Here is a 56,677-nt window from a genome sequence, read left to right as displayed (position 1 = left end):
ACCTGACCGTTGGCCCAAGGATGGTTGGGCTTGGTCAGCCGGTGCTGAATACCGTTGACCTCCCAGATCATGTCGAAGCGCATCGGTCGGGAGTAGATGGTGTTGCGGTTCCGGGGCTAAGACCTTATCTGTCAGAACCGTGGACCTGATAGCGCACGGCTTCGAGCATGTGCTGCAGGAACTTCCAAGCCGTGTTTCTGTCAGTCGTTGCAACGAGTTGGGCGACGGCGAACCTGGCTGTCCGGTCGATTCCGACGAAAAGGTAAGGCTCGCCTTTTGTCGTATGCACCTCGGCAATGTACCCTCTCGTCGTTTGCGGGCAAACCACTGCCGGGCAGAGGATGTGAAAGAAGCCGCCTCTCAGCGATGCAAGTATCGCCTGCCGGCTGACGGATGGCGGAGCGCTTGAACCTCTGGCGCTTGGGCTTGTCGCCATCGACATCCGGCAGGCGCGAGATGCCTTGCCACTGAAGGCAGCGATGCAGCGCCGAGCGGGACAGGTGAGGCACCGAAGGCTGCACAGCATACAGGCAGTCGTCCAGCGGCAGCAGCGTTTGGTGGCGGAACGCCACGACTATCGCCTTTTGCGCCTCGGTCAGCACCGTGCATCGCGGCTGTGGCGGCCCGGTCTTCATAGCCTCGACTGTCGCGCGCTTGCGCCACTTCGCCACCGCCTTCGGCTTGATGCCGTGTTCCCGGCCCAACTGCGCGAGCGAAGCAAGCGATTGTTGTATTGCAGTTCTGACGGCGTGCGTGGTCGTGGCACAGCCGTGACGAACTTGTCCCATATGGCTTCCTTCCATTGCTTCGGAAGGATCACACCATCAAACCGTGAAATCAAATACCTAGAACCAGACAGCGGCAGCAGCGGTCGCGTGGTGGCTTGATGCCACCCAAGACCGCCGCTGGTGCTAGGTCACTCCGCTGCCAGTCCCGGCATGCGTTGCAGTGGCTTGTCGTTTTGCCCGGCTTCCAACGCTGCAATCCGGGCTTCCAGCACTTCTGGCGATGCGGGTTCAAATTCCACCTCTTTCGGGCTGATGATACCCCGGAACGCCCGGGCGATCAGGCGGGAGAGATCGTCCATGATCAGGTAGAACGACGGCACCACCACAAGGCTGAGCACGGTTGACACGATGATGCCGCCGATCACGGCTGTGGCCATCGGCGCGCGGAAAGCACCGCCTTCGCCTACACCCAAAGCCGAGGGCAGCATGCCTGCGGACATCGCGATTGAGGTCATCACAATCGGCTGCGCCCGCTTATGCCCAGCCTCGATGATCGCTTCCAAGCGGCCAAGTCCCTGTTTGCGCATTTCTATGACGAAATCCACCAGCAGGATGGCGTTTTTGGTCACGATCCCCATCAGCATCAGGATACCGATCAGCACCGGCATCGACAAAGCCGAATTGGTCAGGATCAGCGCCGCCGCCACGCCACCAATCGCCAAGGGTAGCGACAGCAGGATGGTAAAGGGCTGGATCACCGATTTGAACAGCAGGATCAACACGGTCAGCACCAGCATCAGCCCCATCAGCATTGCCTTGCCAAAGCTTGCAAACAGCTCGGTCTGCACTTCGGCATCGGCGGATTCTTTCACCACCACACCGGTAGGCAGCTTGGTGGCCTTGACGATCTCGGCCAACCGCGTGCTGGCGGTGCCAAGGGCCACGCCAACCGGAAGCGACGCCCCAATCGTTGCCTGCCGCTGGCGGTTCAGCCGTTTCACCACCGAGGGGCCTTCGCCGATCACGATATCGGCCACCGCCGACAAGGGCACCGTCGCGCCGGTGTTGGTGGTCAGTTTGGTCGCCGCGATGCGGTTCATATCTTCGCGTGACGCATTGGCCAGTTGCACGCGGATCGGGATCAGGCGGTTGTCGATGGCGAGGTTGGCCAAGGACACATCCAGATCGCCAATCGTCGCCACCCGCACGGTGGTGGCAATGTCTTGCGTGGTGATGCCGAGTCGGGCGGCTTCTTCGGCACGCGGAGTGATCTGCACCTCGGGCCGCGGCAAGGCACCTTCGGAACTGACTTCGGCGAGCAAAGGTTCGGTGCGCAGTGCCCCTTCCAGCGCCGAGGTCGCGGTGTTCAGATCGGCCTCGGAATTGGCCAGAATCGAGTAAGCAAGGTCGCGCTCGCCGCGGTCATTCAGTTTGAAGGCGCGAATGTCGGGGACAGAGGCGAGGCTGTCGAAAATCTCGGCCTCAATGACGTTTTGCGGCACAGAGCGGCCGTGGTTTTCCACCTCTGGCACCAGCATCCCCAGCAGCGGAATCCGCCGCCCGAGTTGCGACAGCTTCAACAGCAGGCTTTGATCGAGTTTCACCAAAGTCACCGTCACCGAGGCCCGACGTACGTCGAGATCGCCTTTCGGCGACGAGCCCCCGATGACAAACACGTTTTCCACCCATGGCACATCCTTGATGTGGTCGCGAATTTCGGCGGTGGTTTTATCGGTTTCCGCCAAGGTCGAGCCCGGCGGCAGTTCGACCGAGATCGAAATCCGGCTGACATCCTCGGGGGGCAGGAACGAGCCCGGCACTTGCACCATGAAATAGATCGACACGATCAGCACGCCAATCGCGGTCAGCATGGTGAAGTAATAGGCCGGAATACGGCGGAACTTGCCGCTGCGGTTTTTCGGCAGCATCGGCAACGGCAACCCGGTTTGCGTGGTCGCTGTCACCAGTCGCAGATAGTTGCGCATGAACCAGCCGTCTTGCTGGCCTTCATGGTGGCCGACATTGGCGTCTTTGGCGCTCATCAGATACGCCGCCATCATCGGGGTGATCAGGCGGGCGACCAACAGCGAGAACGCCACGGCGATGGCCACCGTCAGGCCAAATTGCCGGAAATACTGCCCCGGAATCCCACCCATGAACGACACTGGCACGAACACCGCAATGATTGTGGCGGTGGTCGCCATCACAGCCAAACCGATCTCGTCTGCGGCTTCAATCGCGGCGCGGTAGGGGGTTTTGCCCATCCGAATGTGTCGGGCGATATTCTCAATTTCCACAATCGCATCGTCAACCAAGATGCCCGTCGCCAAGGTCACCGCCAAGAACGACACCAAGTTCAGCGAGAAGCCCAGCATATCCATCGCCCAGAACGTCGGCACCGCCGACAAGGGCAGCGCCACGGCGGTGATCAAAGTTGCGCGCCAGTTACGCAGGAACGCCAGCACCACCAGCACCGCCAGCAAAGCGCCCTCAAACAAAGTGCTCAGTGCGGATTCGTAGTTGCCATAGGTGTAGAACACCGTCTCATCGACCAGCTTGATACCCACATTCGGGTGATCGTTACGGATTTGGTCCAAGGTCTGGTTGACAGTTTCCGCGACTGATACTTCAGATGCCCCTTTGGCGCGGAACACCGAGAAGGTCACAACCTGTTCGCCATTCAGCCGCGAAAAGCTGCGCAACTCTTTATAGCTGTCTTGCACCTCGCCCAAATCGGCCAGCCGCACATGCCGCCCCGAGGGCAGCGCAATCGTGGTGCCTGCCAGCCCCTGCACGGTGCCCGCATCGCCCAAGGTGCGGATAGCCTGTTCGCCCGCGCCGATTTCCGAACGGCCAGAGCCGAGGTTGGTGTTGGTCGCGCGGATCTGTGCGTTCACCGAGGCCGCCGAGATGCCAAAGCTGTTCAGCTTGACCGGGTCCAGCGCCACCATAATCTCACGATCCGCGCCGCCAAAGCGGTCAATCCGGCCCACGCCGGGGCGGCCCTGAAGCCCACGCACCACCACATCATCAACGAACCACGAGACTTCCTCGATGGTCATGTCGGGGGCGGAAACTGCAAAGGTCATGATCGCGTTGCCTTCAACGTCGATCTTGGTGATTTTCGGGGTGTCCACGGCGGCGGGCAGCTTGCCGCGCACCCGGTCCACAGCGTCTTTCACATCCTGCAAGGCTTTGTCAGTTGGCACTTCGATACGGAATTCAACCGCCGAGGTGGATTGGCCATCGACGACCGTAGAGGTGATGTTCTTCACCCCGGTGATACCCGCCACCGCGTCTTCGATGATCTTGGTGACTTGGGTTTCCATCTCGGCGGGGGCGGTGCCCGCTTGGGTGACGGTGACGGCAATCACCGGCACGTCGATGTTCGGAAATCGGGTGATTGGCAGCGCATTAAACGACTGCCAGCCCAGCACCATCAGGATGAAGAACGCAAGGATCGGGGCCAGCGGATTGCGGATCGACCAGGCTGAAAAGTTCATTGCCGCGCCCTCAGTTGGTATCGGCGGCGACCGCAGCCACCACCGGGTTGATATGATCGCCGTCGCGCACGAAAGCGCCCGCCTTGGTCACCACCTCGTCGCCCACCTTCAGCCCGTCCAGCACTTCGATCCAGCCGCCATCGCGCACGCCTGCGGTGATCATACGCTGCGACACCACAGCGCCTTCCACCAGCATCACCGAAGTTTTGCCGCCCGAAGATTTCACCGCAGTGATCGGCACCGCAGTTGCATCGCCTTCATGCACCAGAATACTGGCCTCGACATACATGCCGGGGCGCACGGCTGATGCGTCGTCAATCGCAATCCGCACCCGGCCCAGACGCGTCACCGCATCAATACTCGGTTCCACCAGAGAAATCTTACCGGTCAAAGTTTTCACCATGCCCACCAGCCGCAGATCAGCGGTTTGCCCCACCACCAGCCGGGTCAGATCGCCCTCGGCGACATCTGCGCGCAATTCCAAAGCACCATCGCGCATAAGGGTGAACATCGGCTGACCCGCAGCCGAAGCAATCGCCCCCAGTTGCGCATTGCGCGCGGTGATCTCACCTGCGAAAGGCGCTGTCACTTCGGTGCGCGCCAGTTGCAGATCGACATTGGCCAGTTGCGCCTCGACCAAGGTTTGCTGCGCCTTTGCGGCCTCCAGCGATTGCACCGCCACCGAAACCTGCGCTTGCGCCGAAACTGATCCTGCAAGCGCGGTATCTGCCGCCGCTTGGCTGGCCGAGCCTTGGGTTTTCAGCTTTGTCGTGCGGTCCGAAGTGCGCTGCGCCTCAGCGGCTGACGAGTTTGCCGCAATCACCTGCGCTTGCGCTTGGGCGATCTGGGCTTTGGCAGCGGCCAAGGATGCCGCAAGCTGGGCCTTTTGCAGATCAAGCGTCGAGGTTGACAGCTGCGCCAGCACTTGCCCTGCGCTGACCTTATCGCCGACATCGGCCAGCAAGGCCTCAATCGGTTGGCCCTCAATCAACGGGGCAACTTGAATGATTTCCTGCGGGGCCACCAGCCCCGAAGCCAGCACCACATCGCGCAGGTGCCGGGTTTCCACCGCCGAGACCGTGATCGCGGGCAGCACTTGCGCAGTGGCTGCAGGGGACTCAGAGGTTGCGGCCTCGGCGCTTTCGGCGAGCATCGGGGTGGCCGTGACAGCTTGCATCGCCAGAAAAATCACAACACTGCGGAAGATAAACATCGGATTAGCCTTTCGCGCCGCTGGCGGCAACTTCGTCTAGGGTTTGGTCGATAATACGCAAGATCAATGTGTTCAGATCATTGCGCAGCGTTTCATCTTGTTGCGGCATCATCGCCGAGGATTTCACCAGCATCACGATCAGCGCCGCATGGGCGGCGAAACGTTGCCGGGATTGTTCGAGGCTCAGACCCGTGGCTGCAGCAAAAGCCTGCATCAAGTAGTCTGCAATGGTGGTTTCCATATGGCCGCAGGCAATGCCAATTTCAGGCTTGCGCAAAGCGGTCGCGGTGATTTCGGCCCAGAGCATGCCGTCATGATTGCATTGGTGCTCTACCAGTTTAATGCGCACCCGTTGCCGCATCGTTGCAATCGGATCGTCCGAGGCGAAAACCGGTTCGAAGTCTCGGGCCATTTCCTCAAGATCAAGCGCAATCAACGCCTGTACGATGGCGGCTTTCGACGGAAAATAACGGTAGAAATTGCCAACGCTCATCCCTGCCGCGCGGGCAAGGTCTTGCATCGAGGCTCCGTCAAAGCCCTTTTCGGCAAAAGCCTGCCGGGCCGCGGCCAAAATCCCGGCCACGCGTGCATCTGCAGGTGTTTCGGTGCTTTGCAGCATCAGGGTATCACATCTTTCAGAATGAACGTTCATTCATTATCATTGCTGCGCCTGCACGGTCAAGATGAATCACAGGTGCACGATGAAATCTCGTCCGGCGTGGGCTTGCCACCCATCTGCGGCTTAAGTTGCGCGCAGGCTTTGGGGCGTGTATCAGGCACAAAACCATTGCGGGGGATATAGATGCGCCGGGTTGTCATTACGGGTCTGGGAATGGTCACGCCGCTGGCTTGCGGTGTCGAGGAAACGTGGAGCCGCCTGCTCGCTGGTCAATCCGGGGCAGGGCCGATCACTCGCTTTGATCCTTCCGGCGTGGTGACGCAATATGCCTGCGAGATCCCCTATGGCGACGGCACCGATGGCACCTTTAACCCCGATCACTGGATGGAGCCGAAAGACCGCCGTAAGGTCGATGATTTCATCCTCTATGGCATGACCGCCGCCGTGCAAGCGGTGCGGGATTCCGGATGGGAACCCGTGACCGATGAAGACCGCGAACGCACCGGCGTGATGATCGGCTCTGGCATCGGCGGGCTGACCTCAATCGCTGAAACCGCGGTCTTGATCAAAGAAAAAGGCGCCCGCCGCGTCTCGCCGTTCTTCATCCCCGGCGCGCTGATCAACCTGATCTCCGGCCAAGTCTCCATCCGCTTCGGTTTCAAAGGCCCGAACCATGCGGTTGTAACGGCCTGTTCCACTGGCGCGCACGCCATCGGTGACGCCGCCCGACTGATCCAATGGGGCGACGCCGATGTGATGCTGGCAGGTGGTGCCGAAGCGCCGATTTCCGAGATCGGCATCGCGGGCTTCAACGCCTGCAAAGCCCTGTCCACCAAACGCGCCGACGACCCGACCAAAGCCAGCCGCCCCTATGACGCCGACCGCGACGGCTTTGTGATGGGCGAAGGCGCAGGCGTGGTGGTGCTGGAGGAATACCAACACGCCAAAGCCCGCGGTGCCAAAATCTACGCCGAAGTCCTCGGCTACGGTATGTCCGGCGACGCCCACCACATCACCGCCCCCTCGGAAGACGGCGAAGGCGGCTTCCGCAGCATGAAAATGGCGCTGAAGCGGGCCAACTTGGACCCCTCCGCCATCGACTACATCAACGCCCACGGCACCTCGACCATGGCCGACACCATTGAGTTGGGCGCAGTCGAACGCATGATGGGCGATGCGGCCAACAAAGCCACGATGTCCTCGACCAAATCCTCCATCGGGCACCTTCTCGGTGCTGCTGGCGCGGTGGAAGCCATCTTCTGCGTCCTCGCCATCCGCGATCAGGTAGCACCCCCCACCATCAATCTCGACACCCCCGCCGTCGCCTCAAAACTTGACCTCGCCCCGAACCACGCCGTTAAACGCACCATCAACATCGCCCTCTCCAACTCCTTCGGCTTCGGCGGCACCAACGCCAGCTTGATCATCGGCAAGGTCGCCAACTGATGTGGCGCTCTATCGCCTCCAACGCGCTGACCTTATTCATCGTGGTGCTGATCCTCGCCTTCGGCCTGATCGCTTGGGGGCGGCAAGCCTTCACCGGGCCGGGGCCGCTGGCGCAAGCCATCTGCTTTAAGGTCGATAAAGGTGCCAGCCTGTCGCAAGTCAGCCGGGGTCTTGAAGCCGAGGGAGCTGTATCAGATGCCCGCATCTTCCGCATCGGTGCCGACTATTCGCAGGCGGCTAAAGATCTGAAATTCGGCTCTTATCTGCTGCAACCGCAATCCTCCATGGGCGAAGTCCTTACTGCCCTCACCGCAGGCGGCCAATCCACCTGTGGCCGCGAAGTCAACTTCCGCATCTCGGTCGCCACCGCCGAAGTGATCCTGCGCGAGCTTGACCCCGCCACCAACCGCTATGTCGAGGTCGCCAAATTCGACCCCGCCAAGGATGCCGCCCCCACCGCCTATCTCGACGCAGCACAGGCCCCCGACATCCGCTGGCGCATTACCTTGGCCGAGGGTGTGACCTCATGGCAGGTCGTCGATGCCCTGAAACGCGCCGATTTCCTTGAGGGCGCCATCGACAAACTGCCGCCCGAAGGCACGCTCTCGCCCGACAGTTATGAGGTTGAAAAGGGCTTTGACCGCGCCACTTTGGTCGCCGATATGGAGGCCCGCCAAGCCAAAACCCTGGCTGAACTCTGGGCCACCCGCGCCGAAGGTCTGCCCTATAAGACCCCGGAAGAAGCCCTGGTGATGGCCTCGATTGTCGAGAAAGAAACCGGCATCCCCGAGGAGCGTAAACAGGTGGCTTCGGTGTTCATCAACCGTCTGGCCAAGGGCATGAAGCTGCAAACCGACCCGACGGTGATCTATGGCGTGACCAAAGGCGAGGGCGTCTTGGGCCGTGGCCTGCGCCAATCCGAGCTGAAACGCGAAACCCCGTGGAACACCTATGTCATCGACGGCCTGCCGCCGACCCCGATCGCCAACCCGGGCCGCCTGAGCATCGAGGCCGCCCTGAACCCCGACACCACGCCGTATTTGTATTTCGTGGCGGATGGTTCTGGTGGCCATGCCTTCGCCGAGACACTGGCGCAGCACAACGAAAACGTCACCAAATGGCGCGCGATAGAGGCCGCAAAGGGCGAAGAAGCGGCGGTTGGGGTGCAGGAGTAGGGGGACGGTTTGCCTGAGCGGTTTATCTTTCGTCAGGTGTATCTGGCAGACATAGCTACGTTCTTGTTGGATGGTGTGAGGTGCGCGCGAAAAATCACGCAGTCCGACAGCCCTGCCATCAAGCGTCATATCAGGAAATCGTTGATCGACGGGGAACACAGGCGTTTCCAATGCCTTGCGGCGGTGTCGTGAATGACTATGTGCCATTTTACTTTTCACCGATCACGGCATTTACCTATGCGATCTATTTCGGAAATGTATCGTTGACGGCACCCGATGGAACTCCGCTCGGTAAAGCTACCGAGGATGACAGAGTTTTTCTGGTGGCAAGACCACACAGCTGCGAATAAGCAGGGCTCACATGTTGTTTCAGCGATTATGCACTCAACTCGCTTGCACCGATGCCGAAGCTGGAAACTGACCTTTCGCGGCTTGAAAATCATGTCCATTGGGATGTTTTTGATGAAGTACCGCTTGCCGCGAAGATACCTGAAGTGGGTTATGGCGGCGTCTGCAAATACTTCATGAACGCAGCAACTCCGCCAGCACGCCAGACTCGCAGCCAAAAGCGGATGGCAGAGTTTCTGGTGCGGGATGCAGTTCCGTTGGGTTTGATCGACTGTATCATTGCCAAGACGGACTAAGTCGCGGATAAGCTAAGGCAGATGATGCACGCTTCGGCGTGGAACATCCCAATCCATGTAAAGCGCGGTTGTTACTTCGGATGACCTTAGTATTCAAAAATGGAGATATGTTTTCAGAGCCAGTCGAGGCTTTGGTTAACACGGTCAACTGCGTTGGCGTGATGGGTAAGGGTGTGGCGCTTGAAGTGAAAAAACGCTGGCCCGAAAATTATCGCGCATACAAAAAGCTGTGTGATGCCCAAGGACTGCGTCCGGGAAAGATGTTTGTTTTCGATACTCGTCGGCTATTCACCGCCGATGGCCCAAGATACATCATCAACTTCCCCACGAAGGATCACTGGCGTGGCAAATCCAAGCTTTCCTTTGTTTCGGAGGGTCTTGATGCTTTTGTCGATGCCATCCGCCAGCATGGCATCAAATCGGTCGCATTGCCGCCACTAGGTTGCGGCAATGGTGGCTTAGATTGGGCTGATGTGCGCGAACTGATCACGGCGAAACTTTCGCAACTGGATGGCGTGAAGATTGTAGTATTCCCGCCCAAAGATGCCGTTGATGAGCCCGAATATGTCAACGCTGCGCTGCCTATGACATATGGGCGTGCTGTTCTTCTGAAAGCTCTTGGGGATATGGAAACCTATTTCAGTGGCGCATTCGATCGGATTTCCTTGCAGAAAATTGCATATTTTTTGCAAATGCTTGGCGTGAAGCTGAATCTTGAGTTTTCCCGTGATCTGCATGGACCTTACTCGGAAGCCCTTCGAAAGGCCTATGTTACTCTAGAGAAGAACAAAATGATCAGCGGTTTTGCGACGGGAAATCGTCAGGCGCATGTGACTCCGGCGGGGTATGCTGCTGCGGATGAGTTTTTATCCAAACAATCCGTCGAGAGTGATGTAATTATCGAGCGTTTGGATAGGCTTATCCAAGGCTACGAAAATCCATATGGACTAGAACTACTGTCCTCAGTCCATTGGCTGGCTGTTCACGAGAACCATTATCCTGTGGATCGGATTGTTGAGGCACTACAGTCGTGGAGCGAGACCAAGCGAAATTCATTTTCCGAAGATGCCATTCGGGTTGCATATGCAAGATTGGTAGAGGATGAACTGATAAGTCCCCCAGCAATGCCAGAAACAGTGCAATGATTTAAGATTGCGACGGCCTTTCGAGTTGTGATCTACACCCCAAACCTTAAAAATCCCTTAACGTCACCACCCCATCCCCTTGATATCAAACACATAAAAAAGGTCCCGAGTTGGGACCGGCCCCGGAACCCCTCGCAACCCCAGCGATTTCTTGACACATCGCGGGCGGGGGCCTAGCCTTTCTGCATTGTATTCTCAAAGGCTTTGCCATGGTCGGATTTCCCGCAGCCCGTATCACGGACATGCACACCTGCCCGATGTGTCTGGGGGCGCCGTTCCCGATCATCCCGCCCGCGATGATCACCGTTCTGGTGGGCGGCCTCCCCGCCGCCCGGATGACCGACCTGTGTGCCTGCCTCATCCCCGCCTTGGTGCCGATCCCGTCGGTCGATCCTATTGCTTTTGGCTCGCCCACCGTGTTGATCGGCAAACTCCCCGCCGCCCGCCAGTTCGACCCGACGATGAAGGGGGGTGCGATCATCCTCGGCCTGCCCACCGTGCTGATCGGCATCGTGGCCACGCCTGCTCCGGGTGAACCCGGCGCGCTGAATATCTGGGAGGAGGTGCTGCCCGATGGCACCACCGTCACCCATGTCGGACCCAACATCACCATCGTGGGGACCAAAGCCTATCGGGATGCGGTGGTGCTGGATTTGAAGCGGCTGGATTGCACACCGACCGGGCATGACCTGTTGAACAGCCTGAACGCGCCGGGCAAGGGGCCGGTGAAGATCGTGGCGACGACGGGGGGCAACAGCGTCAACGGCACCGGGCCGGGGGCGAATTTGAAGCCGGATGGCACGCCGGGGACGGGGTCGGGCAGCACGCTGAACTATAACCCGGATAAAACCCAGATCGGTGACGGATCGAAGCCCTATATGACGCGGCCGCCTGCGGTGGGGCTGGGGCATGAGTTGGTGCATTGCGAGCAGGCGCAGAACGGCGGCTGGAGTGGCAATAAGACCGGCGGGGTGGAGAATGATGAGTTGGCGGCGGTGGGCCTGCCGCCCTATCAGAACAACCCGCATACCGAGAACAAGATCCGCTCGGAACTGGGCCAACCGCCCCGGACGGCTTACTAGATGCGCGGGCTGGCCTTGATGATTGGGCTGGCACCGATTGGACTGATCATGACAATGGGTGCCGAGGCACAGGAGCAGGTGATGGGTGTGGTAAGCGACGGCGATATCAGTGTCAGCGTGATGTGGGAGACGGCGGACTCGGGGGTGGTCGGGCACTACCGGGTGAGCAACGGTGGGGTAGCTGCGGTCTATGTGTTTGATCGGCTGTATCGGACAACGGTGACCGGGTTTCGCACGGTGGACCCAGATTATGCCTGGCATTGGCTGGAGGGCGATGGGGTGTTCCGGGTGGCGAAATTTGTGCCGCAAGTGCCCAGCGGTGAGAAGGTGGAAAGCCCGGAAGTCGCCTATGCGCGGGTTTTGGCTGCGGGCGGGGTGTTGGAGGGCAGGGTGTTGCTGGCAGGGCGGTTGGATCAGGATTTGCCTTATGGCGGCGCACCGCCACTGGCTGCGGTGGACAAGATCACCTCCATCGTGTTTTCAGTGGGGTATGCCGAGGTTGATCCGCAGGTTGAGGCCAATGCGATCAAGGCGGGGGATGAGGTGGTGCTGTCGCTGCCGTATTCCTGGCTGATCGCACAGCAGCGGATTGTCAGTGCTGAGCCGTTTGCGGCAGCGGTGCCGATGCAGAGGTAGTGTTGCGTCGGGTGGCCAAGAGCCTGCGGCGGGAGTATTTCACCGACAGCAAATTGGGTTTTCTGCGAAGGCAAAGTGCTTTCCCAGCGGGGAAAGACTTGTGATTTCAGGGCAATTTTGTGGCGTTTTGAACAAGATGTTGTGGTTTGGCTGCGAAGTGAGGGGCGCGACGTGTTGGAGGCCGCGATTTATGCAGCTTTGGCGTCCCGATTTTGGCGGCTCTGCGCATGCCGAAAGTTAACGGATGGTAAAGCGAAAGTTCTGTAAGCGTTTGATATAAAATGGTTTAACTTGACTCTGCGCCCGCTCTGATCTATAGATTTTGACATGCTGGATGAAGTGTCTGAACGGCCAAGGGGGCAACCCTTTGGGCCGTTTTTTCATTTTTCGCATGCGGTGGCAGCATGAGAGGCGGGCAAAACGAGCATGACCATAAATTTCTCCCTCGGAGAACAGCCGCCAAGCGATCTGCTGGCGGGCGCAGAGCAACTTTATCAATCCACGATCTCGGATTTGCTGCGCGCGGTGAACGCGCTGAAGGCGGGCGAGTTTGAGGCCTCTAAGGCGACACCACAAACGGTGCGCGATTTGAAGCTGGCGTTGGATTTGGTCCATACAGAAAGGGGACGCGTTGAAAAACTTCGCAAACAAGTTGCCGGGGCTGTCGGAACCGGCACCCTCGATTTACACGCCGCACGCGATGAGATCGGGGGCCGATTGGCTTGCCTCCGCGACGCCGCTGGAAGTTGAGGAATTTCTCGATGGTTTGAGCGAGAACGCATTGCTGGCACTGCCGTGGATGTTTGAATTCTGGGCTTTGCCGCATCAGTTGCCGCCTGCGGGCGCGGGGAAAACCTGGGTGATCATGGGCGGGCGTGGCGCGGGGAAAACCCGTGCCGGGTCGGAGTGGGTGCGGGCGGAAGTCGAAGGGGCGGGGCCCACGGATTCGGGCCGGTCGCGTCGGGTGGCGCTGGTGGGCGAAACCGTGGATCAGGTGATTGCGGTGATGATCGAGGGCGAGAGCGGGATTTTGGCTTGCTCGCCGCCTGATCGGCGGCCGGAATGGCAGGCGACGAAAAAGCAACTGGTCTGGCCGAATGGCGCGATTGCGCAGGTGTTTTCAGCGCATGATCCAAACTCGTTGCGCGGGCCGCAGTTTGATGCGGCTTGGGTGGACGAGTTGGCGAAATGGCCGAAAGCCGAGGATGCTTGGGATCAGTTGCAGTTTGGACTGCGTTTGGGCGAGAACCCGCGGCAGGTCGTGACGACGACGCCGCAGAATGTCGGCGTGTTGAAGGACATTCTGAAAAACCCCTCAACCGTGATGACCCATGCGCCGACCGAGGCGAACCGGGCGTATCTGGCGGCCTCGTTCCTTGAGGAGGTGCGGGTGCGCTATGCGGGCACCACGAAAGGCGCGCAGGAGTTGGACGGGTTGTTGATCGAGGATGCCGAGGGGGCGTTGTGGACGACGGCAATGTTGGAGGCGGGGCGGATTTCGGAAGTTCCGCGTTTGCAGCGGATTGTCGTGGCGGTGGACCCGCCGGTGACGGGCCACGGCAAGTCGGATGAATGTGGCATTGTCGTGGTGGGCGCGATCACGGAAGGGCCGACGCAGGATTGGCAGGCGGTGGTGTTGGCGGATTGCTCGGTGAAGGGGGCCTCGCCTGACCAATGGGCACGGGCTGCGATTGCGGCGATGGATCGGTTTGGTGCGGATCGCTTGGTGGCGGAAGTCAACCAGGGCGGCGATCTGGTGGAAAAGGTGATCCGGCAGGTTGACCCTTTGGTGCCGTATCGGGCGGTGCGGGCGTCGAAAGGCAAGACGGCGCGGGCGGAGCCGGTTTCGGCTTTATACGAACAGGGCCGGGTTTCGCATGTGCGGGGGTTGGCGGCTTTGGAGGCGCAGATGTTGCAGATGACGCGGCATGGCTATGTCGGCAAAGGCTCGCCTGACCGGGTGGATGCGTTGGTCTGGGCGCTGACGGATTTGATTGTGGAGCCGGCCGAGACGTATCGGCGGCCGCAGGTGCGCGGGATTTAGCGCTGTCGCTTCGGTCATTCTCTGCGCCGCCCCGGACATGATCCGGGGTCTTATGGGTTGCGGCGGGTTGCGGCCCCGGGTCGGGTCAGGGGCGGCGGCGGTGGGGTGTTGCGGGGCGTTCGGGGTAGCGCGCGCTGGGTTGGGGTTACTTAAACCTTTCCGATTTAGAACTGCCTTCAGACAAGCGCGATCCGACGGGTTGGTTGGGGTCGGGAAGATAGGAGCTTTGACGCATGGTGTTCGATTTTCTGAAGCGCGCGCCTAAGGTGGTGCCGGAAAAGAAGGCCTCGGCCACCGGACGCGTGGTGGCTTGGGGTGGCTCGGGCCGGGTGGCGTGGAGCCCGCGGGATTTGGTTTCGCTGGCGAAGGCCGGGTTTCAGGGTAATCCGATGGGGTTTCGCGCGGTCAAGCTGATCTCGGAAGCGGCCTCGGCACTGCCGTTGGTTTTGCAGGATGATACGCGTCGCTATGACAGCCATCCGGTGCTGGATCTGATCCGCCGCCCGAATGGGGCGCAGGGGCGGGCGGAGTTTCTGGAAGCGGTGTATGGGCATCTGCTGCTGTCGGGGAACGCTTATATCGAGGCGGTGCCGGGGGCGGGTTCAGTGCCCGGTGAGTTGCATGTGCTGCGCTCGGATCGGATGTCGCTGATACCTGGCGCCGATGGTTGGCCGGTGGCATATGATTATTCGGTGGGCGGGCGAACGCACCGTTTTGCGATGACGCCAGAGCTGCAACCGATCTGCCATATCAAGACTTTTCATCCGTCGGATGATCACTATGGTTTCAGCCCGTTGCAGGCGGCGGCGGTGGCGATTGATGTGCATACCTCGGCGTCAGCCTGGTCAAAGGCGCTGTTGGATAACGCGGCGCGGCCTTCGGGGGCGATTGTTTACAAGGGCGCGGATGGGCAGGCGCAGCTTTCCACCGATCAGTATGATCGTCTCGTGAGTGAAATGGAGATGCACCATCAGGGCGCGCGCAATGCGGGGCGGCCGATGTTGCTGGAGGGCGGGCTTGATTGGAAACCGATGGGGTTCTCGCCCTCGGATATGGAGTTCCAGCAGACCAAAGAAGCGGCGGGGCGCGAGATTGCCACGGCTTTCGGGGTGCCGCCGATGCTGATGGGGATACCGGGGGATGCGACTTATTCGAATTATCAGGAGGCGAACCGGGCGTTTTACCGGCTGACGGTGCTGCCACTGGTCGCGCGGGTGACGGCGGGGATTTCGCATTGGCTGTCGACGTTTACCGGGGAGTTGGTGGAATTGCGGCCTGATCTGGATCAGATCCCGGCGCTGGCGGTTGAACGTGATCAACTGTGGGCGCGGGTGGGGGCTGCGGCTTTCCTGACCGAAGTGGAAAAGCGCATCCTGCTGGGTCTGCCGCGCATGCAGGAGGGCGAATGACGCCGCCGCGCAAACCGTCTGACGGCTCGCGTTATCTTTATGACAGTTTCGATGCCGCAGCCGCGCGGATTGAGGCGAATGAGCGTGTGGCCGAGGAGCGTTGGGCGGCGCTCGATTATCGCTTGGGCCAGATTGATGCGGTGCTGGAGCGGCTGGAGAAGCGGATTTGGGTCGGGGTTTATGGGGTCGCGGCGTTCTTGCTGGCCCAGATGGCCGAGGCTGTGATGCAGGCGGCGACGAAATGAGGGGGATGCGATGAATTGGAAAATGCAGGGCGCACCGGAGTGCAAGTTTCAGCAGGCTGAGACGCGGCTGGTGGTGACGGATGGCAGCCGGGTTGAAGGCTACGCCAGCCTGTTTGGCAAACGCGATCAGGGCGGCGATGTGGTGCAGAAGGGGGCTTATGCGGCCAGTCTTGCACGGCTGATCGGCCAAGGCCGTGCGGTGAAAATGTTGTGGCAGCATGATCCGACCCAGCCGATTGGGGTCTGGGACGAGGTGCGCGAGGATGCGGTGGGCCTTTGGGTCAAGGGCCGCATCCTGCCGGAAGTTGATAAGGGCCGCGAGGCGGTGGCCCTGCTGGCGGCGGGGGCGATTGACGGATTGTCGATCGGCTACCGCACCGTCAGAGCGGAACGCGATGGCAAAGGCCAGCGGCTTTTGTCCGAGCTGGAGCTGTGGGAAGTCTCGCTTGTGACCTTCCCGATGCTTCCCGAGGCGCGGGTTTCGGCAAAGGGCGAAAGCCAAGATGTCGATACCTGGCGCAGCATGGTGCAGCTTTTTGATGATGCGCGCCAATCCCTGAGCGCGCGCAGCTAGCCGCTTTTCACCACACACCCTTACAAACAGAATGGGGAAACCAAGATGACCGAGACAAAGGCTCGGGCCGGTGGGGCTATGCCTGCCGCCCAAAGCGAGACTGCATATCCGGGCGCGGAAGTGAAAACCGCTATGGCTGGGTTTCTGAACGCATTCAAAGGCTTTCAGGACGATGTGAAACAATCACTTCAACAACAGGACGAAAGATTGACCATGCTGGATCGCAAACAAATGACCTATGCCCGCCCCGCTTTGTCGGCCTATGCCGAGTTGGACGTGCCGCACAAGAAGGCGTTCGGTGCCTATCTGCGCTCGGGTGATGATGACGGCCTGCGCGGCCTTGTGCTGGAAGGCAAGGCGATGTCGAGCGCCGTGGCTGCCGATGGTGGCTATCTGTTGGACCCGCAAACGGCGGATTCTATCCGCTCGATGCTGGTGTCCACGTCTAGCCTGCGGGCGATTGCTAATGTGGTGCAGATTGATGCGACCTCGTTTGACGTGTTGATTGACCGTTCCGAAGTTGGTTCCGGTTGGGCGACTGAGGTGGCTGCGACGGCGGAGACGGCGACCCCGACCATTGAGCGCATCTCGATCAAGCTGCATGAGCTGTCGGCGATGCCGAAAGCTTCGCAGCGCTTGCTGGATGACAGCGCGTTTGATGTTGAGGGCTGGCTGGCTGGCAAGATTGCGACTCGGTTCATCCGCGCTGAGGCTTCGGCGTTTATCAATGGCACCGGCGTCGATCAGCCGAAGGGGATTTTGCTGCCGACCAAGGTCGCCAATGCGTCCTGGACTTGGGGCAACTTGGGTTACATCCCCACCGGCGCTGCGGCGGATTTCGCGCCGACCAACTCGGTCGATTGCATCATCAGTCTGGTCTATGCGCTGACCGCTGACTACCGGGCGAATGCGAGTTTCATCATGAACTCGAAAACCGCAGGGGCGGTGCGCAAGATGAAGGATGCCGATGGCCGCTTCATGTGGTCGGACGGTCTGGCTGCTGCCGATCCGTCGCGGCTGATGGGTTATCCGGTGCTGATCTGCGAGGACATGCCGGATATTGCGGCGAACGCCTATGCGATTGCGTTCGGCGATTTCAAATTGGCTTACACGATTGCCGAGCGGCCTGACTTGCGGATTTTGAGCGACCCGTTCTCGGCCAAGCCGAACGTGCTGTTCTATGCAAGCAAGCGTGTTGGTGGCGATGTCACCGATTTTGCGGCGATCAAACTTCTGAAAATCGCGGTTTCCTAAGGGTTTAGCGATTGCCCGGTCCCTATGGGGGCCGGGTTTTGGGGCCGTTGGCAAGGGATTGGGGCGATGATGTTGACGGAAATCACCAGCGTGCTGGCGGGGTCTTTGCCGGTGCAGGCGTTGAAGGATCATTTGCGGCTGGGGTCGGGGTTTGCCGATGATGGCATGCAGGATGGGCTGATTGAGGGCTATCTGCGCGCGGCGATGGCGGTGATCGAGGGGCGGATTGGCAAGGTTTTGCTGGCGCGGCGGTTCCGGTTGACGCTGGAAGATTGGCGGGCGCGCGGCGAGCAGGCTTTGCCGGTGGCTCCGGTCAGCGCGCTGATCTCGGTGACGCTGGTGGATGTGAATGGCGGGTCTTCGGTGGTGGCGGTGGATCGCTACCGTCTGGTGCAGGACACCCATCGCCCCAAGCTGATCGCGGCGGGGGTGTTGTTGCCGAACGTGCCGACGGATGGCCGGGCCGAGGTGGTGTTTGACGCAGGGTTTGGCGCGGCTTGGGGATCGGTGCCGGTCGATCTGGCGCAGGCGGTGCTGCTGCTGGCATCCGAGTTTTACGAGAACCGGCATGATCTGGGGCAGCGCGTGGCGGGGTTGCCGCTGGTGGTGCAGGCGCTGATCGAGCGCTGGCGGACGGTGCGGGTTTTGGGCGGGGGGCGGCATGAGCGGGGTGCGGCTTTCGCGCAAGCTGGTGCTGGAAGCGCCGCAGAATGTCGCCGATGGCGCGGGCGGGTTTGCGCGGGGTTGGGTGGTGTTGGGGACGTTGTGGGGCGAAGTTCAGCCCGGATCGGGGCGCGAGATGGCGGGGGTCGAGGTGGTTTTGGCACAGGTTCCCTACAAGATCACCGTGCGTGGTGCGCCTGTGGGCAATCTGCGGCGACCGAAGCCCGAGCAGCGGCTGCGCGACGGCACCCGTGTGTTCACCATTCTGGCTGTGACCGAGCATGATCAGGACGCGCAATATCTGACCTGTTTCGCGCGTGAGGAGACCCCAACATGAGCTATCAGGCAGCGGCGGCGTTACAGTCGGCAGTCTTTGCGCGGCTGGCGGGGTTTGCGGGATTAAGCGGCGTCAGCATCGTTGATGCGATGCCTGCGGGAACGGCGCCGGGGACGTTTGTGTTGATCGGGCCAGAGCAGGTTATTGATCAGTCTGACAAGTCAGGCGGCGGCGCGGAGCATCGTTTCGAGATTGCGGTGATCAGCGATGCCAGTGGGTTTTTGACCGCAAAGCAGGTGGCGGGGGCGGTGTCGGCTGCGCTGGTTGGTGCGGCTTTGACGCTGACCACCGGGCGGCTGGTGTCGATTCAGTTCCTGCGGGCCTCTGCGCGGCGGCTGGAGGCGGGCGATACGCGACGGATTGATATGACGTTCCGGGCGCGGATCGAGCTTTGACATTTTGGCCCTTTGGGGCGGCAATAGGAGATGGTTATGGCAGTGCAGAATGGCAAAGACCTGCTGATCAAGGTCGATATGGTGGGCGATGGCAGCTTTGTGACGGTGGCGGGGCTGCGGGCGACGCGGATCAGTTTCAATGCGGAAACCGTCGATGTGACCAGCCTTGAAAGTGCGGGTGGGTGGCGTGAATTGCTGGCGGGGGCGGGGGTGAAGACGGCTTCAATCTCGGGCTCGGGGGTGTTCCGCGATGCGACGACCGATGCACGGGCGCGGCAGATTTTCTTTGATGCCGAGATGCCGCTGTTTCAAGTGGTGATCCCCAGCTTTGGCGTGGTGCAAGGCGCGTTCCAGATCACCGCGATTGAATATGCCGGCAGCCATAATGGTGAGGCGACCTATGAGATGACGCTCGCCTCGGCCGGGGCTTTGACCTTTACGGCGCTGTGATGGCGAACGCTTTTGCAGGTGAGGTGGCGATTGTGCTGGATGGCGTGGCGCATGTCGCCAAGCTGACCTTGGGCGCATTGGCCGAGTTGGAAGGCGCTTTGCAGGCCGGATCGCTGGTTGAGATGGTAGAGCGGTTTGAGTCTGGCAAGGTTTCCACGCGTGACGTGCTGGCGCTGATCGTGGCTGGCTTGCGCGGTGGCGGTTGGCAGGGCACGGCAGAGCATCTGCGCACGGTGGAAATTGGCGGTGGCCCGGTCGAGGCGGCACGGGCTGCGGCGGAACTGCTGGCACGGGCGTTTGCTTTGCCTGGGGACGCATGAAAATCGTCCCGACTAACGGGATAGATTGGCCGGGGTTGATGCGGGCCGGGATGGGCGAGTTGCGGCTGACGCCTGCGGTGTTCTGGGCGCTGTCGCCCGTCGAGTTAAGGATCATGCTGGGGGCGGAGGCAGCGACGCCGCCCCTGACTCGGGCGCGGCTGGAAGAATTGGCCGCCGCTTATCCAGATTTCACAAAAGGGGCGGGCGATGGCGACGGTAGAGGAGTTGCAGGACCAGATAGCGGCACTTGAGGCCACGCTTTCCGGCACCACCGGCATGGTCGGCGCGTTTGAGGGTGAGCTGTCGCGGATGCGGGAAACCATGATGTTCACCGGGCGCGAGGTGAACGTGCTGTCGAGCGGCATTGGCGGCGGGTTGCGCCGCGCCTTTGACGGGCTGGTGTTTGATGGGGCCAAGCTGTCGGACGCTTTGAAATCGGTGGCGAAATCTTTGGCCGACACGGTTTACGGTATCGCGATGAAGCCTGTGCAGAACGCTTTGGGCGGGGCGATAGCCTCGGGGCTGAGCGGGCTGTTGGGCGGGATGATGCCGTTCGAGAAGGGCGGTAGTTTCGCCCAAGGCCGGGTGATGCCGTTCGCCAAGGGCGGCGTCGTTGCCCAAGCCACGCCGTTTGCGATGCGCGGCGGGCAGGGGTTGATGGGCGAGGCGGGGCCGGAGGCGATCATGCCTTTGGCGCGCGGCGCGGATGGGCGGCTTGGGGTGCAAAGCGCGGGCGGGCGGGCGGTGACGGTGGTGATGAACATCACCACGCCGGATGTGCAGGGCTTTCAGCGCAGCCAGAGCCAGATCGCCGCACAAGCACAGCGCATGCTGTCGCGCGGCCAACGCAATCGGTGAGGATAGAATATGGCATTTCACGACATCAGATTTCCAGCGAGCGTCAGCTTTGGCTCGCAAGGCGGGCCAGAGCGGCTGACCGAGATTGTCACCCTCGCCAATGGTTTTGAGGAACGCAATACGCCGTGGGAGCATTCTCGGCGGCGCTATGACGCGGGGTTTGGGCTGCGCAGTCTGGAGGATGTGGATACGTTGCTGGCGTTTTTTGAGGCGCGCCGCGCGCGGTTGCATGCGTTTCGCTGGAAAGATTGGTCGGATTATAAGTCGTGTGGTGCGAATGGGGTGATTGCTGAAACCGATCAGTTGATAGGGATTGGTGATGGGGTAACGCTGACGTTTGCGTTGAATAAGACCTATCTTTCGGGGACCGCCAGCTATGTGCGCCCGATTGCGAAACCCGTGGCAGGCACGATGATAGTGGCGATTGCCAATGATCCGAAAGTAGAGGGACTGGAGTTCAGCGTCAATGCGGCGACCGCGATCGTTACTTTCATCAGCCCGCCTGATATCGGGGCGTTGATCACGGCGGGCTATGAGTTTGACGTGCCGGTGCGGTTTGATGCCGATGTGATCAAAGCCTCGGTGGCCTCGTTCCGCGCGGGCGACGTGCCGAACGTGCCGATTGTCGAGGTGCGGGTATGACCGCGCGGCAGGCGTTGCTCGATCATCTGGGGCAGGGCGTCACGACGGTGTGCCGGACGTGGCTGGTTCTGCGCCGCGATGGTGTGCAGTTTGGTTTCACCGACCATGACCTTGATCTCGGCTTTGACGGCCATCTGTTCAAAGCCAGTTCCGGGATGACCGCGCGCACTTTGCAGCAGACCACGGGGCTGTCGGTTGATAACTCGGAAACCGTCGGTGCGTTGTCGGATGCGGCGGTTGAGGAAACCGATCTGATTGCAGGCCGTTTTGATGGCGCGGAAGTGCGGACTTGGTTGGTGAATTGGGCCGATCCTGCCCAACGGATTGAGCAGTTTCGCGGCAATCTGGGCGAGATTTCCCGTGCAGGTGGGGCGTTCAAGGCCGAATTGCGCGGGTTGACCGACCGTTTGAACCAACCGCAGGGGCGGATTTTTCAGCGCACCTGCACGGCGGTGCTGGGTGACGCGCGTTGCAAGGTTGATCTGGCAGCGCCGGGGAATTTTGCTGCGACCAGCATTGCGGGCTTTGATGCGCTGAACCGTGTGATCTTCACGGGGCTTGGCGCTTTCGCAGATCACTGGTTTGAACGCGGGCGCTTTGTTGTGATTTCGGGTGCCGCTGCGGGGTTGGTGGGGGCGATCAAGTTTGATCGGGTGTCAGGCATGCAACGCATCGTTGATCTGTGGCACGATCTGGGTGCGCAAATCGCTATTGGCGATCAGGTGCGGCTTGAGGTGGGCTGTGACCGGATGTCCACCACCTGCCGCGCGAAATTCGCCAACTTCGCCAATTTTCGTGGCTTTCCGCATATTCCGGGCGAGGATTGGCTTGCGTCTTATCCGGTCAGCAGCCGCGCCAATGACGGCGGGAGTCTAGGGCGATGACCCCTGCGCTGATCGTCAGCACGGCACGGACATGGATCGGCACGCCCTATCTGCATCAGGCCAGCGTGAAAGCGGCGGGCGCGGATTGTCTGGGTTTGATCCGGGGGGTGTGGCGTGAGGTTATTTGCGCCGAGCCGGAAAGCATCCCGGCCTATTCGCAGGACTGGTCGGAACCTTCAGGCCGCGAAGACCTGATGGCGGCGGCCCGGCGCTGGCTGGTCCAGAAAGACAGCTCAGATGAAGCCCCCGGCGATGTTTTGCTGTTTCGGATGCGCTCGGATGCTGTCGCCAAGCACCTTGGCATCACGGCGCATATCGGGCCAACCGCCAGTTTCATCCATGCCTACACCGGTCACGGCGTCATCGAAACGGCGCTCAGCGATCCATGGCGGCGCAAGATTGCCGCGCGATTTGAATTTCCTTTAGGAGCCTGAACATGGCCACGATCCTTCTCTCTGCCGTTGGTGCCTCGCTGGGCGCAGGTTTTGGCGGCACCGTGCTCGGCCTGTCGGGTGCCGTGATCGGGCGCGCCATTGGGGCCACGGTGGGGCGGGTGATCGACCAGAAACTGCTGGGCGCGGGCTCCGAGGCCGTCGATGTCGGCAGGATGGACCGCTTTCGGGTGATGGGGGCAAGCGAGGGTGCGGCCGTTCCGCGTATCTGGGGCAGGGTGCGGGTGTCGGGTCAAGTGATCTGGGCCAGCCGATTTCAGGAAAATGTCGTGCGTTCGGGCGGCGGCAAGGGCACCCCGAAACCCTCCAGCAATAGTTTCAGCTATTCGGTCAGCCTCGCAGTTGCTCTATGCGAAGGCGAGATCACCCGTGTCGGGCGGGTGTGGGCGGATGGCAATGAAATCGCGCCGGAAAGCCTGAACCTGCGGGTCTACAAAGGCGATGAGGCGCAACTGCCCGATCCGAAGATTGAGGCGGTTGAAGGCGCAGGCCTCGCCCCCAGCTATCGCGGCACCGCCTATGTGGTGATCGAGAACCTCGATCTGGGTAAGTTCGGCAACCGCGTGCCGCAATTCTCGTTCGAAGTGGTGCGTGCCGCGCAAAGCCCTGTTGCCGATGCGCATCCGGGCCTGTCCAAGATCATCCCGGGTGTCTGCCTGATCCCCGGAACCGGCGAATATGCCCTTGCCACCACCCCGGTGCATTTCACCTACGGCAAAGGCAGCAACCGGTCGGCCAATGTCAATTCTGCCACCGGCAAGACCGATTTTGCCGCCTCGCTTGAGCAGCTAACCGAGGAACTTCCCAATGCAAACGGCGTTTCTTTGGTGGTGGCGTGGTTTGGCAATGATCTGCGCTGCAGCACTTGCCTTGTGCAACCGAAGGTCGAACAGAAGCAATATGATGGCCAACCAATGCCGTGGAAGGTCTCCGGCCTGACGCGGGCGGCGGCTCTGGAACTGCCAAAGCTGGACGGCGCTACGGTTTACGGCGGCACCCCTGCGGATCAATCGGTGGTCGAGGCCGTCAAGGCGTTGAACGTGGCGGGCAAGGCTGTCACCTTTTACCCGTTTATTTTGATGGATCAATTGCCAGGCAATACTCTGCCCGATCCGTGGAGCACCGCGACCTCGCAGTCGGTTCTGCCGTGGCGGGGGCGCATCACCCTGAACCGCGCGCCGGGGCAATCCGGCACCACAGACCGCACCGCTACAGCTGCTGCCGAGGTGGCAGCGTTCTTCGGCACCATCGCCCCCGCACATTTCACCATCACCGGTGAGACCGTCAGCTATTCCGGTCCCAGTGAATGGTCATATCGCCGCTTCGTGCTGCACTATGCCAACCTGCGCAAAGCGGCAGGCGGGGTTGCCGCGTTCTGCATCGGCACCGAGTTGCGCAGCCTGACCCAAATTCGCGGCGCGGGCGACAGCTTCCCCACCGTCATCGCGCTGCGCCAACTTGCCGCCGAGGTGAAAGCCATCCTCGGCCCCACCACCAAGATCACCTATGCCGCCGATTGGTCCGAGTATTTCGGCTATCATACCGCTAATAACCTCTACTTCCACCTCGACCCGCTTTGGGCAGACCCCGCCATCGACTTCATCGGCATCGACAATTACATGCCGCTGTCGGATTGGCGCGATGGCGAAGCCCATCTCGATGCCGCTTGGGGTGACATTCACAACACCGAATACCTGCGCAGCAACATTGCGGGCGGCGAAGGCTTTGAATGGTATTACGCCACCCCTGCCGATCAGGCCGCCCAAATCCGCACGCTGATCACCGATGGCGCTTATGGCGAGCCTTGGGTCTACCGCCACAAAGATCTGCGCAGCTGGTGGTCAAGCTCGCACCACGAGCGCATTGCGGGTCTGCGTGCGGCGACGCCAACCGCCTGGATTGCGGGCTCAAAACCCATCCGCTTCACCGAATACGGCTGCGCAGGTGTGGACAAAGCCACCAACCAGCCCAATGTGTTCCTAGACCCGAAATCGTCGGAATCCGCGCTGCCGAAATACTCCAACGGTCTGCGCGATGACCTGTTGCAACTGTCCTATTACCAAGCGATGCACAGCTACTGGACCGATCCGCAGAACAACCCCGAAGCCTTCCTTTACACCGGACAAATGCTCGATTTCGCCAATTCTCTGGCTTGGGCTTGGGATGCACGGCCGTTCCCGGTCTTTCCCGGCAACAAAGCCCTGTGGTCGGATGCGCCAAACTACGACAAGGGCCATTGGCTGAACGGGCGTGCCTCAAACGAGCCGCTTGCCGCTGTGATTGCCGATATTTGCGATCTGACCGGGATGCAGGAAGTTGACCTAAGCCAAGCCCGTGGCATCGTGCGCGGCTACGCGGTTTCGGACGTGGCCTCGGCCCGCGCAGCACTGCAACCGCTGATCCTCGCCTTCCCAACCGACGTGATCGAGCGCGAAGGTAGCTTGCGCTTCCAGTCCCGCACAGCTCTGAACGCCCAAACCCTTGCACGCGAAACCCTCGCCATCTCGACCGAGATCGACGGCAGTATTGAGCGCACCCGCAGTGCTGACATTGAAACCCCCGAACACATTCGCCTGACCTTCAACGAGGCGGAAACTGATTTCGCCATCTCCACCGTCTCGGCCTCGTTCCCCGACCGCACGGGCGATGTGGTTTCACAATCCGAACTTCCCCTTACCCTGACCGCATCCGAGGCCACCGCGATCGCCGAACGTTGGATGGCCGAAACCCGCGTCTCGCGCGACACCGCCCGCTTTGCCTTGCCGAAATCTCAACTTGCCGTCGGCGTCGGCGACACCGTCAGCATCGCGGGCGAGTTGTACCGCATCGACCGCGCCGAGTTGTCCGAGTTGCAAACCATCGAAGCCGTCCGCGTCGATCCCAACGTCTACGAGCCCGCCGAAATCTCTGTGCCATCGCGCGGTTGGGTGCCATTCCAAGCCACGGTTCCGGTCTTTGCGCTGTTCCTCGACCTGCCGCTTTTGAAAGGCACCGAGATCGAATATGCCCCGCATGTCTGCGTTGCCGCCTCACCTTGGCCCGGTGATGTCGCGGTGTGGAGCGCGATTTCAGACGACAGCTACAGTCTCAACACCACGCTCACTCAACCCGCGATCATCGGCACCACCGAGACAATCCTCAGCGCCGCCGAACCCGGCCTCTGGGATCGCGGTGCGACCCTACGCGTGCGCGTCGAATCCGGCGCACTATCTTCGGTCAGCGAGCTTTCCGTGCTCTCAGGTGCCAATGTTGCCGCCATCGGCGACGGCAGCCCGGAAAACTGGGAGGTATTCCAGTTCGCCAGCGCCATCCTCGTGGCACCTAAAACCTATGACATTTCTTTGCGCTTGCGCGGCCAAGCGGGCACCGACGGCGTGATGCCAGCCACTTGGCCGATCGGCAGCACCTTCGTTCTGCTCAACGATGCCGTCCAACAAATCAATTTGCCACTGTCAGCCCGCGGATTGCCGCGCTTTTACCGCTTCGGCCCCGCCGACAAGGGTTACGACAGCACCGCCACCGTCTTGCTGACCGAAAGCTTTGACGGCGCAGGCCTGCGGCCCTATGCGGTATCACACCTGTCAGCCACCAATCAAACCAGCGGCAACCTCGACATCACTTGGCAACGCCGCACCCGCATCGACGGTGACACCTGGCAATCGCTGGAAGTGCCCTTGGGCGAAGACACCGAGCGTTACAGCATCAAAATCAGCCAAGGCCCCACCACCCTGCGCGAAACCACCAGCTCCGCGCCCGGCTTCAGCTACACCCCAGCGACGCAAACCGCAGACAGCGCCAGCGGAACCGTCACCATCGCCATAGCCCAAATCTCGCAACGCTACGGCAACGGCCCGTTCCAAACCATCACAGCGGCACTTTAACTTGCGCCGCTGCCTTCCCGGCGATCTGTTCGAGGCCGCAAGTCTGCTCGCAGCCTGCAGCGATCCCGCCGCCCTGATCACCCGACTGCTCGATCAAGCCGATGCCGCGCACCGCTACGCCAAACGCTTCGGGCGCGCGCATCCCACTTGGGGCAACGGCAGCCTGATGGCTCGGGCTCTGGCCGAGACCGGCCCGCGCTACAACACCATCCATTCCGAGAGCTTCCTCTCGGCGATCGCTTTGGTCGCGAATCAACTTGCCAGCCGCAAGCGCAGTTCCACCCCGAAGCGCGGCACTGCGGCGAATTAGAATATTCCCGCCCTGGCCCTGTTGCAAACCAACGCCATATGTTAATCTCCCTGCCAGCAGGAGATATATCATGGCCGAAACCAGCGCTAAAATCAGCCCTCTGGATCCCGTTTGGCGCCGCGTGCGCGAGGAAGCCTTCGACATGGTCCGGGCCGAACCCCTGCTCGGTGGCCTGATCCATTCCAGCTTGTTGCACCATCCCAGCCTGGAACGCGCTCTGGCCTATCGTTTCTCGCTGAAACTGGCGTCCGGCGAGATGTCCGAGCAAATCCTGCGCGAAATCGCGGATGAGGCCTATTCCTCTGACCCAGAACTCGGCCAATCCGCCCGCGCTGATGTGACGGCGGTGTTTGACCGTGACCCGGCCTGCCTGCGCTTCATCCAGCCGATCCTGTTCTTCAAAGGCTATCAGGCGATCCAAGCCTACCGCATCGGCCATTGGCTGTGGCAGAATGGCCGCAAGGATATGGCCTATTTCGTGCAGATGCGCGGCTCGGAAGTCTTCGGCGTCGACATCCACCCCAATGCCCGCATCGGCAAAGGCATCATGATCGACCACGCCCATTCCATCGTCATTGGTGAGACCGCCGTGGTCGGCGACAATGTCTCGATGCTGCATTCCGTCACCTTGGGTGGCACTGGCAAAGAAGACGGTGACCGCCACCCCAAGATCGGCGATGGCGTGATGATCGGGGCAGGGGCCAAGGTGCTGGGCAATATCCATGTCGGCCATTGCTCTCGCATCGCCGCCGGTTCTGTGGTGCTGCATGATGTGCCGCACAACACGACCGTGGCAGGTGTTCCCGCCCGCGTCATCGGCGAAGCAGGCTGCGCGCAGCCCTCGGTCACCATGGATCAGCTGATCAACGGCGAACTCTAACGCCACAAATCCCCTAAAACTTATTTAAAATTGTTTCATCTGTTCATAAATATCCCACGGGGTGCGGGGTGTGAAACCCCGCCCGCTGCCACAAGGCGAACCGTGTGAAAAAAAGCCCGTCGAGATCACTCTCGGCGGGCATTCTCTATTCCAGACCTTACGCCAGCATCGCCAGCGGGTTCTCCAGATTGTCCTTGATCGCATTGACCAACAAAGCGCCCAACGCTCCGTCAATCACCCGGTGATCCACCGACAATGTCACCGACATCACCGTGCCCACCACCACAGCGCCATTCTTGACGATGGCCTTGGCCACGCCCGCGCCCACCGCCAAAATCGCGGCATGTGGCGGGTTGATGATCGCATCGAAGTTATCAATGCCGAACATCCCGAGGTTCGAAATCGCAAAGCTGCCGCCCTGATACTCAGCCGGGGCCAGCTTGCGATCCCGCGCGCGTTTTGCCAGATCCTTCATCTCAGCCGACAGGGCCGACAAAGACTTGGCTTCCGCATCGCGCAGCACCGGCGTAAACAGCCCGCCCTCAATCGCCACAGCCACCGCGACATCCGATTTCTTAAACTGCAACACCCGGTCGCCTGCCCAAACCGCATTTGCCGTGGGAACCTGTTGCAGTGCCAAAGCGCAAGCCTTGATCACAAAGTCATTCACCGACAGCTTCACACCGCGCGATTCCAGCTTGGCGTTCAACTCGGCCCGGAACGCCATCAGCGCATCCAACTCGATATCACGCCGCAGATAGAAATGCGGCACGGTTTGCTTGGCCTCGGTCAGACGCGCGGCAATCGTCTTGCGCATCCCGTCCAGCTTTACTTCGGTAAATGGCCGATCCGCATAGGTTTTCAGCACGGTTTCGGTTGAGGGCCCAGCCGCCATTGCCGGAGCAGCAGCCACCTTCGCTTCCGCCACAGGTGCAGCCGCAACCGCAACGGGCGCAGGTGCAGCACCCACTTTGGCCGCTTCAACATCCGCCCGTACGATCCGCCCATGCGGCCCAGACCCCTGAACCGAGGCCAGATCCAACCCCTTCTCCGCCGCAATACGCCGCGCTAAAGGCGAGGCAAACACCCGAGCCCCCGCCGCTTTCGGAGCCGCAGCAGCAACTGGTGCAACAGCCGGAGCCGCAGCAGCAACTGGCGTAACAGCCGGAGCCGCAGCAGCAACTGGCGTAACAGCCGGAGCCGCTGCGGTTGAAGCTGCCGGAGCAACAACCGCATCCGCGCTTTCGCCATCCTCCAGCAACACCGCAATCGCAGTGTTCACCTTCACCCCAGAAGTCCCCTCAGCCACCAGAATCCGGCCAATCACGCCTTCATCCACCGCCTCAAACTCCATCGTCGCCTTGTCGGTTTCAATCTCGGCCAAAATCTGACCGGATTTCACCACATCGCCCTCTTTCACCAGCCACTTCGCCAGTGTGCCTTCCTCCATCGTCGGAGAAAGCGCGGGCATCAGAATCTCAATCGCCATCATCGCCTCCTTAACGGTAGCAAACAGATTTGACGGCGGCGACCACATCAGCGGTCGTCACCAGTGCCAGCTTTTCAAGGTTGGCGGCGTAAGGCATCGGCACATCTTTGCCCGTGCAGGTCACAACAGGCGCGTCGAGATAATCAAACGCCCGCTGCATGATCGTGCTGGCCAGATGATCGCCAATTGACCCCACTGGGAAGCCTTCTTCCACCGTCACGCAACGATTGGTTTTCTGCACCGATGCAAGCACCGTATCGTAATCAATCGGACGCAAGGTGCGCAGATCAATCACCTCAGCCGAAATGCCATCTTTTGCAAGCAAATCAGCGGCTTCCAGCGCATACTTCATGCCAATGCTGAACGACACAATGGTCACATCCGTGCCTTCGCGCCAAATCCGCGCCTTGCCGAACGGAATGGTGAAATCCGGCAGATCGGGCACCTCGAAAGACTGCCCATACATGATCTCATTCTCAAGGAAGATCACCGGGTTCGGATCGCGAATTGCCTGCTTCAACAAACCCTTAGCGTCGGACGCCGCATAGGGCATCACCACGCGCAGACCCGGAATAGCCGCATACCATGCCGCGAAATCCTGGCTATGCTGTGCGCCCACGCGTGCAGCCGCGCCATTGGCACCCCGAAACACAATCGGGCACCCAAGCTGGCCGCCCGACATATAATTGGTCTTCGCCGCAGAATTAAGAATGTGATCAATGGCTTGCAGCGCGAAGTTAAACGTCATGAACTCGACGATCGGGTTCAAACCGCCCCAAGCTGCCCCCACCGCGATGCCGGTAAAGCCCATTTCGGTGATCGGCGTGTCAACCACACGTTTCGCGCCAAATTCCGCCAGCAGGCCTTGCGAGATTTTGTAAGCGCCCTGATACTCGCCCACTTCCTCGCCCATCAGCATTACGTTCGGATTGGCGCGCATTTCTTCCGCCATCGCCTCACGCAAAGCTTCGCGCACCGTCATTGTCTTCATCGGCGTGCCCTCTGGCCAATCCGCCGAGGCTTTCGATACCACCGCAACCGAGGCCGCAACCACTGCCGCAGCGGCAACCACCGCCGGGGCAGCCACAGCAGTGACCGGAGCCGCTACAGCAACCGCCGCCACCGGGGCAGGCGCTGCATCAGCCGACTCGCCAGCCTCCACCAGCACCATGATCGCGGTGTTCACCTTGACCCCAGAAGTCCCCTCAGCCACCAGAATCCGGCCTACAATGCCCTCATCCACCGCCTCAAACTCCATCGTCGCCTTGTCCGTCTCAATCTCGGCAATGATCTGCCCAGATTTCACAACATCGCCTTCCTTGACCATCCACTTGGCCAAAGTGCCTTCTTCCATCGTCGGAGAAAGCGCCGGCATCAATACTTCGGTTGCCATGGTGTTCCCCCTCAGGCGTAAATATCGGTCCAAAGCTCAGCGAGTGCGGGCTCCGGGCTGGCCTTGGCGAACTCGGCGCTCGCGTTCACAACGTCCTTGATCGACTTATCAATCGCCTTCAGCTCCTCATCCGAGGAAAGCCCGGCGCTGAGCAGCAGATCGCGGACATGTTCGATGGCATCCTTTTCGGATTTCATCTTCTCGACCTCTTCGCGCGTGCGATATTTTGCCGGGTCCGACATCGAATGGCCCCGATAGCGATAAGTCATCATCTCCAGAATATACGGGCCCTTACCGGCCCGGCAATGTGCCACGGCCTTCGCCCCGGCTTCTTTCACCGCCAGCACATCCATGCCATCGACCTGCTCACCCGGAATGCCGTAAGCCAGACCGCGCCCAAACAAGGTCTCGGATTTGGTCGAGCGCGCCTGCGAGGTGCCCATCGCGTAGTGGTTGTTCTCAATGACAAAAATCACCGGAAGCGCCCAGAGTTCCGCCATGTTATAAGTCTCATAGACCTGGCCTTGGTTCGCCGCGCCATCACCGAAATAAGTAAAGGTCACATTGTCATTGCCCTTATACTTGTCGGCAAACGCCAGCCCCGCACCCAAAGGCACTTGTGCGCCGACAATGCCATGCCCGCCGTAGAAATGCTTCTCGCGGCTGAACATATGCATCGAGCCGCCCTTGCCCTTCGAGTATCCCCCCGAACGCCCGGTCAACTCGGCCATCACACCATTGGCTTCCATGCCGCAAGCCAGCATATGGCCGTGGTCACGATAGCTGGTGATCCGCTTGTCGCCTTCCTTTGTGCAGGCCTCAAGCCCGACAACCACGGCTTCTTGCCCGATATAGAGGTGACAAAACCCCCCAATCAGACCCATGCCATAAAGCTGCCCGGCCTTTTCCTCGAATCGGCGGATCAGCAGCATCTCGCGGTAGAACTTCAGCAGTTCTTCCTTCGAGACGTTTGATTTCTCTGGGGCTTTTTTTGCAGCCAACTCGGCATCCTCCCGTCACGCTGTTAAGATAGTTTAGTATTAAACCATCTATATCGCATCGAAGAAATAACGCAAAACAGAAAATGCAGCGTGGCAAAAGGGCAGGGCAACCAAGCAAAATCACGCCGCTCAAGCAAGCGGGCCGCGCTTAAGGTCATCCTCTCTGCTCAAATATCCAGACCGGAATGCCAATGCATTCCGGTTAGCCGAAGGCATGCGACACATCGACAAGCCCAGCCTGTCAGAAAAATCCGAATCGCAGAACGCAATTTAGGGTGGGGCTCACCCCGCCGCCCGCTAACGAATGACAACCTCATCGGCGCGCAGATAGCCCAGCACATCGCGCAGTTGTTCATCCAGCAGATCAATGTCGAGATAATCATCCGACAGCCGCTTGGTCAGGTTCTGCATCCGCGCCAGTTCCGCCTGCAACTGATCGCGCTCGGCCCGCAACTCCACCGCTTCGGCATTGATCTGCACCCGGCGGAACACGCCGTAATCGCCTTGAATCGCGGCGAAGGCAAAATAACTTCCCAGCGTGAAGGTGGCCATAAAGAACAACATGCCAGCAAAGGCGGGCCGGGATTGGGTCTGGATCATCTGCGCCTCACCGTCCACCCCTCTGATCGGGGGCAGTTCGTATTATCACTTTGCCACAGCCGCACGGCTTTGTGAATCACAATAATGACGGATGGGCGCAGAGTGAGTCGTCAAACTTCATTTGCCACCCTCAATGATCTCAAACGTGCCATCAAACTGCATGCCTGTGTCAAATTTGGCCGAAAAATCCTGACATGACTTTCCAATCCACTTCACCGGACACAGCCGCGCCGTCACGCTGCCGCGGACCGTGCCATTGTTGATATTCTCAGGATCGCGCATCAACCGATCAATCACCAGCGTCGCACTTTGTCCTTCCGAGCTCATCCGGGGCCCGTCTCGCTTGTCATAGCGAAGAATATCGACCTTGACCGAACCCGCAGCAGGCCCAACCCGCAACACTTTGCCAATGTCTGCAATCACAAACAGCGCCATGCGCTTGGCTTCGGGCTTGCCGGGGGGCAGAGCGCGCATGTGTAATCCGACCACGCCATCCGTCTCACTCGCCCAAACCGAAGCATCCAGCGCCCCGATTGAGAAATCATAGGTCTGCCAGGCCACCGCCTTCTTACCAAGCGTGCCAGAAACGTCGCCCAACAGCCAAGGCCAGCCCTCTGGTGGCGGCATGTAAACATCCTGAGCCGGCGCCGCCCCAACCCAAAGGCTTAACGCCCCACAAAAGGCCAAAGCGGCGCGGCGCATCAGGCCTTGCCCTTGTAGATATCCACCAACTTGCTCAACATCGCCAAAGCATCCTCGCGTTTGCGCTGGAACGAATTGCGCCCGATGATCGAGCCATTGCCGCCGCCATCGCGAATGGCCCGCGCATCATCATAAACCGCATCGACGCCCTTCGAGGCCCCACCCGAGAACACCACAATCCGCCGCCCGGCAAAGCTTGCGTCCATACAATGCTTCACCCGCGCCGCTTGCGTGGCGATATCAATCTGCTCTTTCTCATAGACCTTCTTGGCCTCGGGCAGCATCAGATGATCGGTCGACAGCTTGATCTTGATGATATGCGCGCCGAGCAATGCCGCGATCTGCGCCGCATAGGCCGCCACGTCAATCGCCGTCTCGCCGTCTTTGGTGATCGCTTCGCCGCGCGGATACGACCAGATCACCGTCGCCACGCCCTTGGCAGCCGCCTCGCGCCGCATCTCGACGATTTCTTCATACATATCCAGCTGCATGTCGGAACCGGGATAGATCGTGAAGCCAATCGCCGCACAGCCAAGCCGCAAAGCATCATCGACCGACGCCGTCACCGCCTGATTTTTCCCCGCCGTGTCACTCATCAGCGAGTTCGCCGAGTTCACCTTCAAAATCGTCGGAATCTGTCCGGCAAAAGACTCCGCGCCCGCTTCCAGCATCCCCAAAGGCGAGGCAAAGGCATTCAGTCCGGCGTCAATCGCCAGTTGATAATGGTAATGCGGGTCATAGCCCGCCGGATTGATCGCGAAATTCCGCGCCGGTCCATGCTCAAAGCCCTGATCCACCGGCAGAATGATCATCTTGCCGGTGCCGCCGAGTTTCCCCTCCATCAGCATCCGGCACAGATTGGCCTTCACGCCAGGGGTTTCGCCTTCATAATTGGCAAGAATTTTCTGAACTGCTTTGGTCGCGCGCATCTTATGCTCCATCAGGGAAAGGTCAGTTTCGTGGTAGAAAGGTTCCAAGCGCCGCGCAATATTGGTTGCGCTAACAGGGCTTTACCAGCGCTTTTTCAGGAAGATCCCCGCCATAAAAGCGATCATCCGGCGCGGAGCGAGCCGGGGCGCGAAGGCAAACAGCTTGTTCATGCCGCCCACCACCTTCACGCGGCGCCCATTGTTCATCGCAGCCCAGCCTGCAAGCGCGACACTTTCCGCCGTGGGCAGCGGCAGGCGTGAGATCACCAGCTTCTTCTCAACCTGCGCCGCAGCAAAGAACTGCGTCGCCGTTGGCCCCGGACAAACCGCCGTCACCGTCACCCCCGATCCGCGCAATTCCTCGGCGGCGGCTTCGGACAGGCTGAGCAGATAAGCCTTGGTCGCGTGATACACCGCCATATGCGGCCCCGGCATGAACCCCGCCGTGGACGCCACATTGATGATCCGCCCAGACCCCTGCGCCTTCATATGCGCCGCCGCGCGTTTCAGCAGGATGGTTGCCGCGATCACATTCACCGCAATGGAATCCGCCTCGCGCGGCCAACCTTCGGTATCGGTCAGATCACCATTGTGGCCAAGCCCCGCATTGTTCACCAAAACGCCGATCTGCCGCCCGTCGCTCGCCTGATCCCACAGGCGTTCGACAGCCACCGGATCGGTCAAATCGGCGGGGATAACCTCAACCGCCACATTGTAAGCCCGCCGCAGACTGGTCGCATGGGCCTGCAGCTTATCCACCGAGCGCGCGGTGAGGATCACATCAAAGCCGTCTTTGGCGGCCAAAGTGGCGAATTCTCGCCCCAGCCCCTCGGATGCCCCGGTCACCAATGCCCAGATCGCCATGCCACCCCCCCGCTCTACGCCACGATCATGCAAACTAGCCGCCCCCGACGCCAGTAGAATTCGCACCTGAGCGGGGCTTTCGCGTCTAAGCCGAAAGGGGCGGCCCCGTGACAACCGCCCCCCACGGGCGCAGCCTCTGCGACGCTAAACCGGCAGACGGCCCGAACGCCTGGCGCGCAACCGGCATCAAACATGCAAACGCGCCGGGAGCGAAGCCGCCATCCCAGCGCGTCACAAGGTTAACAGACCGTTACAGCGATCTTATAACTCCTTGATTTACAACAAACAAAAGCCATGTCCACGCGTGGACAGTCAGCCGAGTGCGGCAACCCCCGGCAAAGTCTTGCCCTCCATCCATTCCAGAAACGCCCCACCAGCGGTCGAAATAAACGTGAAATCCTGCGCAGCCCCAGCCTGATTCAAAGCCGCCACCGTATCGCCACCCCCGGCAACCGACACGAGTTTCCCGGCCTTCGTCAACCGAGCCGCAGCCCGCGCCGCCGCATTGGTCGCCGCATTGAACGGTTCAATCTCAAACGCCCCCAGCGGCCCGTTCCAGATCAAAGTCTTGCAGCCCTCAAACACCTTGGTCAGCGCAGCCACCGTCTTCGGTCCCGCATCCAAAATCATCGCATCACTGGGGCAGGCGTTGACCGAAACCGTCTTATTCTCAGCCCCTGCCTTAAACGCCCAAGCCACCACCACATCCACCGGCAGGTGGATCACGCAGCCCGAAGCCTTGGCCTTCTCAACAATCTCCAACGCCGTCGCAGCCATATCCCGCTCGGCCAAAGATTTGCCGACCTCAACGCCTTGGGCGACCAAAAACGTATTCGCCATGCCGCCGCCGATCACCAGATGATCGACCTTACCGACCAGATTGCCCAAGAGTTCCAGCTTGGTGGAAACCTTCGCACCCCCCACAACCGCCACAACAGGCCGCACCGGATCGCCCAACGCCGCTTCCAGCGCCTTCAATTCCGCCTCCATCAACCGCCCCGCCGCCGACGGCAGCAAGGCCGCAATCCCAGCAGTCGAGGCATGCGCGCGGTGTGCAGCCGAAAACGCATCATTCACGAACACATCGCCCAAAGCCGCCATCTCTGCTGCCAAAGCGGGATCGTTCTTTTCCTCACCGCCATGAAACCGGGTATTCTCCAGCAGAACCACATCGCCCTGCGCCGCTTCAGAAATCGCGGCTTTGGCGACATCGCCGACACAATCCGCCCCGAACACAACCTTGCGCCCCAAAGCCGCCTCCAACGCGCCCTTCACATGCGAAAGACTCATCTCCGGCACGACCTTGCCCTTTGGTCGATCAAAATGCGCCAGCAGCACCACTTTCGCCCCGCGTGCGATCAGATCCTCAATGGTCGGCACAATCTTTTCGATCCGCGTCGCATCCGTCACCACGCCGTCTTCCATCGGCACGTTGATATCCACACGGGTCAACACGGTTTTGCCTGCCAGTGCCATATCGTCGATCGTCTTCCAGGCCATTGATGCCTCCATAACTGTTTGCAACTGTTTCCGCCGATCTGACGCATTCGTCAACCTATAGCCCTTTCCCTTCGTGTGCTTCACCGCTACTTTCCGCCCCAGATCAAAATAAGGATGCGCCCCATGGCCGAGATCAAAGACCCGGAAAACACCATCATCATCACCCTGAAAGATGGCGAGGTTGTTCTTGAACTGCTGAATGACATCGCCCCGAAACATGTCGAGCGGATGAAAACCCTTGCGCGTGCAAAGGCTTACGACAACGTCTGCTTTCACCGCGTGATTGACGGCTTCATGGCGCAGACTGGCGATGTCGCCAACGGCAACATGGAAAGCGATTTCAACCTGCGCCGCGCGGGCACGGGCGGCTCGGAACATCCCGATCTGCCAGCCGAGTTTTCCGGCATCCCGCATGACCGTGGCACCATCGGCGCTGCCCGTTCGTCCAGCCCGAACTCGGCCAACAGCCAGTTTTTCATCAACTTTTCTGACAACCACTTCCTGAACCGCCAATACACGGTCTACGGTCGCGTGATCAAAGGCATGGAACATGTCGATAAAATCACCAAGGGCGAACCGCCTGCAAACCCCGATCGCATGATCACCGTGCGGGTGGCTGCCGATGTTGCGTAACATCCTCGCAGCCCTGCTGCTGACCGCCGCACCCGCCTTTGCCGAAGGCGACGGCCCCGGCCCGAACCTGGTGATCGAGGTTTCCGGTGCCGCCAAGGGTGAGATCGTGATTGATCTCGACACCAAAGACGCGCCGAAACACGTCGCCCAGATAGTCGCTTTGGCGCAAAAAGGCGCTTACGATGGCGTGGTGTTTCACCGCGTCATTGACGGTTTCATGGCGCAGACCGGCGATGTGCAATACGGCAAATCCGGCGGCGATACCGGGCAGGCGGGCATGGGCGGCTCTGATATGCCGAACATCCCAGCGGAATTCTCGGCTGTTCCGTTCGAGCGTGGCACCGTCGGGATGGCACGTTCAGCCGATCCTGATTCCGCCAACAGCCAGTTCTTCATCATGTTCGCACCGGGTGATTTTCTGAACGGCCAATATACGGTTATTGGCAAGGTGATCAAAGGCATGGATGTGGTTGACGCCATCCAGCGCGGTGAGCCGCCAGAGACCCCTGATGTGATGACGAAAGTGACCGTGCAGGAATAAGAACATCCGTTCACATCGCACGAACGTTCATTCACAAACAAAAAAGGGGGCCAGAACGGCCGCCTTTTTCACATTCTGCATCAAAGTCTTAGTCCAAAACCACCAAAGCATGCCGCTTCTTGCCTGCGGTCAGCTTCAACGGCTCGGCCAGCATCCCAGCCCCCACGCGCAAACCTGCATCGGTGACCAGTTCGTCATTCATCCGCGCACCACCCTCTTGGATCAGCCGCTTGGCATCCTTGCCCGTAGCCGCCAACCCCGCCCGCACGAACAGCTGCACAACGCCCAAACCCTCGGCCAATTCCGCAGCCATCACCCGCAACGTTGGCAAATCATCGCCCACGCCGCCCTTTTCAAACACCTCGCGTGCCGTTGCCTCTGCCGCAGCAGCAGCCTCCGCCCCGTGCAGCAACGTCGTCACCGCATTGGCCAAAACGATCTTAGCATCATTGATGGCCGAGCCTGCCAATGCGCCCAAACGGTCACATTCCTCCAGCGGCAATTCGGTATACAGCTTCAGGAATTTGCCCACATCGGCATCCGTAGTATTGCGCCAGAACTGCCAGAACTCGTAGGGCGAATACATATCCGCATTCAGCCAAACCGCGCCGGATTGCGATTTCCCCATCTTCTTGCCGTCCGAAGTGGTCAGCAGCGGCGAGGTCAAACCATAGACCTCATGGTCGATCACCCGGCGCGTCAGATCAACGCCGTTAACGATATTACCCCATTGATCCGAGCCGCCCATCTGCACCAGACAGCCATAACGGCGGTTCAATTCCAGAAAGTCATAAGCCTGCAAAATCATATAGTTGAACTCTAGGAAGCTCAAACTCTGCTCGCGATCCAGTCGCGACTTGACAGACTCAAACGACAGCATCCGGTTGACCGAGAAATGCTTGCCAATGTCGCGCAGGAAACCAAGGTAGTTCAGATCGTCCAGCCATTCGGCATTGTTCACCATCACCGCATCGGTCGCGCCATCACCAAACGTCACATAGGGCGAAAACGCCCGCTTGATCCCGGCAATATTGTCATCAATCTGCGCGTTGGTCAGCAAAGGCCGCTCATCGGCACGGAACGACGGATCGCCCACCTTGGTCGTCCCGCCGCCCATCAGCACAATCGGCTTGCCGCCACATTTCTGCAACCAGCGCAGCATCATGATCTGGATCAGACTGCCGACATGCAACGATTTCGCCGTCGCATCAAAGCCGATATAGCCCGGCACCACGCCCTTGGCCAAAGCCTCGTCAAGCGCCTGATAATCCGTGCAATCGGCGAGAAAGCCGCGGGTCATCATCACGCGCATGAAATCAGATTTCGGATGGTAGGTCATGGCACACTCATGCTTTAAGGTAGGGCGGGTATAGCGGGCGAGGGGGCCGAGGGGAAGATGGCGAAACAGGGGGCTACTTGGGTTTTGGGCACAATGTCGGGCACCTCGCTTGACGGCGTCGATGCCGCCATGCTGCGCACCGATGGGCATGAGATCTTCGAGTTTGGCCCCGATGCTTACCGTCCCTACACCGCCGCCGAGCAGCAAACCATCCGCAAAGCCTTCGGCCAATGGCCCGGCGATCCAGACGCAGCGAGCGCCGCCGAAGTGGTTGAAACCGCCCATGCCGAGATTCTGGCGCGCTTCTCGGGTGCCGAGATGATCGGCTTTCACGGCCAAACCCTTGCGCATGATCCGGCGCATCGCCGCACCCACCAAGCAGGCAACGGTCAACTTCTGGCAAAGGCGCTAAACTTGCCGGTGGTCTGGGATTTCCGCTCAAATGATGTGCAGATGGGCGGGCAGGGCGCGCCTTTGGCGCCATTCTTCCACTTCGCCTGCGCGCGTTGGATCAAGGCCACCAAGCCCCTCGCCATCCTCAATCTCGGCGGGGTCGGCAACATCACCTGGATCGACCCTAGCCAGCCCAGCCCCGATTCCCCTGGAACGCTGTTGGCTTTTGACACTGGCCCCGCCAACGCCCCAATCAATGATCTGATGCAAATCCGCCTAGGCCAAACCCACGACGAAAACGGCGCTTTGGCCGCAACGGGAAAGGTCGATGAAAAGCTGGTACAAGCCTTCCTCGCGCAAGCCTATTTCCACAAAATCCCGCCGAAGTCGCTCGACCGCAACGACTTTCAGCCGTTCTTCAAGAAAACCCACAAACTCTGCAACGCCGATGCCGCCGCAACCCTCACCGCCATCGCAGCAGCTTGCGTCGTCAAAGCCGCCGAGCATTTTCCCCAGCCCATCACCCGCCTTCTCGTCGCAGGTGGCGGCCGCCACAATGCCACTATGATGGCGCAGATCAGTCAACGCATGAACTGCACCGTAGAACCCATTGAAAGCGCTGGCCTAAACGGCGACATGTTAGAAGCCCAAGCCTTCGCCTATCTCGCCGCCCGCGTCGCCTACGGCTTGCCCACATCTGCCCCCGGCACCACGGGCGTTGCCGCAGCCGTCGGCGGTGGCCAAATCAGCCGCCCGTAAAACCCATCTACAAATTGTGGTGAATTTCGTGTTAACCACAAGTCATTCCCAGCGGGGAAGACACGACGCACCCACCGCTACTTCCCCGCCGCCCGCGCTTGACGCACCATCGACACCGTGTAAATCACCAGCGCCACCCAAATCATCGGAAACGCAATCATCTTGCCGCGCCCGAACGGCTCGCCAAACACGAACACCGCCGTCAGGAAAATCATCGTCGGCGCGATATACTGCATGATGCCAATCGTCGACAGCCGCAGCAATTTCGCGCCATTGGCATAGACCATCAGCGGCACTGCTGTGACTAAGCCACAAGACAGCAGCAGCACAGTATCCGAAGTCACCCCCGCCATGAAATGACTGCGCCCTGTCGCTTGCGCCCAGATCACATAGGCCAGCGCAAATGGCAGCAGGATCAGCACCTCTAGGAAAAACCCTTGGTTCGGGCCAATCGGCAGCGATTTCTTCAGATACGCATAAATCCCCCAAGTCACCGTCAGACCCAAAGCCACCAGCGGCAGCTTGCCCGCCTCAATGGTCAGCACCAGCACCGCCAAAGCCGCCAGGGCTATCGCGCCTTTCTGCGCGCGGCTTAACCGCTCGCCCAGCAGCACCGCCCCCAGAAACACCGAAAACAGCGGGTTGATGTAATAGCCCAAAGCCGCATCCAGCGCATGGCCAGCCCCAATCGACCAGACATAAATCCCCCAGTTCACCGAGATCAGCGCCGCCGTGGCAAACCCCATCAGCAGCATCCGTGGATTGCGCAATGCCACCCACAAATCAGCCGTGCGCCCGGTCGCCCACAGCACTGCGCCCGCAATCGGAATAGACCAGATCACCCGATGCGCAATCACTTCGGCGGGCGAGATATGCCCCACCGCCTTCATGAAGATCGGCAAAAACCCCCATAGCAAATAGGCGGTCAGCGCGAAACCAAAGCCGCGCAGCGAGTCTTCATTCTTTGGGGGTAAATTTTCCATGCCCTTAGCTATCCCCGCGCCAAGCCCCACGCCACGGCTAACTTGTAACCCTTACATTCGGCGCGCGAGGTAGCCCATGGTAAAGGCCGCATAGCCCTCCGCCGTCTGGCGCAATTCAGCCTTCATCAACTGGTGCAATGCAGGCAGCTGATGAAACGGCACTGCCGGATAAACGTGATGCTCGACATGATACGGCATGTTCCACGCCAAAAACCGTATCAGCGCGGTGGTATAGGTGGTGCGGGTGTTCTCAAACATATTCACCACCTGCGGGCAATCGCCATGCTCGGCCAGCAGATACAGCCGCAGCGCGGGCTGACCCAGAAGCACGGGCAGCAGCCAGACCCAGAACAGCAGCGGGCTCGCCAGTAAACTGGCCAAAACCAGCGCATAGCCCAACAGCATCCAACGCGCCTCGGTAATAATCCGGGGCAGGGCGCTGGCGGGCAGATACTCGCCCACCACACGCCCCCTCGCCAGATCAAACAGTAGCCGCGCTTCAGAAATCCAATAGGGCACACCCGAGACATGCCACGCCCAAGCCCTGAACCCGCTTGGTTTTTCCGAAGCCAGTTCAGGGTCTTTGCCCGCCAGATTGGTCCAACGGTGATGCGCCAGATGAAAGTAGCGAAACCAATGAAACGGCAACAGCAATAGAAACCCACACAGATGCCCCACAGCCTCATTCAGCCGCTCAGACGCAAACGGCGTCTTATGCGTCGCCTCATGCTCCAGCGTGAACAGAAATACCAGCAGCACACCCTGCACCGGCAGCAAAACCCACCACCCTGGCACGCGGATTGCAATCAGCGCAGCCACCGCAACAATCGCCCCCAGATGCCCCACCAAATGCCAAAACCCCGCCCGATCCGACCGCGCAATCAGCCGCGCCCGCAGATCCGGCGCAAGGTTTGACACGAAGGTTTTGTGATCCATCGCTGCACTCTGCCGCAGGGCATTTCGGCGCACAAGGCCCTCTTTCCATTGCCCGCTTGCCATGCCACGCTTGGCCTAAGAGGGGGCAAAATGCCGCAATCCGTTCTCATCATTCGCGCAGGCATCATTGGTGCCAGCCTTGCGTTTAACCTCGCGCGCCAAGGGGCCACGGTCACAGTGCTAGAAGCCGCAACCCCCGCCAGCGCTGCCTCGGGCCGCAGCTTCGGCTGGATCAACGCCAGTTTTTACGAATCCCCCGCGCATCATCGCTTGCGGGTTGAAGCAATCAACGCCCACCACCGCCTTGCCGCTCTGCTGCCGGACCACGCGCCAAACTGGCAAGGTGCTTTGTGGTTTGAAGCCGAAGGTGCAGGCTTTGAGCAAAAGGCCGCAGAGCTTACTGCCCTCGGCTATCCGACAACGCCGCTCATCCGCTCCGATATCGCCAAATTAGAGCCGCATCTGGCCAGTCCTCCTGCCCAAGCGCTGCACTTCTCAGCCGAGGGCGCGGTTGATCCCGCCGCCCTGACCCGCGCCTTGCTGGCAGCCTCGGGGGCAAAGGTTCTGAGTGGCATCGCCGCGAAATCGTTGATCGAGGCCGCAGGTCAGATCAAAGGCGCGCGCACCGCCATTGGCCCGTTCACCGCCGACCATACCGTTCTGGCCAGCGGAGTAGCCACCCCTGCGCTGCTGTCCCCGCTTGGGTTCAATCTGCCGATGCTCAAGCGCCCCGGTATCATGGTTTACAGCAAACCCGTCGGCTGGCGCGTTACCCATATCCTCGTCACCCCCGATCAGGAAATCCGGCAGGACCAAACCGGTGCCTTGCTCGCCCCCGGCATCGCCAACCATCAGGCGGATGCCTCCGAGGCGATTGTCGATCCCGCCGCGCTGGCCGAAGCCACGCTGGCCCGGCTGCGGGCGCTGTTCGGCGCACCGGTGGAACTGGACCGTTTTGTGCTTGGCCAGCGTCCGGTGCCCGGCGACGGTTTGCCGCTGATCGGTGCGGTGCAGACGGGGCTCAGCATGGCGGTGATGCACTCTGGCGTGACACTTTCCGCGCTGGCGGGAGAGGCTTTGGCGGCGGAAATTCGAGGGCAGGGCGACAACCCAATCTTGGCCAATTTTCGCCCCAGCCGCCTGTTGAAACCGCTGTCATAGCAATGCAAAAACCACGCAAAGCTGATGCCTCGCGTGGTGTGATTTTCGCGTAACGTTAAAGCTTAGCCGCGCAGGATCGAGCGGCCCGCATATTCCGCCGTCTCACCCAGCATTTCCTCAATGCGGATCAACTGGTTGTATTTCGCCAACCGATCCGAGCGCGACAGCGACCCGGTCTTGATCTGGCCGCAGTTGGTAGCCACCGCCAGATCAGCGATGGTGCTGTCTTCGGTTTCGCCCGAACGGTGCGACATCACATTGGTATAGCGCGCGCGATGCGCCATATCGACGGCCTGCAAAGTCTCGGTCAAGGTGCCGATCTGGTTGACTTTCACCAGCATCGAATTGGCGCAACCCGCCTTGATGCCTTCCGCCAGACGGCGCGGGTTGGTCACAAACAGATCGTCGCCCACCAGTTGGATTGTATCGCCCAGCTTGTCAGTCAGCAGCTTCCAGCCCGCCCAGTCATCCTCGGAACAACCGTCTTCGATCGAGATGATCGGGTAATCCGCCGCCAGACCAGCCAAGAAATCAACGTTTTCCTCGATGGACAGGGATTTCCCCCCACCTTTCATCTCATAACGCCCGCCCTTGAAGTATTCGGTCGCGGCGCAATCCAAGGCAAGGAACATATCCTCACCGGGGCGATAACCAGCCTTCTCGATGGATTTCAGAATGAAATCCAACGCATCGCGAGCAGAGTTCAGGTTCGGCGCAAAGCCGCCCTCATCGCCGACATTGGTGTTATGCCCCGCCGCCGACAGCTCCTTTTTCAGGGTGTGGAACACTTCAGAACCCATCCGAATGGCTTCGCGGATGTTTTCCGCGCCCACCGGCATGATCATGAATTCTTGAATATCAATCGGGTTGTCCGCATGTTCGCCGCCGTTGATGATGTTCATCATCGGCACCGGCAACATCCGCGCCGAGGTGCCGCCAACATAGCGGAACAGCGGCTGCCCGGTGAACTCCGCCGCGGCCTTCGCCACCGCCAAAGACACGCCCAAAATCGCATTGGCACCCAGACGCGATTTGTTCGGCGTGCCGTCCAACTCGATCATCGTGCGGTCAATGCCAACCTGTTCGGTTGCATCAAACCCTACGATTTCTTCGGCCAACTCGCCGTTGACGGCGGCCACAGCCTCCAACACGCCCTTGCCCATATAGCGCGACTTGTCGCCGTCGCGGCGCTCATTCGCCTCATGCGCGCCCGTCGAGGCACCCGAGGGCACCGCAGCACGGCCCTGGGCGCCGCTTTCCAGCAGCACATCAACTTCAATGGTGGGATTGCCGCGGCTGTCGAGAATCTCGCGGGCGTGGATATCAATGATCGTGCTCATGTCAGGCCTCCAAATGGGCGGAAATGGTGCTCTCTGGGGCGTCTTAGCCCAAGGGTGCGTTCAAGGAAAGCGCGTGTTTGCGGCGGCGTTCACGCGCAAACGAATAAAGCCCCGAGGCGACGATAAGCCCAGATCCGCACAGGGTTATGACATCGGGCCATTCATGGAACACAAACGCGCCGATCAGCACGGCAAACACCAAGCGCACATAGCGGAAGGGTGCCACCACCGAAACTTCACCCGTGCGGGTAGCCCCAATGATCGCCCAATAGCCGCCGGTGCCGAACACCAACGCCCCGATCAAAGCATAGGTTTCCCAAAGCGTTGGCACAGCAACTTCACCTGATCCCGCCATCATCAAAGCGCCGAGCAGCGTCACCGCAATTAGTCCCCAAGCCGAAACCTGCGCGGTCGAGCTTTCCGAAGGAATCTTGCGGGCGGCCAAGTCACGCAGGGTGAGCCCCGCCACGGTGATCAGCACCCACAACGCTTCGGGCCGAAAGCCATCCAAACCGGGGCGGATCACCAGCAGAACGCCGGCAAAGCCCACCGCAATCGCCGACCAGCGCCGCCAGCCAACCTGTTCTTGCATGAACAAAGCCGCAGCCATCGTCACCGCCAAGGGCATCGCCTGCAACACGGCGGAAACCGTCGACAACGGCACAGTGGCAAGTGCTGTGATATAGGCAAAAGTGCCGACCATTTCGCCAAGCCCGCGCGCCAGAACCCAAGGGTTGAGCGCCTGCTTTGTAAACACCTTTTGCCGCTGCTGCCATGCCATCAGCACGAACACCACGACGCCAAACACGCCCGAGACAAATACGATCTCACCCACCGGAAGGCTCGCTGCCGCCCATTTCAGGAACATGTCTTCCAGCCCAAACAGGGCCATCGACACCACCATCAACAGGATGCCGCGCAGGTTATCCGAGGCCAAAACTTATCCCTTCTTGACCGGAACGCCCAGCAGTTCCAGCCGGTGCCCGATCAACCGATAGCCCAGCCGTGCGGCGATGCGCTCTTGCAGGGCTTCAATCTCGGGGTCCACAAATTCAATGACTTGCCCGGTGTTCACATCAATCAGATGGTCGTGGTGATCACGTTCGGCATCTTCATAGCGCGCGCGGCCATCGCCAAACTCCAGCCGCTCCAGCAGGCCTGCTTCTTCGAAAATCTTAACCGTGCGGTAGACCGTCGCCAGTGAAATCCTAGGGTCCACCAGAGCGGCACGAGCATAAAGCTCTTCCACATCCGGATGATCTTCCGCCGCCATAACAACGCGGGCAACCACCCGGCGTTGATCGGTCATCCGCAAGCCCTTGGCAACCCCGCGTGAGATCAAATCTGTCATGACAAGGCCCCCCTCTTTTCCGCATGTAAGGGAAAGCGCCGACTGCTGCCAGCGGTTTTGCACTGCTTGACTCTACATGCCCGTCCCCAGAGGTTGGCGCGAAAGTGAGGGCATGATGCGCAAAGAGCGGCTGGACGGGGCAGGGCTGGCGGCGCTGATTGCGGTGACGTTCCTGTTGGCGGTCAACCAGATCGTGGTGAAAGAGGTCAATCGCGGCTTGCAGCCGGTGTTTTTCGCGGGGTTGCGCTCGGCTCTGGCGATTGTGTTCGTCTATGGATGGCTGAAGTATCGCGGGCTGTGGGACAGGATTCGTTGGGCTGATCTTTGCCCCGGCGTGGCGATCGGCACGGTGTTTGCCGCCGAGTTTCTTTGCCTTTTCATGGCGTTGGACCTGACGGCGGTGGGCCGCGCTTCGGTGATCTTTTATTCGATGCCGCTGTGGCTCGCCGTTGCCGCACATTTCTGGCTGCCGAACGAGCGCATCACCCCAAAGCGGGGAATCGGTTTGGGTTTGGCCTTCATCGGCACCGCTTGGGCGATTGTGTCGAAAAGCCCAAGCGGTCACGCCAGCATTGCGGGCGACATGTTTGCTCTGGTCGGCGCTTGGGGCTGGGCGGGCACCGCATTTCTGGCGCGCAAAACCCGGCTGCGCGAGGCCGGCCCAGAAGCGCAACTGTTCTGGATGGTGTTGATTTCAGCACCAATTTTGCTGGCAGCAGCCCCATTCTTCGGCCCGCTGATCCGCGATGTAGAACCCATTCACTGGGTCTGGCTGGTGTTTCAGGCAGGGGTGATTGTAGCGGGCGTGTTCATCACTTGGTTGTGGTTGCTGTCGATCTATCCAACATCGACCGTCGCCAGCTTTTCCTTCCTGACCCCGCTGTTTGCAATTATCTTGGGCTACTTAATTTTCGACGAAGCGTTGTCTTTTGGCCTCATCATGGCCGCTGGATTTGTCGCGGCGGGAATCGCGTTGATCAACCGCAGGTAGCGCATGGCTTTATCCACAGCCTGTGGAGGAATCAACGCGCTGCCACGGCATCTGAGCCAAGCCACGCAAGCATGCCGTGATACTTGGGTTTTTGCGGCAGTTACGATGCCACATTAAGCGCGATTTTGCGGGCAGGGCGGCAACAGGCTTCCATCGGCGTGATGGCAGGGCTAGATATGCGGCGCAGGTCAAGCACAAAATATAGTGTATAAGTGTAAAAAATTCGTTGATGCGGCCCCTGATTTACGACAGTTTGACGACACGCCGACGTTAGCCGCCAAATATAGTGTGCCAGCGGATTATCGAACCTCGTGCTTGCACCCCCGAATGGGGCCTTCGCCAGCCTGAAAGGGTGGTGCGACAAGCAACGGATCGGCAGGGCGACGGGATTGGACAACGACGCGGGCTCAATAGAAACCGCGCAAAAACATGGGACAGGCAGATGAAAATCGAGCGGAAGTTTACCACCGAAGCCACCGGTGCCTATGGCGCGATGGCGTTTTCGACCACAGTGTCGGAAATCCGGAACCCCGATGGTACAGTTGTGTTTCGCAATGAAGCGGTCGAGGTTCCGCAGGGTTGGAGCCAAGTGGCTTCCGACGTTCTGGCACAGAAATACTTCCGCAAGGCCGGCATCCCGGCACGGCTAAAGCGCGTGCGTGAAAAGGATATTCCGAAATTCCTCTGGCGCTCGGTGCCCGACGAGGATGCTCTGGCAGTCCTGCCGGTGGAGGAACGCCTGATCGGCGAAACCTCGGCCAAGCAAGTGTTCGATCGTCTGGCGGGGGCTTGGGTCTATTGGGGCTGGAAGGGTGGCTATTTCACCACCGAAGCCGATGCCCGTGCCTATTATGACGAAATGCGCTTCATGCTGGCGCGGCAGATGGCAGCGCCGAACTCTCCGCAATGGTTCAACACTGGACTGCATTGGGCCTACGGCATTGATGGTCCGTCGCAGGGTCACTACTATGTCGACCATATGACCGGCGTGCTGACTAAATCTAGTAGCGCTTACGAGCATCCGCAGCCGCACGCCTGCTTCATCCAATCGGTGAAGGATGATCTGGTCGGCGACGGCGGCATCATGGATCTGTGGGTGCGCGAGGCGCGGCTGTTCAAATACGGCTCGGGCACGGGCACCAACTTTTCGTCCTTGCGCGGTGAGGGGGAAAAGCTGTCGGGTGGCGGCAAATCCTCGGGCCTGATGGGGTTTCTGAAAATCGGCGACCGCGCGGCGGGGGCGATCAAATCCGGCGGCACCACGCGCAGGGCTGCAAAAATGGTGATCTGCGATATGGATCACCCCGATGTTGAAGCCTTCGTGAACTGGAAAGTCATTGAGGAACAAAAGGTTGCCTCACTGGTAGCCGGTTCCAAAGCCCATGAGTTGAAACTGAATGAGATTTTCACCGCGATCCGTCAGTGGGATGGATCTAGCGACGACTCGGTGGACGCAGCGAAAAACCCTGCGCTGAAAGCTGCAATCCGTTCGGCTAAAAAGGCTATGATCCCAGATACTTACACCAACCGCATCCTGCAATACGCCAAGCAAGGCTTCACCAGTATTGAATTCCCCACCTATGATGTCGATTGGGATTCCGAGGCCTATATTACGGTTTCCGGCCAGAACTCTAACAACTCGGTGCGCGTCACTGATGCTTTCCTGACCGCCGTGAAGGACGATGCCGATTGGGCGTTGATCCGGCGCACCGATGGCAAAACCGCCAAGACCCTGAAAGCCCGCGATCTGTGGGATCAGGTGGGCCATGCCGCTTGGGCCTGCGCTGATCCCGGCATCCAGTTTCATGACACGGTTAACGCGTGGCACACCTGCCCCGAGGATGGTGCAATCAGGGGCTCTAACCCGTGTTCCGAGTATATGTTCCTTGATGACACTGCCTGTAACCTTGCCTCGATGAACCTGCTGACCTTCTTCAAGGACGGCAAATTCGATGCCGACGCCTATATTCACGCCAACCGGCTCTGGACAGTGACGTTGGAAATCTCTGTCACGATGGCGCAATTCCCGTCGAAGGAAATCGCGCAACTGTCCTATGATTTCCGCACCTTGGGTCTGGGCTATGCCAATATCGGCGGCCTGTTGATGAACATGGGGCTTGGCTATGATTCCATCGAAGGCCGCGCCTTCTGCGGCGCTTTGACCGCGCTGATGACCGGGGTTGCCTATGCGACCTCCGCCGAGATGGCTTCGGAACTCGGCGCGTTCAGCGGCTACGCCCGCAACGCCCAACACATGCTGCGGGTGATCCGCAACCACCGCGCCGCAGCTTACGGTAAGACCAGCGGCTATGAGGGCGTCAACGTCAATCCAGTGGCCTTGGATGCTGCCAACTGCCCCGACCAAACCCTTGTGACGCTGGCAAAATCGGCTTGGGATGAGGCGCTGACTTTGGGCCAAGCCCACGGCTTCCGCAACGCCCAAACCACGGTGATCGCGCCCACCGGCACCATCGGTTTGGTGATGGATTGCGACACCACCGGCATCGAGCCTGACTTCGCGCTGGTGAAGTTCAAAAAACTCGCGGGCGGCGGTTACTTCAAGATCATCAACCAGTCGGTGCCTGCAGCACTTGAAAAGCTGGGCTATTCCACCAGCCAAGCCGCTGAAATCGTGGCTTATGCCGTCGGCCATGGCTCGATCGGCAACTGCCCCGGCATCAACACCACCGCCCTTGTCGGCCACGGTTTCGGCGCGCGCGAGTTGGAGAAGATCGAGGCTGCCTTGCCCTCGGCTTTTGATATCCGCTTCGTGTTCAACCAATGGACGATTGGCGAGGATTTCTGCAAGAAAACCCTCGGTATCCCGGCGGATAAACTGGCCGACCCCAGCTTTGATCTGCTGCGTCACCTTGGCTTTACGAAATCGCAAATCGACGCCGCCAATGACCACGTTTGCGGCACCATGACGTTGGAAGGCGCACCCTTCCTGAAGCCCGCGCATTATTCGGTGTTCGATTGCGCAAATCCCTGTGGGAAAACCGGCAAGCGTTATCTGTCGGTCGACAGCCATATCTACATGATGGCGGCGGCGCAGTCGTTCATCTCGGGGGCAATTTCCAAGACCATCAACATGCCAAACTCGGCGACGATTGCTGAAACGCTGGCGGCTTACGAGTTGTCCTGGTCCTTGGGCATCAAAGCCAACGCGCTTTACCGTGACGGATCAAAGCTGTCGCAGCCCTTGGCCTCGGCCTTGGTCGAAGACGATGAGGAGGCCGAAGAAATCCTGTCTTCCGGCTCCAATCAAGAAAAAGCCGCCGTTCTGGCCGAAAAGATTGTCGAGAAGATCATCTACAAGGAAATCATCCGCACCAACCGCGAAAAACTGCCCGAGCGTCGCAAGGGCTACACCCAAAAGGCCATCGTCGGCGGTCATAAGGTCTATCTGCGCACCGGCGAGTATGGCGACGGTCGCTTGGGCGAGATTTTCATCGACATGCACAAGGAAGGCGCGGGCTTCCGCGCGATGATGAACAACTTTGCCATCGCGATCTCGGTTGGCCTGCAATACGGCGTGCCGCTGGAAGAATATGTCGAGGCGTTTACCTTCACCCGGTTCGAACCCGCGGGCATGGTGCAAGGCAACGATTCTGTGAAAAACGCCACCTCGATCCTGGATTACATCTTCCGCGAGCTGGCGATTTCCTACCTTGACCGCACTGACCTAGCGCATGTCAAACCCACTGGTGCCTCGTTCGACGATCTCGGCCGCGGGGTTGAGGAAGGCAAACCCAATCTGTCAGAAATCTCCGACCAAGCCGCCACCCGCGGGCTTGAGGTGCTGAAACAGATCAGCTCAACCGGCTATCTGCGCAAACGCCTGCCGTCAGAACTGGTGATGCTGCAAGGCGGTATGGGGGCTACCGCTTTGGCCAACGGCACCGATCCGGTATCTGCGCTGAACATGCTGATCCCGGAAACCGCCCGCGCGATGGGCGGGGCCATCACTGGCGGCACGGCACTGGCGACGGGAAATGTGACGATGGACCTGCGGGTGAAAGCCAAAATGCAAGGCTACGAGGGCGACCCCTGCGGCGAATGCGGCAACTACACGCTGGTCCGCAACGGCACCTGCATGAAGTGCAACACTTGCGGCGGGACGAGCGGGTGTAGCTGAGGGGGGCAATATGACTAAACGGCCATTTCTGACTACTGCGCGGTCGGTAGCTATATTCGACGAGATGATTTCTTGTCGGCGCGAATATTGCGCCGACACAGACTTTTTTCGAATGACCGACTTCTGGGAAGATCAATGCGACGACGAGGGGCGTTGGCAGATAAATAAATATCGCTCCGATGAGACAGAGGACTTCAAACGCAAGGCTGGAGTAATAGCCTTTGACTATCGCGTTACTCTTTCTGTAGACGAGAAGCTGATGGCGAATGCAAAACGGGGTTGCATGCTGTCAAATTTCATTCTGGCCCATGAAATGGGTCATGTTGCACTCGGTCACCACCTCAGAAGCGCAACCACAAAAAACTTTCAGTTATTTGATGGTCCCCGCGGCATGTGCAACTTGCCGCCAACATTGGAGGAGCTGGAAGCCAACTACGCCGGGACGTTTTTGCAGTGCGGTGTCGCTCTATTTGATTCCAAGTGGTCGCCGCTCGACTTGGCGCGACGCGCGTTTACAAACGTGGAATACGTCAGAAAATCCCAGAGGATAGTTGGGCTTGAGGTATTCCAACGAGAACTAGTGCGGCCTAAGCCGAACCTAATTAGCATAGTGCTCTAACTTCGCTTTTTCTCGGCTCAGTCAAGGCACTTAGGCCTGTTCAAAAATTAACTTGGCTGGGGCGGGAGGGATCGAACCTCCGTATGTCGGTACCAAAAACCGATGCCTTACCGCTTGGCGACGCCCCAACTGCGGCGGTATTTAGCGAAGCCATCCGGGGGGTGCAAGGGGGTTTTGCGAAAATCTTCATGTGGTTGTCAGGCGCGGGCCTCACGGCGTATGAGGGGGCATGGAACAGGTTGATGTCATCGTTTTGGGGGCTGGGGCGGCGGGGATGTTCGCGGCGATTGAGGCTGGGCGGCGGGGCCGGCGGGTGTTGCTGGTCGATCATGCCAAGGCGGCAGGCGAGAAGATCAGGATCTCGGGCGGCGGGCGGTGCAATTTCACCAATCTCGGCATCGCACCCGATCGGTTCATCTCAAAAAATCCGCGATTTGCTTTGTCGGCTTTGAAACGCTTCAGCCAGTGGGACTTCATCGCGCGGATGGATGCGGCGGGGATCGCTTGGCATGAGAAAACCTTGGGGCAGCTGTTCTGTGATGGCTCGGCCAAGCAGGTGGTGGATATGCTGCTGGGCGATATGGCGCGCGCCGGGGTGGCGCTGTGGCTGGGGTGCGGAGTGACGGCGGTACGGCAGGCCCCGACGGGGTTTGAGGTTGAGACCGCGCGCGGGCTGGTGCGGGCGGCGTCTGTAGTGGTGGCGACCGGGGGCAAGTCGATCCCGAAGATGGGGGCGAGCGGGTTTGGCTATCAGGTGGCGGAGAGTTTTGGGCTGCGGCTGGTGGAAACCCGGCCCGGTTTGGTGCCGCTGACCTTTGCGGCGCAGGAACTCGACTGGATGGTGCCGCTGGCGGGGGTGGCGGTGCAGGGGCGGGTCTCAGTCGGCAAGACCGGGTTTGATGAGGCGGTGTTGTTCACCCATCGCGGGTTGTCGGGGCCTGCGGTGTTGCAGGTTTCCAGCTATTGGCGCGAGGGCGATGAGCTGCGGCTGGATATGGCACCGGGGCGGGATGTGGTGGCGGAACTCGGGCAGGCCAAGCGGGAGCAGGGCCGGGCGGCGCTGAGGACGGTGCTGGGGCGGACCCTACCCGAGAAGTTGGCGCGGCATATTGAGGCCAGTCTGGCGATCACCGCGCCCATGGCGGAGTTGGGGCGAGGTGAGCTGGAGCGGGTTGCCGCAATGGTCAAAGATTGGCGGCTGCGGCCCGTCGGATCAGAGGGGTATCGGACGGCGGAGGTGACATTGGGGGGCGTCGATACGGAGGGCCTCGATGGGCGGACGATGATGGCGCGGTCCGTGCCGGGGTTGTTTTTTATCGGCGAGGTGGTGGATGTGACCGGCTGGCTTGGCGGGTATAACTTTCAATGGGCGTGGTCGTCGGGCTGGGCGGCGGGGCAGGTCGCCTGAGATGGTCCCAACTCGGGACCATTTAATGTTGTTATATATCAATAAGTTGACTTGGTGCAATTAAGGGATTTTTAACACTTTCCCTTAAAGTCTGTCTAAAATGGTCATGCTCTGTGCCCAAATATCCCGGGGGTAGGCCTGTATTTTCTGCAAGAAAAAACAGGCCAGGGGGCTGGCCCCCGCTCCGGTGCTGACCTCATCCAGCACTTCAAACGTGCAGCACTTCAAACGTGCAGCGGATCGGCCTTGGCCAAGCGGTCAAACGCCATCAGGCTGGCAACCAAGGCCGTCATCTTATCCAATGGGATCATGTTGGGGCCGTCGGAAGGTGCGGTATCCGGGGCCTCGTGCGTTTCAATAAACACCCCGGCGATGCCCAACGATACCGCCGCGCGGGCCATCACGGGCGCAAATTCGCGTTGGCCGCCGCTTGATCCGCCAAGGCCACCGGGTTGCTGCACCGAATGGGTGGCATCCATGATCACCGGATAGCCGGTGCGCGCCATGATCGGCAGGCTGCGCATGTCGGTGACAAGCGTGTTGTAGCCGAAACTCGCACCGCGCTCGGTCAGCAGGATGCGCTCGTTCCCGGTCGAGGCGACTTTTTCAGCGACATTGGCCATATCCCATGGTGCCAGAAACTGACCCTTTTTGATGTTCACCACCGCCCCGGTTTCGCCTGCGGCCAGCAAGAGATCGGTTTGGCGGCACAGAAAGGCCGGGATTTGAATGACATCAACCACCTTCGCCGCCTCGCGCGCCTGTGCGATATCGTGAATGTCGGTCAGCACCGGGATGCCCGAGGCGCGCACGGCTTCCAGCACCTTCAGCCCTGCGGCCATCCCCATGCCACGCCGGCCCGCCAGCGAAGTGCGGTTGGCTTTGTCATAGCTGGCCTTGAAGACAAATTGCGCGCCGACAGCAGCACAAGCATCGCGCATCACCCCTGCAATCATCTGGGCGTGGTCCAGACTTTCCAGCTGACAGGGGCCTGCGATCACCAGCAGGGGTTGATCATTGCCGACACGAAGACCGCCTATGACGACCTGTTTCATTGCATTAGGCATCATCCCGAAGTCACCTGCTCATACAGGATCGCGATGGTCATGGTGATCATCAGATAAATCCCGATCAGGATCAGCATCACCACCAAAGTCGACTCGAAGGCACGCGGATAGGCGGCCTCATCGGCGGCGACTGGGTTGACCGAGACGGAAAGATAGCGGGTCTGCCGATTGGCCTCATTGCGGGCGAGTTCGGTGGCTTGCAGCGATTGCGCCAGCATCAACTGCCGGGTTGTAACCTCGGCTTGGGCTACCAGCAATTCGGACTGCACGCGGGCCAAAGATTGGCCGCTTGCATCATTCTCGGTCAGCTTGGCACGCAGTTGCGCGATCTGATCGTTCAAAGTGGTGATGCGGCGCTTCACAGGCTCCATCCGCGCTTGGTTGGGGCTGGCATTGGATTCCATTTGCGCCAGCGACAGCCGTTCGGTGGTAAGTTGGGTTTCCAACTGACCAATCTGAGCTGAAATCAGGCTGATTTCGACCTCGGATGACAGAACCTTGGTCTTTTCTTGCAAGCTGACCACCCGCTCATTGGCTTCCGTCAGCTTGATCTCGGCATCATCATAGCTTTCGCGCGCGCCCTGCATCTGATCGTCGCGCACCCGCGCGGTCATCATGTCAACGCGTTCTTCGGCATAGCCGAGCAGGGCCTGCGAGAATTTGACCGCTGTTTGCGGATCGGCGGCAATCACCTCCATCTTCACCACGCCTTCGGTGGGGTCGTAAGAGATTTTCACGAATTTATGGTAAAGCTTATACGCCGCCCCCTGCGTGGCATCTGGGGCAAGGCGTTGCAGCGGGTCCATATTCGGGGCCGAGAAATGCGCACGAAAGCCAAGGTCATGGTCAAGGCGTTCCATCGCATCCTGGCTTTGCAGATAGCCCTGTACGGTGATCGAATCCTGCGAGGTGGCCATCGCCGAGCCTTTCAGCATCGAGCTGAGGCCCGAAGGTGCGGCATCGTTCTGCTGGATGACAAATTCAGTACGGCTGGAATACAGCGGCGTGGCGATGGAGTAATAATAGATCGCCGCAAGGATGGTGGGCAGGCCGACAAACACGAACAAGCGCGCCGCCAGCAGCAAGGATTTCTTGCGACGGCGGGCGACGATATCGCGCTGGATTTTGCCAACTTCGGCGAAATGCGCCCGCTCCATCTGTTCTTCGGTCGAGGGCAGCTGGATCGGTTTGATGGTTTGTGGCAGCTGGATGCCATCGCCGCCGGGGGTCAGGGTCAGCGCGCGAGAGCCTGTGGGCGGCGTCGGCGGGCCGTCGCTGGACGACACCAGTTCCAGCACTGAATTGGCTTGAAACGGATCAATGCCTGCATTGCGCAAGAGCCACACGGCGTCAAAATCTGAGGTGGCGGGCAGGCCGTGCTTTTGGGCCAAGCGGCGGGCCATGCGCAACTGCCGACCCGTCAGGCCTTCCTGCCGGATGGTGTCGATGTCTTCGGGAGCAGATTTGGTGCCAGGTTTATCGGCGGTGGGGAAGGTCATGCCGGCAAAGCCATCTTCCTCATCCGTAGGAAAGAAGGCGCGGTCGCCGACGCGGGGTTGCGCCGGGGCTGCGGATTTGGCGGCAGGCGTTGGTGTGGCGGGTGGCGGGGTTTTGGCGGCAGCCGTGGTCAGCGGCAGTGGCGCGGGGGCCTCAACCGGATCGGGACGACGGGTGCGGAAGCGCTGAACACTAAGTTTGGTAGTCATAAAGCCGCTTCGCCTCTTCTAAAGTTTCAAACATATACAACTGACCATTGCGCAACACCGCGGCCGAGCGGCAGAATTTCTCCAGCGTCGAAGGCTGGTGCGACACCACCACCACGGTGGCGTTTTTCAAGCGCTGGCGCAGCACCTGACCCGCTTTGCGGTTGAATTCAACATCGGTCGAAGATGGCATGCCTTCGTCGATCAGGTAGATGTCAAACTCCAGCGCCAGCATCAAAGCGAAGGAAAACCGCGAACGCATGCCCGATGAATACTTGCCAATCGGCTGGTCAAAATATTCGTCGATGTTTGACAGCCAGCGGCAGAAGCTTTCGACATAATCCGGGTCAAGCCCGTAAAGCCGCGCGATGTAGCGGGCGTTCTCAGTCGCGGTGTGTTTCGAGAGGATGCCGCCCATGAAACCGAGCGGGAAAGAGATCCGTGAGGTGCGGATGACTTTGCCCTCATCGGGTTTCTCAAGGCCCGCCATCATGTTGATGATTGTGGTTTTGCCGGTGCCGTTTTTAGCGAGAATGCCCAGAGAATTGCCGACCTCAACGCTGAAAGAGGCGCGGTCAAGGATCACCTTGCGCGACTTACCTGTCCAGAAGGACTTACTGACATTCTCAAACGCAATCATGGCTGCCCGTGACGGGTCTGCCTCCTGCCTGTTCAATCGGTATCGGCCAGTGACCCCAGCCTTACCGAACAAATGTTAACGCTTGGTTCTTGTTGGTCCACAAGAGCCTATCTCGGGTCTAATCCGGGTTTGAGGCATCATTATGTCGCATTCATGGACAATGGCGCAAGGTGGGCTGTGGCGATGCGGGGAAATAGTGGGCGCGCATGGGGATGTGATGCAGGCTGACACGAAAGCTGACAGAGCGCGGAGGGGGACGGGATTTTTGCGGGCAAGGCGTCGTTTCGCCGTAAGCGTCCGGTGAACCTGCCTACTTTTTTGTCGGCTTCCACTTCTTCGCGAGCTTGAGGACTGCGAGTTTGAGTTCGTCGGTTTCGGGGACATTGGGGTCGAACGGCGCTCCATGCC

General features: G+C 60.0%; 51 protein-coding genes, 1 tRNA gene and 3 pseudogenes (1 of these 55 cut by a window edge). 33 read left to right on the top strand and 22 right to left on the bottom strand.

Annotated features, from left to right (window positions below):
• The 4 genes and pseudogenes from ACP7AP_RS07150 to ACP7AP_RS07135 all read right to left on the bottom strand — a co-directional run.
• A pseudogene (locus ACP7AP_RS07150) lies at positions 1-788 on the bottom strand (IS481 family transposase) (it extends 271 nt beyond the left edge of the window).
• Between the two features lie 128 nt (positions 789-916).
• Complete coding sequence (locus ACP7AP_RS07145; protein ID WP_426033515.1) at positions 917-4,231, bottom strand: efflux RND transporter permease subunit; 3,315 nt, start codon at positions 4,229-4,231, stop codon at positions 917-919.
• Between the two features lie 10 nt (positions 4,232-4,241).
• Positions 4,242-5,384, bottom strand: a complete 1,143-nt coding sequence (locus tag ACP7AP_RS07140; RefSeq protein ID WP_426033615.1) for an efflux RND transporter periplasmic adaptor subunit — start codon at positions 5,382-5,384, stop codon at positions 4,242-4,244.
• A 64-nt stretch (positions 5,385-5,448) separates the two neighbouring features.
• On the bottom strand, positions 5,449-6,096 hold the full coding sequence (locus ACP7AP_RS07135; protein ID WP_426033514.1) for a TetR/AcrR family transcriptional regulator: 648 nt from the start codon (positions 6,094-6,096) through the stop codon (positions 5,449-5,451).
• A gap of 150 nt (positions 6,097-6,246) precedes the next feature.
• Between ACP7AP_RS07135 and fabF the strand changes: the two genes are divergently transcribed.
• The 25 genes and pseudogenes from fabF to cysE all read left to right on the top strand — a co-directional run bounded on the left by fabF (position 6,247) and on the right by cysE (position 27,789).
• Entirely contained in the window at positions 6,247-7,509 is a 1,263-nt protein-coding gene (gene fabF / locus ACP7AP_RS07130; RefSeq protein ID WP_426033513.1) for a beta-ketoacyl-ACP synthase II, read from the top strand.
• Positions 7,509-8,684: an endolytic transglycosylase MltG gene (gene mltG / locus ACP7AP_RS07125; protein WP_426033512.1), complete on the top strand. Its 1,176-nt coding sequence runs from the start codon at positions 7,509-7,511 to the stop codon at positions 8,682-8,684. The genes fabF and mltG overlap by 1 nt, the downstream gene beginning before the upstream one ends.
• Before the next feature lie 80 nt (positions 8,685-8,764).
• Positions 8,765-9,328 (top strand): annotated as a pseudogene (locus tag ACP7AP_RS07120) (DarT ssDNA thymidine ADP-ribosyltransferase family protein).
• A gap of 38 nt (positions 9,329-9,366) precedes the next feature.
• Positions 9,367-10,473: a type II toxin-antitoxin system antitoxin DNA ADP-ribosyl glycohydrolase DarG gene (gene darG, locus ACP7AP_RS07115; protein ID WP_426033511.1), complete on the top strand. Its 1,107-nt coding sequence runs from the start codon at positions 9,367-9,369 to the stop codon at positions 10,471-10,473.
• Between the two features lie 209 nt (positions 10,474-10,682).
• Positions 10,683-11,555: a M91 family zinc metallopeptidase gene (locus ACP7AP_RS07110; RefSeq protein ID WP_426033510.1), complete on the top strand. Its 873-nt coding sequence runs from the start codon at positions 10,683-10,685 to the stop codon at positions 11,553-11,555.
• Complete coding sequence (locus ACP7AP_RS07105; protein ID WP_426033509.1) at positions 11,556-12,191, top strand: hypothetical protein; 636 nt, start codon at positions 11,556-11,558, stop codon at positions 12,189-12,191.
• A 426-nt stretch (positions 12,192-12,617) separates the two neighbouring features.
• Positions 12,618-12,941, top strand: coding sequence for a hypothetical protein (locus ACP7AP_RS07100; RefSeq protein WP_426033508.1), 324 nt, complete (start codon positions 12,618-12,620; stop codon positions 12,939-12,941).
• Complete coding sequence (locus tag ACP7AP_RS07095; RefSeq protein WP_426033507.1) at positions 12,892-14,235, top strand: DNA-packaging protein; 1,344 nt, start codon at positions 12,892-12,894, stop codon at positions 14,233-14,235. Before ACP7AP_RS07100 ends, ACP7AP_RS07095 begins: the two co-directional genes overlap by 50 nt.
• 233 nt (positions 14,236-14,468) lie before the next feature.
• The gene (locus ACP7AP_RS07090; protein WP_426033506.1) at positions 14,469-15,644 is read left to right on the top strand and encodes a phage portal protein; all 1,176 of its coding nucleotides are present in this window, start codon (positions 14,469-14,471) and stop codon (positions 15,642-15,644) included.
• Complete coding sequence (locus ACP7AP_RS07085) at positions 15,641-15,889, top strand: GTA head formation protein, RCAP_rcc01685 family (RefSeq protein ID WP_426033505.1); 249 nt, start codon at positions 15,641-15,643, stop codon at positions 15,887-15,889. The genes ACP7AP_RS07090 and ACP7AP_RS07085 overlap by 4 nt, the downstream gene beginning before the upstream one ends.
• A 10-nt stretch (positions 15,890-15,899) precedes the next feature.
• Complete coding sequence (locus ACP7AP_RS07080) at positions 15,900-16,463, top strand: HK97 family phage prohead protease (protein WP_426033504.1); 564 nt, start codon at positions 15,900-15,902, stop codon at positions 16,461-16,463.
• 45 nt (positions 16,464-16,508) lie between these two features.
• The gene (locus ACP7AP_RS07075; RefSeq protein ID WP_426033503.1) at positions 16,509-17,717 is read left to right on the top strand and encodes a phage major capsid protein; all 1,209 of its coding nucleotides are present in this window, start codon (positions 16,509-16,511) and stop codon (positions 17,715-17,717) included.
• Positions 17,718-17,741: 24 nt separating this feature from the next.
• Positions 17,742-18,347 (top strand): annotated as a pseudogene (locus tag ACP7AP_RS07070) (head-tail connector protein); the annotation flags it as partial.
• A gap of 31 nt (positions 18,348-18,378) precedes the next feature.
• Positions 18,379-18,717, top strand: coding sequence for a head-tail adaptor protein (locus ACP7AP_RS07065; RefSeq protein WP_426033502.1), 339 nt, complete (start codon positions 18,379-18,381; stop codon positions 18,715-18,717).
• Positions 18,714-19,112, top strand: coding sequence for a DUF3168 domain-containing protein (locus ACP7AP_RS07060; protein WP_426033501.1), 399 nt, complete (start codon positions 18,714-18,716; stop codon positions 19,110-19,112). Before ACP7AP_RS07065 ends, ACP7AP_RS07060 begins: the two co-directional genes overlap by 4 nt.
• Positions 19,113-19,148: 36 nt before the next feature.
• On the top strand, positions 19,149-19,562 hold the full coding sequence (locus tag ACP7AP_RS07055; RefSeq protein ID WP_426033500.1) for a phage major tail protein, TP901-1 family: 414 nt from the start codon (positions 19,149-19,151) through the stop codon (positions 19,560-19,562).
• Positions 19,562-19,882: a gene transfer agent family protein gene (locus ACP7AP_RS07050; protein ID WP_426033499.1), complete on the top strand. Its 321-nt coding sequence runs from the start codon at positions 19,562-19,564 to the stop codon at positions 19,880-19,882. Before ACP7AP_RS07055 ends, ACP7AP_RS07050 begins: the two co-directional genes overlap by 1 nt.
• Entirely contained in the window at positions 19,879-20,133 is a 255-nt protein-coding gene (locus tag ACP7AP_RS07045; protein WP_426033498.1) for a rcc01693 family protein, read from the top strand. Before ACP7AP_RS07050 ends, ACP7AP_RS07045 begins: the two co-directional genes overlap by 4 nt.
• The gene (locus ACP7AP_RS07040) at positions 20,090-20,740 is read left to right on the top strand and encodes a phage tail tape measure protein (protein ID WP_426033497.1); all 651 of its coding nucleotides are present in this window, start codon (positions 20,090-20,092) and stop codon (positions 20,738-20,740) included. The genes ACP7AP_RS07045 and ACP7AP_RS07040 overlap by 44 nt, the downstream gene beginning before the upstream one ends.
• 9 nt (positions 20,741-20,749) lie before the next feature.
• Positions 20,750-21,382, top strand: a complete 633-nt coding sequence (locus tag ACP7AP_RS07035) for a phage distal tail protein, Rcc01695 family (protein ID WP_426033496.1) — start codon at positions 20,750-20,752, stop codon at positions 21,380-21,382.
• Complete coding sequence (locus tag ACP7AP_RS07030) at positions 21,379-22,266, top strand: DUF2163 domain-containing protein (protein ID WP_426033495.1); 888 nt, start codon at positions 21,379-21,381, stop codon at positions 22,264-22,266. Before ACP7AP_RS07035 ends, ACP7AP_RS07030 begins: the two co-directional genes overlap by 4 nt.
• Positions 22,263-22,700, top strand: a complete 438-nt coding sequence (locus tag ACP7AP_RS07025) for an NlpC/P60 family protein (RefSeq protein ID WP_426033494.1) — start codon at positions 22,263-22,265, stop codon at positions 22,698-22,700. The genes ACP7AP_RS07030 and ACP7AP_RS07025 overlap by 4 nt, the downstream gene beginning before the upstream one ends.
• A 2-nt stretch (positions 22,701-22,702) precedes the next feature.
• Complete coding sequence (locus ACP7AP_RS07020) at positions 22,703-26,599, top strand: baseplate multidomain protein megatron (RefSeq protein ID WP_426033493.1); 3,897 nt, start codon at positions 22,703-22,705, stop codon at positions 26,597-26,599.
• 1 nt (position 26,600) lies between these two features.
• Positions 26,601-26,909: a hypothetical protein gene (locus tag ACP7AP_RS07015; protein WP_426033492.1), complete on the top strand. Its 309-nt coding sequence runs from the start codon at positions 26,601-26,603 to the stop codon at positions 26,907-26,909.
• 70 nt (positions 26,910-26,979) lie between these two features.
• On the top strand, positions 26,980-27,789 hold the full coding sequence (gene cysE, locus ACP7AP_RS07010) for a serine O-acetyltransferase (protein ID WP_426033491.1): 810 nt from the start codon (positions 26,980-26,982) through the stop codon (positions 27,787-27,789).
• Between the two features lie 157 nt (positions 27,790-27,946).
• On the opposite strand, the gene ACP7AP_RS07005 is transcribed toward cysE, so the two are convergent.
• The 8 genes from ACP7AP_RS07005 to ACP7AP_RS06970 form a co-directional block, all read right to left on the bottom strand.
• Positions 27,947-29,278 (bottom strand): pyruvate dehydrogenase complex dihydrolipoamide acetyltransferase, encoded by a 1,332-nt coding sequence (locus ACP7AP_RS07005; RefSeq protein WP_426033490.1) that lies wholly within the window; start codon positions 29,276-29,278, stop codon positions 27,947-27,949.
• Positions 29,279-29,288: 10 nt separating this feature from the next.
• A complete protein-coding gene (locus tag ACP7AP_RS07000; RefSeq protein ID WP_426033489.1) occupies positions 29,289-30,671 on the bottom strand; it encodes a pyruvate dehydrogenase complex E1 component subunit beta in 1,383 nt (460 codons plus the stop codon).
• An 11-nt stretch (positions 30,672-30,682) separates the two neighbouring features.
• The gene (pdhA, locus tag ACP7AP_RS06995) at positions 30,683-31,672 is read right to left on the bottom strand and encodes a pyruvate dehydrogenase (acetyl-transferring) E1 component subunit alpha (RefSeq protein ID WP_426033488.1); all 990 of its coding nucleotides are present in this window, start codon (positions 31,670-31,672) and stop codon (positions 30,683-30,685) included.
• 297 nt (positions 31,673-31,969) lie between these two features.
• Positions 31,970-32,272, bottom strand: coding sequence for an FtsB family cell division protein (locus ACP7AP_RS06990; RefSeq protein WP_426033487.1), 303 nt, complete (start codon positions 32,270-32,272; stop codon positions 31,970-31,972).
• A 117-nt stretch (positions 32,273-32,389) separates the two neighbouring features.
• Positions 32,390-32,899 carry a hypothetical protein gene (locus tag ACP7AP_RS06985; protein ID WP_426033486.1) on the bottom strand — a complete coding sequence of 170 codons (510 nt, stop codon included), beginning with the start codon at positions 32,897-32,899 and terminating at the stop codon, positions 32,390-32,392.
• A 74-nt stretch (positions 32,900-32,973) separates the two neighbouring features.
• Positions 32,974-33,903 (bottom strand): class I fructose-bisphosphate aldolase, encoded by a 930-nt coding sequence (locus ACP7AP_RS06980; RefSeq protein WP_426033485.1) that lies wholly within the window; start codon positions 33,901-33,903, stop codon positions 32,974-32,976.
• 81 nt (positions 33,904-33,984) lie between these two features.
• Positions 33,985-34,767, bottom strand: coding sequence for an SDR family NAD(P)-dependent oxidoreductase (locus tag ACP7AP_RS06975; RefSeq protein ID WP_426033484.1), 783 nt, complete (start codon positions 34,765-34,767; stop codon positions 33,985-33,987).
• A 312-nt stretch (positions 34,768-35,079) separates the two neighbouring features.
• The gene (locus ACP7AP_RS06970; RefSeq protein WP_426033483.1) at positions 35,080-36,267 is read right to left on the bottom strand and encodes a phosphoglycerate kinase; all 1,188 of its coding nucleotides are present in this window, start codon (positions 36,265-36,267) and stop codon (positions 35,080-35,082) included.
• A 123-nt stretch (positions 36,268-36,390) separates the two neighbouring features.
• On the opposite strand from ACP7AP_RS06970, the gene ACP7AP_RS06965 reads away from it, so the two are divergent.
• Together ACP7AP_RS06965 and ACP7AP_RS06960 are read left to right on the top strand one after the other, a co-directional pair.
• Positions 36,391-36,900: a peptidylprolyl isomerase gene (locus ACP7AP_RS06965; RefSeq protein WP_426033482.1), complete on the top strand. Its 510-nt coding sequence runs from the start codon at positions 36,391-36,393 to the stop codon at positions 36,898-36,900.
• Positions 36,890-37,441, top strand: coding sequence for a peptidylprolyl isomerase (locus ACP7AP_RS06960; protein WP_426033481.1), 552 nt, complete (start codon positions 36,890-36,892; stop codon positions 37,439-37,441). Before ACP7AP_RS06965 ends, ACP7AP_RS06960 begins: the two co-directional genes overlap by 11 nt.
• 88 nt (positions 37,442-37,529) lie before the next feature.
• Here ACP7AP_RS06960 and tyrS read toward each other — a convergent pair whose 3' ends face one another.
• On the bottom strand, positions 37,530-38,780 hold the full coding sequence (gene tyrS, locus ACP7AP_RS06955; RefSeq protein WP_426033480.1) for a tyrosine--tRNA ligase: 1,251 nt from the start codon (positions 38,778-38,780) through the stop codon (positions 37,530-37,532).
• 57 nt (positions 38,781-38,837) lie between these two features.
• Here tyrS and ACP7AP_RS06950 point away from each other — a divergent pair, with 57 nt between their 5' ends.
• Entirely contained in the window at positions 38,838-39,932 is a 1,095-nt protein-coding gene (locus tag ACP7AP_RS06950) for an anhydro-N-acetylmuramic acid kinase (RefSeq protein WP_426033479.1), read from the top strand.
• A gap of 77 nt (positions 39,933-40,009) precedes the next feature.
• Here the strand turns inward: ACP7AP_RS06950 and rarD are convergent, their stop codons facing one another.
• Entirely contained in the window at positions 40,010-40,915 is a 906-nt protein-coding gene (gene rarD / locus ACP7AP_RS06945) for an EamA family transporter RarD (RefSeq protein ID WP_426033478.1), read from the bottom strand.
• 51 nt (positions 40,916-40,966) lie between these two features.
• Complete coding sequence (locus ACP7AP_RS06940) at positions 40,967-41,884, bottom strand: fatty acid desaturase (RefSeq protein ID WP_426033477.1); 918 nt, start codon at positions 41,882-41,884, stop codon at positions 40,967-40,969.
• A 57-nt stretch (positions 41,885-41,941) separates the two neighbouring features.
• Here ACP7AP_RS06940 and ACP7AP_RS06935 point away from each other — a divergent pair, with 57 nt between their 5' ends.
• Positions 41,942-43,012: an NAD(P)/FAD-dependent oxidoreductase gene (locus ACP7AP_RS06935; protein WP_426033476.1), complete on the top strand. Its 1,071-nt coding sequence runs from the start codon at positions 41,942-41,944 to the stop codon at positions 43,010-43,012.
• Positions 43,013-43,074: 62 nt separating this feature from the next.
• Here ACP7AP_RS06935 and eno read toward each other — a convergent pair whose 3' ends face one another.
• The 3 genes from eno to ACP7AP_RS06920 are packed head-to-tail and all read right to left on the bottom strand — an operon-like array spanning position 43,075 to position 45,703.
• Complete coding sequence (gene eno / locus ACP7AP_RS06930) at positions 43,075-44,352, bottom strand: phosphopyruvate hydratase (RefSeq protein ID WP_426033475.1); 1,278 nt, start codon at positions 44,350-44,352, stop codon at positions 43,075-43,077.
• Positions 44,353-44,395: 43 nt separating this feature from the next.
• Positions 44,396-45,289 carry a DMT family transporter gene (locus ACP7AP_RS06925; protein ID WP_426033474.1) on the bottom strand — a complete coding sequence of 298 codons (894 nt, stop codon included), beginning with the start codon at positions 45,287-45,289 and terminating at the stop codon, positions 44,396-44,398.
• Positions 45,290-45,292: 3 nt separating this feature from the next.
• Positions 45,293-45,703, bottom strand: coding sequence for a Fur family transcriptional regulator (locus ACP7AP_RS06920; protein WP_426033473.1), 411 nt, complete (start codon positions 45,701-45,703; stop codon positions 45,293-45,295).
• A gap of 112 nt (positions 45,704-45,815) precedes the next feature.
• Between ACP7AP_RS06920 and ACP7AP_RS06915 the strand changes: the two genes are divergently transcribed.
• The 3 genes from ACP7AP_RS06915 to ACP7AP_RS06905 all read left to right on the top strand — a co-directional run bounded on the left by ACP7AP_RS06915 (position 45,816) and on the right by ACP7AP_RS06905 (position 51,451).
• Complete coding sequence (locus ACP7AP_RS06915; RefSeq protein ID WP_426033472.1) at positions 45,816-46,694, top strand: DMT family transporter; 879 nt, start codon at positions 45,816-45,818, stop codon at positions 46,692-46,694.
• 442 nt (positions 46,695-47,136) lie between these two features.
• Positions 47,137-50,832, top strand: a complete 3,696-nt coding sequence (locus ACP7AP_RS06910) for a vitamin B12-dependent ribonucleotide reductase (protein WP_426033471.1) — start codon at positions 47,137-47,139, stop codon at positions 50,830-50,832.
• 10 nt (positions 50,833-50,842) lie between these two features.
• Positions 50,843-51,451, top strand: coding sequence for a hypothetical protein (locus tag ACP7AP_RS06905; protein WP_426033470.1), 609 nt, complete (start codon positions 50,843-50,845; stop codon positions 51,449-51,451).
• A 53-nt stretch (positions 51,452-51,504) separates the two neighbouring features.
• Here ACP7AP_RS06905 and ACP7AP_RS06900 read toward each other — a convergent pair.
• Positions 51,505-51,579, bottom strand: a tRNA-Gln gene (locus tag ACP7AP_RS06900).
• A gap of 101 nt (positions 51,580-51,680) precedes the next feature.
• On the opposite strand from ACP7AP_RS06900, the gene ACP7AP_RS06895 reads away from it, so the two are divergent.
• Positions 51,681-52,859 (top strand): NAD(P)/FAD-dependent oxidoreductase, encoded by a 1,179-nt coding sequence (locus ACP7AP_RS06895; protein ID WP_426033469.1) that lies wholly within the window; start codon positions 51,681-51,683, stop codon positions 52,857-52,859.
• 224 nt (positions 52,860-53,083) lie between these two features.
• Here the strand turns inward: ACP7AP_RS06895 and kdsA are convergent, their stop codons facing one another.
• From kdsA to ACP7AP_RS06880, 3 genes are read right to left on the bottom strand one after another with little or no spacing between them, the layout of a single operon-like run.
• Entirely contained in the window at positions 53,084-53,914 is an 831-nt protein-coding gene (kdsA, locus tag ACP7AP_RS06890) for a 3-deoxy-8-phosphooctulonate synthase (protein ID WP_426033468.1), read from the bottom strand.
• Positions 53,915-53,925: 11 nt separating this feature from the next.
• Positions 53,926-55,632 (bottom strand): capsule biosynthesis protein, encoded by a 1,707-nt coding sequence (locus tag ACP7AP_RS06885; RefSeq protein WP_426033467.1) that lies wholly within the window; start codon positions 55,630-55,632, stop codon positions 53,926-53,928.
• Entirely contained in the window at positions 55,616-56,269 is a 654-nt protein-coding gene (locus ACP7AP_RS06880; RefSeq protein ID WP_426033466.1) for an ABC transporter ATP-binding protein, read from the bottom strand. Before ACP7AP_RS06880 ends, ACP7AP_RS06885 begins: the two co-directional genes overlap by 17 nt.
• Between the last annotated feature and the right edge of the window lie 408 nt (positions 56,270-56,677).

It is taken from the genome of Cypionkella sp. TWP1-2-1b2 (assembly GCF_049896245.1).
Classification (GTDB): domain Bacteria; phylum Pseudomonadota; class Alphaproteobacteria; order Rhodobacterales; family Rhodobacteraceae; genus Cypionkella.
Note: the sequence above shows the minus strand (reverse complement) of the source record. Positions and strands in the feature narration are given on the sequence as shown.

Excerpts from the sequence above, each read along its gene's own strand:
- ACP7AP_RS07145 (WP_426033515.1), bottom strand. The coding sequence starts at position 4,231 with ATGAACTTTTCAGCCTGGTCGATCCGCAATCCGCTGGCCCCGATCCTT.
- ACP7AP_RS07140 (WP_426033615.1), bottom strand. The coding sequence starts at position 5,384 with ATGCTCGCCGAAAGCGCCGAGGCCGCAACCTCTGAGTCCCCTGCAGCC.
- ACP7AP_RS07135 (WP_426033514.1), bottom strand. The coding sequence starts at position 6,096 with ATGAACGTTCATTCTGAAAGATGTGATACCCTGATGCTGCAAAGCACC.
- fabF (WP_426033513.1), top strand. The coding sequence starts at position 6,247 with ATGCGCCGGGTTGTCATTACGGGTCTGGGAATGGTCACGCCGCTGGCT.
- mltG (WP_426033512.1), top strand. The coding sequence starts at position 7,509 with ATGTGGCGCTCTATCGCCTCCAACGCGCTGACCTTATTCATCGTGGTG.
- ACP7AP_RS07110 (WP_426033510.1), top strand. The coding sequence starts at position 10,683 with ATGGTCGGATTTCCCGCAGCCCGTATCACGGACATGCACACCTGCCCG.
- ACP7AP_RS07105 (WP_426033509.1), top strand. The coding sequence starts at position 11,556 with ATGCGCGGGCTGGCCTTGATGATTGGGCTGGCACCGATTGGACTGATC.
- ACP7AP_RS07100 (WP_426033508.1), top strand. The coding sequence starts at position 12,618 with ATGACCATAAATTTCTCCCTCGGAGAACAGCCGCCAAGCGATCTGCTG.
- ACP7AP_RS07095 (WP_426033507.1), top strand. The coding sequence starts at position 12,892 with ATGAGATCGGGGGCCGATTGGCTTGCCTCCGCGACGCCGCTGGAAGTT.
- ACP7AP_RS07090 (WP_426033506.1), top strand. The coding sequence starts at position 14,469 with ATGGTGTTCGATTTTCTGAAGCGCGCGCCTAAGGTGGTGCCGGAAAAG.
- ACP7AP_RS07085 (WP_426033505.1), top strand. The coding sequence starts at position 15,641 with ATGACGCCGCCGCGCAAACCGTCTGACGGCTCGCGTTATCTTTATGAC.
- ACP7AP_RS07080 (WP_426033504.1), top strand. The coding sequence starts at position 15,900 with ATGAATTGGAAAATGCAGGGCGCACCGGAGTGCAAGTTTCAGCAGGCT.
- ACP7AP_RS07075 (WP_426033503.1), top strand. The coding sequence starts at position 16,509 with ATGACCGAGACAAAGGCTCGGGCCGGTGGGGCTATGCCTGCCGCCCAA.
- ACP7AP_RS07065 (WP_426033502.1), top strand. The coding sequence starts at position 18,379 with ATGAGCGGGGTGCGGCTTTCGCGCAAGCTGGTGCTGGAAGCGCCGCAG.
- ACP7AP_RS07060 (WP_426033501.1), top strand. The coding sequence starts at position 18,714 with ATGAGCTATCAGGCAGCGGCGGCGTTACAGTCGGCAGTCTTTGCGCGG.
- ACP7AP_RS07055 (WP_426033500.1), top strand. The coding sequence starts at position 19,149 with ATGGCAGTGCAGAATGGCAAAGACCTGCTGATCAAGGTCGATATGGTG.
- ACP7AP_RS07050 (WP_426033499.1), top strand. The coding sequence starts at position 19,562 with ATGGCGAACGCTTTTGCAGGTGAGGTGGCGATTGTGCTGGATGGCGTG.
- ACP7AP_RS07045 (WP_426033498.1), top strand. The coding sequence starts at position 19,879 with ATGAAAATCGTCCCGACTAACGGGATAGATTGGCCGGGGTTGATGCGG.
- ACP7AP_RS07040 (WP_426033497.1), top strand. The coding sequence starts at position 20,090 with ATGGCGACGGTAGAGGAGTTGCAGGACCAGATAGCGGCACTTGAGGCC.
- ACP7AP_RS07035 (WP_426033496.1), top strand. The coding sequence starts at position 20,750 with ATGGCATTTCACGACATCAGATTTCCAGCGAGCGTCAGCTTTGGCTCG.
- ACP7AP_RS07030 (WP_426033495.1), top strand. The coding sequence starts at position 21,379 with ATGACCGCGCGGCAGGCGTTGCTCGATCATCTGGGGCAGGGCGTCACG.
- ACP7AP_RS07025 (WP_426033494.1), top strand. The coding sequence starts at position 22,263 with ATGACCCCTGCGCTGATCGTCAGCACGGCACGGACATGGATCGGCACG.
- ACP7AP_RS07020 (WP_426033493.1), top strand. The coding sequence starts at position 22,703 with ATGGCCACGATCCTTCTCTCTGCCGTTGGTGCCTCGCTGGGCGCAGGT.
- cysE (WP_426033491.1), top strand. The coding sequence starts at position 26,980 with ATGGCCGAAACCAGCGCTAAAATCAGCCCTCTGGATCCCGTTTGGCGC.
- ACP7AP_RS07005 (WP_426033490.1), bottom strand. The coding sequence starts at position 29,278 with ATGGCGATTGAGATTCTGATGCCCGCGCTTTCTCCGACGATGGAGGAA.
- ACP7AP_RS07000 (WP_426033489.1), bottom strand. The coding sequence starts at position 30,671 with ATGGCAACCGAAGTATTGATGCCGGCGCTTTCTCCGACGATGGAAGAA.
- ACP7AP_RS06990 (WP_426033487.1), bottom strand. The coding sequence starts at position 32,272 with ATGATCCAGACCCAATCCCGGCCCGCCTTTGCTGGCATGTTGTTCTTT.
- ACP7AP_RS06985 (WP_426033486.1), bottom strand. The coding sequence starts at position 32,899 with ATGCCGCCACCAGAGGGCTGGCCTTGGCTGTTGGGCGACGTTTCTGGC.
- ACP7AP_RS06980 (WP_426033485.1), bottom strand. The coding sequence starts at position 33,903 with ATGCGCGCGACCAAAGCAGTTCAGAAAATTCTTGCCAATTATGAAGGC.
- ACP7AP_RS06975 (WP_426033484.1), bottom strand. The coding sequence starts at position 34,767 with ATGGCGATCTGGGCATTGGTGACCGGGGCATCCGAGGGGCTGGGGCGA.
- ACP7AP_RS06970 (WP_426033483.1), bottom strand. The coding sequence starts at position 36,267 with ATGGCCTGGAAGACGATCGACGATATGGCACTGGCAGGCAAAACCGTG.
- ACP7AP_RS06965 (WP_426033482.1), top strand. The coding sequence starts at position 36,391 with ATGGCCGAGATCAAAGACCCGGAAAACACCATCATCATCACCCTGAAA.
- ACP7AP_RS06960 (WP_426033481.1), top strand. The coding sequence starts at position 36,890 with ATGTTGCGTAACATCCTCGCAGCCCTGCTGCTGACCGCCGCACCCGCC.
- tyrS (WP_426033480.1), bottom strand. The coding sequence starts at position 38,780 with ATGACCTACCATCCGAAATCTGATTTCATGCGCGTGATGATGACCCGC.
- ACP7AP_RS06950 (WP_426033479.1), top strand. The coding sequence starts at position 38,838 with ATGGCGAAACAGGGGGCTACTTGGGTTTTGGGCACAATGTCGGGCACC.
- rarD (WP_426033478.1), bottom strand. The coding sequence starts at position 40,915 with ATGGAAAATTTACCCCCAAAGAATGAAGACTCGCTGCGCGGCTTTGGT.
- ACP7AP_RS06935 (WP_426033476.1), top strand. The coding sequence starts at position 41,942 with ATGCCGCAATCCGTTCTCATCATTCGCGCAGGCATCATTGGTGCCAGC.
- eno (WP_426033475.1), bottom strand. The coding sequence starts at position 44,352 with ATGAGCACGATCATTGATATCCACGCCCGCGAGATTCTCGACAGCCGC.
- ACP7AP_RS06920 (WP_426033473.1), bottom strand. The coding sequence starts at position 45,703 with ATGACAGATTTGATCTCACGCGGGGTTGCCAAGGGCTTGCGGATGACC.
- ACP7AP_RS06915 (WP_426033472.1), top strand. The coding sequence starts at position 45,816 with ATGATGCGCAAAGAGCGGCTGGACGGGGCAGGGCTGGCGGCGCTGATT.
- ACP7AP_RS06910 (WP_426033471.1), top strand. The coding sequence starts at position 47,137 with ATGAAAATCGAGCGGAAGTTTACCACCGAAGCCACCGGTGCCTATGGC.
- ACP7AP_RS06905 (WP_426033470.1), top strand. The coding sequence starts at position 50,843 with ATGACTAAACGGCCATTTCTGACTACTGCGCGGTCGGTAGCTATATTC.
- ACP7AP_RS06895 (WP_426033469.1), top strand. The coding sequence starts at position 51,681 with ATGGAACAGGTTGATGTCATCGTTTTGGGGGCTGGGGCGGCGGGGATG.
- kdsA (WP_426033468.1), bottom strand. The coding sequence starts at position 53,914 with ATGAAACAGGTCGTCATAGGCGGTCTTCGTGTCGGCAATGATCAACCC.
- ACP7AP_RS06885 (WP_426033467.1), bottom strand. The coding sequence starts at position 55,632 with ATGACTACCAAACTTAGTGTTCAGCGCTTCCGCACCCGTCGTCCCGAT.
- ACP7AP_RS06880 (WP_426033466.1), bottom strand. The coding sequence starts at position 56,269 with ATGATTGCGTTTGAGAATGTCAGTAAGTCCTTCTGGACAGGTAAGTCG.